We start from the raw sequence: 57671 nt of genomic DNA, 5'->3' as shown, positions 1-57671 counted from the left end.
AGCGGGATAACGAAGGTGTCCACTTTAAAACTGCTGGATGAAGCAGGCAATCTCATAACCGAAAGAACGGCTAATGTGGATGTATTAAGCGATCAATCGTTGGAATTCCGATTCGAATTTGAAGTGAGAGGAGCGAAAGCCTGATGCCGTACAATCCTAAATTAGATTGGCAGTATGATGATCCCGTCATGGAGACGGATATCAACCGATGGGAAAAGGGAATAGACGATGCACACAAGCTACTGGAACAGCACACCGTGGCTATTTCGGCCTTGCAGATTGACGTGAAGACGATAAAAGATGCGGTGTTTAACAACTTCACGGACAACGTGTTTTTCGAGAATTTTGCAACGCTTAATGACATCACATTAACAGAAGGCTGGTATGACGGGGCCAATAAAAGGTTGGTGGTGTAGTGTTGTTTGGAAATCTATGATGACTTCGGATAACGGCAATATTAGAAAGGAGGATGTTTTGTGGCTCAATTAACACATGCATTTCCCGAGGTTAGAAATCATTCATCGCAAACACATAGACTTACGATTCCTAAACTTGTACAGGTGAGAGGTGTAACGGTAGATAAAGGGAACGTGTCTTTTTCAGTCAACGGCGACGAAATCACATTCAATCTAAGTGGCAGACCTTATGACAGGGTAGTGCAAACTGGGGGGAGTTATACACCTTCTCAATCAAAAACAGAAACCGATGCAAGATATGGAATATCAAATACAAGCTCAACACCCCCTTCATTTCCATCAAGTATTCCTTATAGTCAAGGTGGATACAGTGGAACTCTTTATAAATCAGGCGGTGTTGTCACAATTGAACCTTTGCCGGGTGCTTGGCACTTTACACAGAACTACTCAGGAACAGTAACAAAACCAGCAGTTGATACTAGGACGTACGACTACTTCTATGCGTATACAGCTACAGTTGATTACCTGGTTAACTCACTACCTACGATAAACATCAAAAAGCCTTCCGACAATCTCGTATTGGCTGATGGAAATAGCATGGCGATTGAGGGCACCGCCTCCGACACCGACAAAGACAACGTAGTCACAATAAAATACCGCATCAACAACGGCACCACAAGGGCGTTGCAATCCGGAGTATCCAACGGTAGCACGCCTATTTCTTTTGCCAAAACGTTGACGTTTCGTTCCAAGCGTCTCTATGACGACACAACCGATATCACAGGTTCTGACCTAACCGAAAACACCGACCATACTCTTACCATTTGGACAGAAGACGACCAAGGCGGTAAATCAGCAGAGGTCACACGTAAATTCCGAGTCGTCCACAACAGACCACCCGTTATCAGCGGACAAAATGAAGACCTCGGCGTATTAAGTGCTATCCCTTCCAAGAACTACACAGTCACAGAGCCAGAGGGTGACGCGTTTACCATCACGGAGAAAATCAACGGCAATGTTATTCGCACATTCGCTGGGACTGACAGCAAGGAAAATACCGTGACCATCCCACAAGACACATGGCTAAGTCTCTCCTTAAACGACAGTCACATTATCACTATAGAAGCAACTGACAGCAAAGGCATGACCTCTACCAGAACATTCACTTTTCAGAGAACGGCAGAGCGACTAGCGTTTCATTTGAAAAAACCATTCTCAACAGACATTGCTGCTAAACGTATTTTGGTAACCATCGATGCAACCGTTCCATCAGGAGCTGATTACAAGGTTGAAGTCTCAAATAACGCTTTCGATGAGTTACCAACGTGGGAGGACGCAACGAATTTCGTCAAGTTCAACCGAGGCTTTATATTCACCAATAAGGAAAAAACAGCGGAGAAATGGGGCGTTAGCTTACGTTTTTCTTTCACGAAAGGAACCGCAACAGAGCCTGTTATTGTACGTGGATTCGGAGGTGCATTCGATTGATTCTCACAAAGCCCAAAGCATTATCTCAAATCCAAGCTGATCGTGAACAAAAGGAGATGTCTCCAGAGCTGGTGGTAGCCTATGAAGCCATTGCACAGCTTTATGAAAAAATGACAGCTCTTCAGCAAGCTCTCGAAGAATTAAAAGGAGGTGAACAATAATGGTAAAAGAATACATGATCCCTGTTTATGGATTGCTTGTCAAAGCAGGACGACGTACTATTGATTCTCTCCCCCAAGATTATCAAATTCCCGTAGCTGAGTATCTATCAAAACAAAACGAGGAATAATGGGATGCCTGCTCATTTCGAGTAAGGCGTTTTTATTTCCTCAAATCCGCAAGCCTCACCCAGTCAGGGCACCTTCGTAAAAAAAGGTGCTCTTTCTTTTACGCAATATCCGACGAGGAGGGAAAATGGCATGGAAGAGAGCGTAATGAACTCATTGCTCCAACAAGGTCCGTTTGCTGCTCTGTTTGTCTGGCTGTTATTCTCTACCAAAAAAGAGGGGAGAGACCGCGAGACGAGGTTGGTCAAACAAGCACAGACACGCGAAGCCAAACTCATGGAACATAACGAACGCATGGTCATTCAACTGGAGCGAAATACTTCAACCCTTCAGCAGATTGAACGAAGCCTATCTGGTTTGGAAATGGAACTGCAAGAATTAAAAGAAAAGGTAGAATAAAAGGAGGATATGCGTATGGAAAAACCGATTTTAATCATTGATGCAGGACACGGAGGAGCTGATCCTGGAGCAAGTGGAAATCATATGCAGGAAAAGGATTTGACGTTGCAAATTGGTTTGTACCAGTTGCAAAGATGTAGGGAATTAAATCTTCCTGTTGCTATCACCCGCACTACAGATACCACACTCACCCCGTCACAGCGTACTACCCTCGTCAAACAAAGCGGAGCCACATACTGTATTTCCAACCACATCAATGCAGGCGGTGGGGAAGGTGTAGAAGCCATTCACTCTATCTTTACTTCCAACAAACTAGCAAACGCCTTAGCTCAAGCAGTAGCTGCCGAGGGGCAAAGATTCCGTAGAGTATATACACGAGTAGGTTCAGATGGTCGGGATTATTATTTCATGCATCGCGAAACAGGTGCAGTAGAAACGATTATTATGGAATATGGGTTTATTGACCATGTGGGGGATGCACAAAAACTAACAAACAATTGGAAACGATATGCAGAAGCAGTGCTCAAGGCCTTTTCCAGTCATATCGGTCATCCGTATTCTCCTGCTTTAGAAGAGCCTATTGACGATTTTCAAATGGCTGTGGATGCTCTTGTGCAGGCAAAAATCATAACTTCTCCCGACTATTGGAAACAAAATGCTGGCCCTAATGGAACTGTGCTTGGTGATTACGCTGCCCAGCTCATTAAAAACATGGCAAATCACCTGAAAGCTGGTGCCTGAGTGGAGAAACAAGGAAATATACCGATGCTGGTTGCAGGTATAGTCGGTTCAATAAAGCTATTAGCTGATACATTCGGCTACCAAATTATTACAGATGAACAGGTTAATGCCATTGCTAACGGTGTTTCTGCCGTGGTGGCTATTATTGCTGTGTTTCTAAATAATAGACAAGAAAAACAACAATAGAATAACGAACTCTATCATTTTCTTCTGGTAATCATCATGAATTGAGGTAACCTAGTACAAGCCTTTCAGCAGTATTTTTTAGCTGGGAGGCTTTTTTTGTTTTGTCCTTCTCCTATTGTTAATAGATGTATTCATGTTTTCTTTGAATCGTAAGCCAGTCTCCAATGAAAAACTTGCATCCATATCCTATCTTTTGTAAAATGAAAATAAGAACATACATTCGAATTTTGTGTCAAAACCATACATAAAGAGGTACTTATGCAAATAAAACAAGCGCACCCGCTTATGGCTCAAGAAATCGCACAATTCTTTTATGAACATATCACTGAAAATTCAGATTCAATTGCTACTCGTGAGTATCTATGTCCAGATGGTGCCAGAGCAGCTGTCCGCAGAAACCAAGTGATCGTGGCTCTGGATGAAGATGTGATTGCCGCCGCCTTTCGATTTTATCCAAAAAAATCTACACAAACCATATCACTTTATCAATTTGCTGTTGCTAAGAACTATCGAGGAAATAGATTGTTGTATACCATGTTACAAAGCTTGGGTGATTATCCGATTGAGGTACTTTGTCCAATTGAATCTAGCTTTAATAGCTACTATTCCATAAACGGCTGGAATTGTAAAAGTCAGAGTAAAGATTGTAACCTTTGGGAGTGGAACACGGAGTTTTCATGTATGTAACGGTAACGTGGCATTCTATTTTTTTATTAAGTTACACAGAAGTAACACTGTGTTTCTTTTGTGTAACTTATACCTATCTAATGAAATAAAGAACGAAACCAGTCTAATCCCTTTACTTTTATTTAGTGGAAGCGTTTACTGAAGATGTGATAAATCGAGTGAAATAACCTCGAATGAGTAATAATAAAGCATATTAATACAGTAAACAGAACCATACATGAATAGAATGAGGGAGGACATAACCATGGAGCATGTCAAAAACAAACCATTTCCAGCAGATTTTCTTTGGGGATCAGCCTCTGCTGCATATCAGGTAGAAGGAGCTTGGAATGAAGACGGAAAAGGTCTTTCTGTGTGGGATATATATACGAAACAGCCTGGTACAACTTTTAAAGGTACAAATGGAGATATTGCGGTAGATCATTATCATCGTTATGAGGAAGACGTTACGTTAATGGCAGAAATGGGCTTGAAAGCATACCGTTTCTCTATTGCGTGGAGTCGTATCTATCCAGAAGGAAAGGGAGCCATTAATGAAGAGGGGCTTGCTTTCTACGATCGTCTTATCGATGCTTTGTTACAGAATAACATTGAGCCGATTATTACTATTTACCATTGGGATGTGCCACAAGCACTGATGGATGCCTATGGAGCATGGGAGTCCCGAGAGATTATTGAAGATTTTCATGACTATTGCGTGACACTCTACAAACGATATGGGGACCGTGTAAAATACTGGGTAACGTTAAATGAGCAAAATATCTTTATCGGACTTGGCTATCAATTGGGGATTCATCCTCCTGGCGTTAAAGATATGAAGAGAATGTATGAAGCTAATCACATTGCGAACGTAGCAAATGCAAGAGCAATTCTAGCATTTCGTAAATATATACCGAATGGAAAGGTAGGTCCAAGCTTTGCTTATATGCCTACTTATCCAATCAACAGTGATCCGAAGAACATACTTGCTTATCATAATGCCGAAGAAATGAACAATGATTGGTGGATGGACGTATATGTATGGGGCAAATATCCACAGACAATCTGGAATTACTTAGAGCAACATGGAATGGCACCAACCATACACCCAGGAGATCTAGAACTATTGCAAGCTGCCAAGCCAGATTTTATGGGAGTAAACTACTATAGAACCTCTACGGTGGAGCATAATCCACTTGATGGTGTCGGAGCGGGTGTAATTAATACATCTGGCAAAAAAGGCACGACTTCTGACTCTGGTGTGCCAGGATTGTTTAAGACTGTTCGTAATCCGTTCTTAGAAGCAACGAATTGGGATTGGGAGATTGATCCAATAGGTATGCATATTGGCTTGCGTCGCATCAGTAATCGTTACCAGTTGCCTGTATTAATTACAGAAAATGGCCTGGGAGAATACGACAAGCTTGAAGAGGGAGATGTGATAAATGATAATTATCGCATTGAATTCTTACAAGCACATGTAAATGAAATTCAACGTGCTATCAGTGACGGAGTAGATGTGCTAGGCTATTGCACTTGGTCATTCACTGACCTGCTTAGCTGGTTAAATGGCTACCAAAAGCGTTACGGTTTTGTCTATGTGAACCGAGATGAAGAGGGAGAAAAGGATATGCGCCGAATTAAAAAGGCTAGTTTTCATTGGTATCAGAAAGTAATTAAAAACAACGGCGTGGATAAATAGAATAAAAGATGAGCTTTTAACAATATGCAGAGCTGTGTGACAGAAGACAGCTCTGCTACACCTTTTCTTCCTTTTGCATAATGTTGTAAGTGGCTTTAGCGAGCCTTTCCAACAAATAGATAACCGGTATTTGTGTAGTAATATTGGCTTCTCCCATGTATTCTGGTGTTACATAGTAAGGTAGATGATAGTCTGATATGTTAGCTAGTGTGCAGTGAGCTTGATTGGTAATGCTGACAATAACGCTACCTTCCTCTTTAAAACGGGTGATTTGTGAAAGCGTAAAATGTGTATCACCAGATACAGATAGAGCTATAGTAACGCTATCGTCAAAATAATGGCTATAAATCGGAAAGAAGGGGTCATTTATATACAAAGCAAATTTTTTTAGGCTAGAGAAATACCTTGAGCCATATTCGGCTAAAACACCAGAGTTACCTACACCAAGGAAAACGACATTTTTTGCTTGTGCAATCACCGAAGCAATCTGATTGATTTTTTCATCATAATCTTGCTTTTGGGTTCGTTCCATAAATTCTTGCAAACTATCTTGTGGATTGCTCAAAAGGCGCTGACTTTTTTCCTGTAAAAACATCTTTAACTTTACTTTGAACTCCAGAAAACCCTCGCAACCTACCTTTCGGCAAAAGCGAAGTACCGTACTAGTGGAAACATGATTTTCTATTGCTACATCTCTGACCCTCATATAGATAACCTTCTCTGTATGCTTAAGAATGTAGTCGTATAAAAGAAATTCGATATGAGTAAAAGAAGCAATTTGTTCCGCTGTAAACATGTATCGTGCCTCCAAAATCAATCTGTCGTTATCCGCTACCCATTTATTCTTCCATGCGCTAGCATAGAAAAATCACCCTCACTACCTTACTAGCAAAACTCATGAATAACAGCTTGCTCAAAACAACAAAATGCCCAAATGAAAATTTATTCTTTCCCCTCGTCCTTGTTTCCCTCCAAGAGCTGTAACACAATTTGCCACTTTACTAGCTTATCATCCATGGTTTTTATGTAACGACTCGGTGTAGGACTTGTTGAAGGTAGTGTCAGATAGAGACGATCATCTGAAAAGCCACGACATTTTTTGTAGCTTTGATATGCTTTTGTTCCATTAAACAAAACTGTTTTGATAGCTGGATATTGTTCATATAATCTGTCAAAATTATTAATTTCTTCTTGTTTTATTGCCGAGTCGAGACTGCCGTCACGCTCGCAGTTTTGTATAACATCCCATAGAGCTATTTTTTTATCTAAAAGAAACAAGAGACGCTGTTCGTATGAATCCGCCATAGGTTCATTAAATAACTCATACATAATGGGCCAAAAGTGGTTACGTGGATTTCCGTAATATTCATGTTTGCTCAATGAGATGGCACCAGGCATACTGCCAAGAATTAAGAGTGTGCTTGAATTGGAGATGACAGGAGAAAATGAATGTAACATAAGAAACCGTCCTTTATGAATGAATGTAATTAATAGTCTTTTCTCTTTACTAGTAGTATAACTAGTTTTTTGTTGCGCAAGAGGTGGAAAACTTCGGGTTTTCTTAATAGTAACAAATCATTTGCGAAAGTACTTGATGATTTTTATTACAAACCTACGAAAGATGGCCTTGATAGGCGGTTTTTTTTTGCACCATCTGAAAGGTGAAGCACGTTGAATGATACATATAAGCACAAAAATTCCACAAAAGGATAAAAATGATTTATTAAACAAAAAAATCACCAAAAAACATCTATTTACAACTAAAGAAAAAATCGACATAATCAAATCTTAAGGTCTAGTGTCACTTGTCGAATGCTTGGCTGGAAATTTTTGTACCTTGTTTGTATAAGGGACAAAAACCTCATTTGTAAAACTGTAAAATCGTAAATATTTTGTAACGATTTACTGAGAACGGCGTCTTATAATCATGGTAGTTATTGAGTTTTGATCAGGAGGGAATGGGGCATCAGTAGAGCAAAAAGCCTATAATATAGAGAGCTACATTTGTTGCAGATTTTGTTGATTTTTGGTGTTTGTTTGTCTGCATATGAATACTGTTTTTGTCTATATATGGCGAATGAAGACGCCGAATGCAACGAACAAATGAAAAAGAGAAGAGAAACCAGTATGATTTGGATAGTGAAAGGGTAGTGTGCATCATGGGTATCGGGACAGGTAAGAATGCAGACAGAATTAGAGGATGGATTAAAAAATCGAACGACATGACGCCAAAAACAAAACAACACAAAGCTTCTACAACAGAGAAAAGCAAGAATGGCAATGGGGGTGGACGTAATGCCTAAACCGCTTCAGGGACATGGTAGATATATGCCCGGATTGGATGGATTACGTGCGCTTGCCGTATTCGCTGTTATTATTTATCATCTTAATGTGAATTGGGCACCTGGTGGTTTGTTGGGTGTTGGAGTTTTTTTCGTACTATCTGGATACCTGATTACGGATATATTGATATCACAGTGGAAACAAAACGGAAAAATTGATCTAAAGGACTTCTGGATTCGTCGGGCGAAGCGATTGTTGCCAGCTATGTTAGTCATGTTGATAGCGGTAGTTGTTTGGCTAGCTTTATTTGATCGATCCCAGTTACTGTCACTACGAGGTGAAATTGTAGCGGCGCTTCTTTATGTGAGCAACTGGTGGTTAGTTTTTCACGAGGTATCTTACTTTGAAAGCTTTGGCCCAGCCTCGCCATTTGGCCATTTCTGGTCCTTGGCAGTTGAGGAGCAATTCTATCTCATTTGGCCCTTGTTGTTACTCTTGGGGCTACGTTATATACCGCGTCGAGGTAAATTGTTAGGTTTTACGTTAGCTGGAGTGGCTTTATCTGCCTTAGTTATGGCCCTTTTATATGAACCAGGCGTTGATCCAAGCCGGATTTATTATGGGACAGATACAAGAGCATTTGGGTTATTGATTGGCGCAGCACTTGCAATGATCTGGCCAAGTGCCAAACTTTCTCATAAAGTCTCGCTTCCTGCACGCATTACCCTTGAAGTGTCAGGGATAGCAGGATTGGCAACAATACTCTGGATGATTTGGTATACCAATCAATATGAGGACTTTTTGTATCAAGGTGGTCTCGTGTTGTTGTCGATTGCTACGGCTGTTGTAGTTGCAGTAATTGCCCATCCGGCAAGTAGTTTGGGCAAACTGATGGGGGCAAAACCACTGCGTTGGATCGGCGTTCGTTCGTACGGAATGTATTTATGGCACTACCCGATTATTGTCCTGAGCACACCCGCCATACATACTAATATTGACATTCCTAAAGCCCTATTTCAGGTAGGAGCAACCATTGCACTTGCCGCTTTATCATTGCGCTTAGTTGAGGAACCGATTCGCCGTGGTTCATTTGTTAAGCCTGCGAAATACCGAAGAATGCAGGATGGGCGCTGGAGGTTTGTTTTGTTTGGGCGCGGGGTTGTTTCGATGATTGCAATCATGGCTTTTAGCTCCACCTGCATTGCGATAGCAGGTTGGGGGGAAGATGTGACAGCAAGTTCCATTCCAACAACTACTGCGGTAAGCACTGATACTAAGCCTCAAACGGAAAAGCCAAACGTTGAGGAACCGAATATTTCTTTACCAGCGAAAGAAGGAACAGCTCAATTAGAAACCTCTGGTATGATCGATAAAAAGACTGAAGAGAAAACAAAAGCTACATCAACAATAAAAAATGATGCACAGCAATCAAAAGGAGAAACAAGCGAAAAAAATAGCTCTACACAAGCTACTGTTGATAGCGAACAACAGCCAAAACAGGCAGATAAAAAAACGCCAGGTACTACAACAAATAGCGATGTAACTGAACAAGCAACAGGATCGGAAGAGAAGGAAAGCGACTCGTCAGCTTCAGAGGCAGACAAAGATAATACCGACCCTCACCAAACGGGAGAAAGCAATACAAAAGCACAAAAAACGTCTGAAGAAGATGCTGAAGAGACGAAAACCTCTTCTTCTAAAGTGGGAAAAGGGATTACCGTGATTGGAGATTCGATTATGCTTGATGTTTCTCCTCACTTGGAAAAGCTGATGCCAGGGATCACTGTCGATGCCAAAATTGGTAGACAATTGTCACAGACTCCCGAGCTAGTTGCCCAATATAAAAAGAAAGGTAAGCTTGGAAGTCGAGTTGTTCTTGAGCTTGGTACAAACGGAGCATTTACAAAAAAACAACTGGAAAGCTTACTGAAATCTCTTGGAGATGCGAAGCAAATTATACTAATTAACACCCGTGTTCCACGTCCTTGGGAGAGCGTAGTAAACGCTACGCTAGCCGAGGTAGCCAAGAGCTATCCAAATACGCTTCTAGTAGATTGGTATACAGCTAGTGCAGGTAAAGATTCGTACTTCTCTCCAGATGGTGTTCATTTGGAGCCAGAGGGAGCGAAGGCATTTGCTGCCATATTATCTGATGTACTCAAGTAAATCATAGAACGCATAAAACCTCTTTTTATGAACTCGACTCCAACTGATGGTGTCGGGACATGAAAAGAGGCTTTTTTGTATGAGAAGGAAAAATTCTATTGGAATAATCAGCTTATATGCAGAACTAAATAGTCATTTTCAATTAAGGATTCAGTTAGAAATATATAATATGTGGTTTAGATGCTCATTTTTAAATACTTTCAAAAGGAAAAAAGGTATTATTACTAATAAGTATTGTGACCACCACTTTTATCTTTTTCGGAAAGGGAGCGAAGCAGTGGAGACGATCTATAGCCAACTACACAAGCTGGGATTTTCCCAGTATGAGAGCAAGGCCTACGTTAGTTTGATTAAACAAGCACCGGCTACGGGATACGAAGTGAGCAAACGTTCAGGTGTTCCGCGTTCCATGATTTACGAGGTGTTAGGGAAATTGATTGACAGAGGGGCCGCTTACCTGGTACCGACCGATCCAGTTAAATATGCTCCCGTACCTGCCAAGCAGCTACTGGAGCGCTTGCGGAATAGCATGGAAGAAACCATGAACTATTTGGAACATTCGTTAGAAACATTAGAAAAAGACCCAGCTATTGATGTTATTGTGCATCTGAGGGGATATGATCACGTCATACAGGAGTTGTCAGATACAATTAACCAGACGAAGAGTGAGCTGTGGCTATCCATTTGGGAGCCACAAGTAAGCCACATATATGAACAAGTGCAACAGGTAGTCAGTCGTGATGTTTCGGTATTCTCGATTGTGTTTGGTGCAGAGGGGATAAATCTTGGCTACACCTTTCCACATAACTATATGTCACCAGAAGTTGTGCAAGAGCGGATGGGAGGACATTTAACCATAGCAGCGAGAGATGGGGAAGAAGTTATTATTGCCAACTTTAATGAACGTGGCATTCCATGGGCAATTAAGACAAGAAACCCAGCGCTTGTAATGGTAGCTACCGAATATGTAAGACATGACATCATGATTGAAGAAGTCACGAGAGAGTACGGGGCCGATAAAGTAGAACGGCTATGGCGAAACCGACCTGATCTATCCCATGTGGTGACAGGATACAAAGGAGGGGCACTATGAAACTAGGAGATACATTAACATGGACAAGAACCTTTACAGAAGAAGAAACGCTCCACTTTGCAGAGTTTACCGGAGACAAGGGTAGACATCATATGGAACGCGACGAACAAGGCAGACTTATGGTACACGGTTTATTAACAGCAAGTATCGGAACAAAAATCGGTGGTGACCTCCATTACATTGCAAGGGAGTTTAACAATGAATTTCTTCGTCCTGTGTTTACGGGGGACACGATTACTTGTGAGGTAACAATCAATGAAATTACGCCTATGGATGGTTTTGATAAAATAACGCTATCGTTTGTGTATTACAATCAGGTAGGAAAAGAAGTAATAGTAGGAACCAGTCGAGGTATTATTCGGAAGGATTCCTAATGAGAACGAAATAAAAAAAGAGCAGGCACGAATGAGGAGAAAAATACTCACGTGTCTGCTTGATGTCTTATTGTACCGGAGCCTCAACTGCTATATATATTTCTACAATGGCTTCATTAGGATTGCTAGCTCGCTCATCATAGCGTTCAAAGTCACCTGTAAATGTGCGACGCATCCCACTATTCATGGACCACGCCCAAATGAATTGCCAAGCTTCTATTACGACTTCGGACAAGGGTCCGCATCTGGAAGTAAAGACAGCATACTGAGCGGCAGGTAACGTGAGTGTGGTTGTGTTTTCAGTATCAACCGCTGATTTTGCTGCCATTCTGTTGCCAAGTAAAATCGTGTACTCCCCAGCTACTCCATTCTCATAGTCTGCATATACACCGTATATATCTGGGGATAGACGGTTCGAGGACAACTTCTCTCCTATGTTTTCAGAAAAATATTGATCCCACAAATCACTGATCACACCAGCTCCAGAAAGCTCCCGAGCATTGGTTGTGCGTGCAGAAATTCCGGAAATCGTTAGTTCTTCTAAATGAACGAGGCGAGGTTCTTCAAGTGATGGATGAGAGTTTGCAGTACTATTTTCATGTGCCCAACGTTTCAACTGAGGGAATAGACCTGTTAACATCGTGCGAGCCTGTTGTTCACTCATTCCATCCCCAACCATGTGCGGAATACATATTTCTATCATTTGTTCCATCGTGCAGTCTGGTGCAGTAAACGCGCCCTTATCATAGCAGTATGTGCAATATTCCTGTGATTTGCTGTTGTCTTGCTCTGTACCTAACACTTCTTCATGAAGCGGCATGCTACAACTTTGGCAAAAGGTAGTTGTCATCTCAATCACTCCTTATTGGTTTACTAACAGTATAGAAGGTGGAACCTGACAACTCTCTGTCAGGTTTACAAACAATAGTTATCATACATATTTCTTAACGATAGCTGTTGCTAATTCTTTTATTTTTAATTGAATTGATTCAGGCTCTAATACTTCAACGGAGGGTCCAAAACTGAGAATAAATCCATAGAGCCAATTATCCTCTGGGAAAGAGGCGGCTACTGTTACATATCCTTCCCCGTATTCACGCAACTCTTCCACTCCAAACCACTCTTCAGCCAAATGACGAGCCTCAGGGGAAAATCGTAAGACAAGTTGAACCATCTTGGCAGGATCATTCCAATTTTGTACCCATGGAAGCTCATCTGAATGAATGTTTTGTCGTGTAAACGTTGTATCAAGTACCGTTAGATTTTTCATGCGATACAGCTTAAACAGGCGAAAATCGTTTTTGCCTTTGCAAAAACCGTACAGGTACCAGGAACGTCCTTTTACTAGAAGAATATGAGGCTCGACATTCCGGTTAGTCTGCTCCCCATGTGCATTTGAATACGTGAAACTCATCACTTTACTATCCTCGATAGCCTGTTTGATGATCAGAATGGTTTCCTCCAGCCGTTCATTTTGCCCCCAAGGAGAGAGATCAACGAGAAACTGTTGTGTTTTCCATTGAAATTGTTCTTTTTGAGAGTGAGGGATAATGCTAGTAATTTTTTCTACTAAAAACTGATGACTCTCACTTTTGTCCATGGTCGAGATGCTCTGTAAAGAGGTGACTATCGTTGCAAGCTCATTATTATTGAGCAATTGACGATCTAGTCGATATCCTTGGGCTAGACTGATACCTCCATTTGCTCCCTGATAGGTAACGATGGGAATACCAGCTTGATTAATGGTTTCAATATCGCGATAAATGGTTCGTATAGACACCTCAAATTGCTCGGCCAAATCCTTTGCTTGTACGAGATTACGGTTTAGCAAGATAATAATGATAGAAAGTAAGCGGTCTATTTTCATTTGGACGAAACTGCCCCATTCTGCAAAAATTAGTTAAGTATGGAAAATATGGCATACATATGTCTTTTAGTACGTTTAGGTTTATGTTAGTCAGTCGTTCCTTTGTAGAATTCGTTATTAAAGAGTACCTTTCCTCTTGTCTTTTCTTGAATGGAAATGAGGAAAAGCACGCTCATCCCTTACTAGATAGAGGGGAGAAACGTGCTTTTCCATACCTTATAGCATGTCATGCAATCCTATCTTTCTTAGCAAAAGAAATGACGAACTAGGCTTGTCTTTGTAAATCAGCCATACGTACTTCTTCGGCTATTGCTATCTTTTCTTCTTCTGTTAGTACAAGGCTTACCAATGGGAAAATGTAGTGATCTTCTTTTTCAATATGTTTTTTCAATAGGTAAGCTAATAGGTTCATCTTCTGCATCAACGGTTCGCTACATTTCTTTGTTTGCTCTTGATCAAACAACTCTTTCGCATCGTTAAAATGCTTACGGATTATCACATGATCCTGTACTAATTTTGCAATTGGACCTACTTCCTTTTCAACAATATGATTCTCCAATTTACCTAAAATAAACATTTCTTCGTACAAAAAATGGTGCTCCATTTCAATTTTAATCTCTTGTAAAGCGAGACGATACACTTCTAGATCGTAACCTTCTCGCACCTTATCCATCAAGTTTTCCAACGTTGCATGTTCAGCGACAAATGAGTGTAGGTGTGGGTCAATGATAGTGATCAGTTTGTTGTACTTTTCCTGATTGGCTTCACTCCAATCCGTCATGTCCAACTGTGGTTTGTATAAAGGAGTATTCATAAGCGTATCAACTCATCTCCGTTCATTTTACTGTCATTAGTAAATCTAACGAAACAAACGATCCAACGATGTGATTCAGATCACACATTTTTCGAAAAATTCTAGAAGATAGCAGGGGAGAGCCGCTTACCAAATATACGAAAAAAACGCACTCAGTGGTCAGTATTTTAGAAAATGGTGAAGTTATTTTTCAAGCAACAAAGTTTTTTTAATCTTTCCATAAAATTTGTTACAATATAAATGTTTGAAAGTTCGGGGTAGTATTGAAGCAAGATTTTAAACTGTGAAAAGGAGCATAAACAACATGAATAACGAGTATGTATTGGGCTGGGGAACTCTTGCTCTTATTAACGCGGGGCTTGCACAAGGGAAAAATCGATCGGGGCTTGTATGGTTTCTCTTGTCCTTATTCGGAGGTCCTATTGTTACGTTTGTTCTGGTTGTTTTACCTAAGGAGTAAGGTTTACATAACGATGTGAAAACAAAGGAGACTACCAACATGGAAATCAGAAAACCAACAGCAAAGGACATGGAGTTTTTATTTGAAAAGACACCGCAGGCTTTACAGGAAGGCACTTTGGGCCACATTGATGTGAATCTAGAAAGAATACAGGAGCCAATCAATAAACTGCTAGAGAAAGGGGCTTGGTATCTAGTAGGTAAGCAGAACGAGCAAATTGTGGGTTGGGTGTTAGCTGGTAGTACCATCGAGCAGTTTACCGACATAGAGATCGGCTATATTTTTGAGCTATATGTAATGCCTGAGTCCCGTGGGAGGGGGTATGCTAAGCCGCTGATGGAAGCCGCCATTCAGAGGCTAAAGGAACAGGGATATCCTGAAATTAGGCTAAATGTTTATGTAGCTAATCATGCGAAACATTTATATGAAAAGCTTGGGTTTCGGGAGCGGAATGTAATTATGAGTTTGATGTAAACCGAAACTTGCTTGGGGGCATGGATGTTTTATTATCTGTGTCCTTTCTTTATGTGTGTTTGATCTTATTTTTACATGTAAATTCAATATCTTACAAATAATACCCTGTTGTACGCATGTTACAATAGAAACAAAGAAACGTTGACAGGAGTAAAAGAATGATACCAGTTTTATGGCGTGAATTTATTGAGCAATTCATCTTGTTGGCAGATGAAGAGATTGACGAATTAGGCATCGTTAGTTTAGCGGGGAAGTATGAAATCCCGGTTATGAAAAGGACGGCTCGAATCCGAAGAAAAGTTGCTCTATTAACTTGTGGAATACTAGATAGGCAAAAAAATATACAAGTAGAACAGCCTGTAATTACAACGGTAGCTAAGAAAATAGAGATTCCCTCAATCCTCGTAAAACAATTTACCAGTCCTAAAAACAAAAAGAAGCTTTCAGAAACAGAGGAGCTTTTTGCATGGATTCAAAATGGTTGGATTCTCCAAGAAGTACGTTTTCAAAAAGATGAGAAAACGGTCCTATCTGAATATTTTCGTATGGGGCCAGTGTTATATCAGTATGTAATTGGGGAAAAAGAGGAGAAAGAGAAGAGAGAACAATACAGCTTAAACGAATGGATACGGCTATGCGAGAAATCTAGTAATAAATCAACTCTATATGATCTCTCTCCTGCTCGGAAAAAAGTACTTGTTACTATGGAATCGACTATGCAAACACTAAAAAATGAGTGTCTGCAAGCACTTAATCAGACTAACGAGTCGCTACCACCCAAGCTACGTGCTAAGAATTCTGCTAACACTAGTTCTGTGAATGTTGCCTATTCTACCTGGAAATTTTCTAAACAGCTTACGTTTTTACATTTTATGCTGGCTGTCTACCAAAAAGCGTTATCAGTCGACCATTTTGATTGGAAAGAGATAGGGGCTAGCTATTATCAGACGATCGGGGGATCAAAACAGTTTGATCCATATAAAAAAGACTTCTTGGAATTATTGGAATACATATTGCAAACGCCTTTACAAGTAGTTGGTTTAATTAGCCTGGGTACAATTACGCCTATCTTTTTTAGTGGAGAGCTTGAAGGGAAGAGCATCCACTACTCCCACGGAACGGTTCATGCCTCAACGGACATTGCTGTATATGATATGTCTTTTCAAACAACTGCGCAGAATATCTGGTTGGTTGAGAACAGGGGTGTGTTGACCCGCATGGCGTACGAAACGGAATTTTTACAGCAGACGAGTAGCTTTGTCTTATGTGTAGATGGTCAAGTTAGAAATGGACATCGAGAGCTGATTACTCAACTTGTCCAAAACTCACCTAATCTAAATCATGTAATGATATGGACCGATTGTGATGAATCGGGATATACGATTGCCAAAGAACTATATAGATTGACGAATAGTAAGCCAATTACATTGATTTTGCCTACTTTCCAAACAGTAAATAAGTGGGGGGATTATGAACAAATCTTCTCCGACATGATACAAACGTCAAAACGTGAACAAGAAGAGCACATGGGAGGACCTGAACAGTGGTTAACCTGGATAAATCATTAATCTCCGTTTTTAAAGCAGATGAAAGGCAACCAGAATTAATGCAAGTGATGCGTGATTTATCGACGTTGTCAGGTGTCATTCAAGATCTTAGTTCTGAGAAATATTTTAATTCCCCTTTGTATACGCTTCGTTTTCTGCGAATTTTAAATCTGATTAATGAAGAGGCATTGGGACTGACAGAACAACTTGAAAATGAACATGCCTTGTATTACCGCTACCGAAACAACTATGAACATGACAGTGAAATTACACTGACGCATATTAATCAATTAATTTTTATTCTAGGAAAGTATAACTGGATTACAAAAACAACAAAGCGAATTAGAATGCGTGATGTAGGCAAGCGCATGATGGACACATTAATTCGACTAGCCAACGATTCACTGGCCTACTATTTGAATGATGATGTGGCTAAATCTTTATTCCAAGCAAAACGAGATGCCGAGTTAAGTGAAGCGTATGATGATAAAGGCATATCGGGCGGAAATAAACTGGTAAGTATGATTAAAAATGTAGAGGATGCCATTGAATTGTTGAAGGAAAGGCAGCTAGAGTATCTTGCTGACCGGAATGCTTTGCCGCAGGTGCAGATTATTAATCAATTAATGCAAGAGTTGGAAAATAAATTAGCGGAACGAATTGAAAAGTTTCAAACCTTTGAAGAGGGATTAACATTGGCTCCTTTTATGCAAAGAGGGACGGCTACAATGGCGGAAGGGACCAAGATAAGCATTGGAACGATTAATAAAATTCTGACGTTCTCAATGCTGCAACAATCCCATATGATCCAAGCAATCCAGCCAGAAACCTTCCGTCAGTTTATTATGAAATCATTTGATAGTCCAATAGAATCAGATATTCCCGATACGCATCAAATCCTAAGCTTTATGGAACAGGGAAACTATGATGAAGAGGAATTAGATGGAGTGTGGGTTCCAGTAAAATTCCCTTCACCAATTCCTGCTCAAGGTATAAATGAAGCTGTCGAGTATATCGAAAACTATGAACCGTATACAGAAGAGATGGAAGAAGTACTTGATGTTGAGTATGAAGAGATGGAAGAGTTAGATATGGGTGCCATTGATGAGTTGATGGGCGACTCACGCTGGCAGTTGACCAAACAATTTATTCAAACGGAACAGATTGAAGCCTATTTGGAACAAGTAAACGAGGCTGGAATGGAAGAGCTAGTAATAGAAGCAGGTGGTTCTGCTAAATGGAGCGATGTGCTAAATGCTTTAATTGGCGTATCTGCTTTAGTTAGCAATCAACGAGCTAGTGTAGATGAACCGACGAATAAAGAAATTATGAATAATAAATCAGCAGCAAAATCATACTCAGACAAGGATTGGATGTGGATCGATGATGAGCAAGGACAGGGCATTGTACGAAGAAATCAACGAGGAAGTAAATCTTAACCCTCTATCTGCGATGATGTCTCTTCAAGGAGTACTAACAAAAGAAGAAGAGTCTGCTTTTATACAGATTCTATTTTCATCCTCTGCTACGATTCGGAATGCAAATTTTGGGCTATCACGAAAAGAAGTGGAGAAAATTATCGGAATCGCTAATGATGAGCAAGCATTCTTCTCTTTTTTGCAACGAGTCAATCAAGCGATTAGTCGATATTTTAAAGTGATCTATGATGAGCGTCGTAATCAGGTTGTGGTGATGATGAGAGTACCTGCTAAACAGGCTAAGACGGTGCTTTCCAAGGAGAGCTTGGCAATTCTAATGTTTATTTTTTATCATCAGGAAGTTTTACAAAATGAGTATACGCTTTTCAATCAATTGGTTGATAGCTTTGGGCATGAGTCGTTAAAGGCGAACCAGCGTATAAAGATTAATCTAGATTCGTTACGAAAAATTGGAGCTATCGAACCATACATAGGGAATTCAGATGAAGAGGCATATCAATTGACAGCGATCGGTAGCCATCTTTTTTCAAACTCCTTTTTACGAAGATATGCGGAATTTAGCCAATCTAATCAACTTCATATGGAAGATGTGCTACGTTTCTTCAAAAGGTACAACTTAGAAGGAGGACAAACTCCATGATACCGTGGCGATTACGGTTTAACGGCATCCGTGATTATGGGCAGACTATAATGGATCTATCTGAGGAGCAGGATCATATTTTTATTTCTGGTCCAAACGGTTCGGGTAAATCTACCATTACATTTTGTTTGGGAGCGGTCCTTTATTCTAGCAAAGTAGACTTGGAAGGCCTACGTTCACAAAATTTATCCCCCGATGAGACATGGAGGGCTAGTATTGATTTGTTATTTAAAAATGCAGGACATGTCAAAGTAGATGCGCCCGCATTCGTCCAGTTTTCGTTACACATCGAGCAGAAACCGGGTGAAACTGTTAAAAAAGATTTTTACATTCAAGAAGGCGAAAACATTGATCAATGGGAATATACTAGAAAGTATTCGTCAGGGGATCAAAATTATAATTTCTCAGGATACAAAAAACAGATTTCACAAAAGTATGCGGTCGATCCTGATGAATTTTATCTAATTTGGTATCAGAAAGAGGTTAATCAATTTGCGGTTATGCATCCAGAGGAACGCTTTCGAATTTTTAGTGAGATGTATGGCATTGATACGATTCAGAAGAACTGGGAAGAGAGCAAGGAATTGGTGAATGAAGCTGCTACTTCTATGCAAGCAGCAGAACAAACGCTTCAAAATAAAAAGTGGGGACTTACCCAAAAGCAAAGAGAATTGGATCGGTTTCATGATCGTAACAGACGACTAGAGGCAGGGTTAACCGAATATGTTTCTGCTTTGCTTGTTTTACAGAAATATTACTCTCAGGAGATATCTGATTTAAAGGAACAAATCGAACAATATCAAACGGAGCAGGCCGAAGATGAAAAGGCTTTATTTGGACTTCGTGAGCAGTTGCAAACGGTAAAGCAAAATGTAGAAGCAGTCACAATAGAATTAGAAACAACGAATCAGTCTTTAGAGGAAGTCCAGTCTAGAAAAGATAATTTGCAAGCAAAACAGAAAGCTTGTCAGAAAAAGAAACAGGATTTGGAAAAACAGATAGAACATGTAACACGGCAAGTTCAAAATATACCAAAGACAGAAGAGAAAGTAAAAAACGAATTAAACCAGTTTCGCTCTGCTCTGGATAGCGATCAGAAAGAAAAGAATAGCTTAGACGAACAGTTTCAAACCATCAGAAGTCAATTAAGGGAAAATCAAGGTGAGATGAAGCTTCTTGAATTTCAAATTCAACAAGATAAGGTAGACGAAATCAAGAATAGAGAAGTATTAGAAGAATACAAGAGTAGTCATCTTGTTACAGATAGAATTGCTGAGAATGAACGCTCTTTGGAACATAACAAAGATAACCATAGAATGTGGTCGGAGGAGAGGAAAAAACTAGAGAGTGAACATGAGGATGTGAAAAATAATCGCTATGTGAGCCAGCGTCAGCAAAAGTCACTCGTCTATTTTGCAAGTAAAGGAATAAAGGCTTATCCATTACAAGAGCTGATCGAATTAGATGACAAATCTCGACCAGCCGATGAACAATGGTTTGATCCAATCAAATATACGATTTTTGTAGATGGAAAAGTGTTTGTGCCACCAAATGACTTGTATCATGTCTCTCTATCAGACATTGTTCCCGAATATTATTTGACCAGCCTACCTGACTTGCATGCTCAAATCAAGCAAGCACTACAGGAAGAATTGATTCCCTTTGCTGTAAAAGCACTTTGGTGGGTGAAATCGTTCCAGACTGAACAAATGCCAACGAATGAAAATGGCATTTTGGTAGACACGAAGGGGAAACGAGGGGCACAAGAAGAAAAAGAATTTATTTTAAGTGAAATGGCTATTCAAAAGCGTAAACAGGAAATCGAGCTAGTTATCGTGGAAAGAACACAGCAGATTCTATTGGTTACGAAAGAAATGGAACGATTACGAACTGAGAACACTTCTCTGCATTCAGCATTGGATAAGGTGAAAAAGGCAGAAGCCTTTTTCTCAGTCACGAATGAGAGAGAATGGAACGAAAAAAAAGCATGACAAGCTGGAACAACTGGATCAGGAATTACTTTTACAGGAACAAAAATTCCTTGAACGCTTACATATTCTTCAAGAGCAGATTGCTGTTTACAGGGTAAGTATCTCACAACTGGAAAAATATGAAGCGGTCTATCAGGAATTCGCTAAGGAAAAACAGAAAATGGAGGAAATTCAACGACTAACTTTGGAACTAGAATCATTGGTTGTAAAGTTACAGGAAGAAATGGCGCTACTAGAAAAATTAGAAACGCAATATGAAACACAGGAAAAAGAGCAGTCAGATCAAAAAAGAAGACAGAAGCGGATCGAGCAATCTATAGACGATAAGGAACGAAATAGTAAAGAGACAGAACGACTAATTAAACGGAAAAGTGATGAATATAACACGAATGAAGAGGGATATGTAGCCACCTCCCGTGAGTTAACTTATCTGAAAGACGTTACTCCGTATAGGTTTTCAGATACCAAAAATTCTCTAACAGAACTACCAAATTGGACTAAGGCTCAGGCACATCAACAGAGAGAGACTGGTAAAATAACGTTTGATCAGGCTGCAAAAGAAACTGATATTGATGAGGCAGCACCAGAAAATTATGAAATCATGAAACAAGAATATGAACGTTCCAATGAGGAGCTACAGGAAGCCAAGCGTTTACTAGAAGAATATACGGAACGGATGGAGCGCTTGAAAGACGATATGGAAACTACAATTAATATGCGGGTTTTGGAAGTGAATCAACGTTTTGTCAATTATATGGGCGAATTCGGTTTCGGTGGGAAAATTGATTGGGAAATGAAGCCAGATCGACGTAACCAAGTCCATTATTACCTGTACCTGAGAGCAAGAAAAGAAGGGCATCGAGGCAAAATGGAAGATGTCAGCACCAAAGCTCGAGGCGGGAAAGTGGGTAAAGGTGTTTCGGGAGGCGAAGAATCGTTAAGTTCACTCTTATTTGCGCTAGCTCTCCTACAAACCATTCAGGCTAGCCCCGGATATATTGTCCTTGATGAATTTGATAGTGCGCTGGATGAGGGGAGAAAGGAGAAGATATTCAATCTGTATGAGAAAGAATTAAAACGAAAGCTAATCGTGCTCTCTCCTAAATCTCATGAAGAGAACTATTTGTATCGGTTTTCAAAAGCGTATGTGGTCTGCCATGATCCGAGCAAGCTAAAGAGTTGGATAGTGAAGGTGAAACAAGTGTAGCCTATTAAGCTATAAAACCTATTTCGCCATCAAGGAAGAGGTAGTGAACTTAGAAGCACCTACGACTATATTTGGAGTACATGGTTTCCTAGTGTGGAATATGAGCTGGATGTACGGGATAATTTTGAGGTGTATGGACCGGAATTTTCAAAAATAGTAGACGAAAATGCTATCATTTTGTTATATATTCCTGTTAGAAAAAAATGATGTAAAATCGCAAGTCTAGTTGCTTGCGATTTTTTTGTGCGCTGGGAAAGTATACATGGTTGAGCTGATAGAATTACCCTTGATTCTACTAGTTTTACAGAAAATAAAAACACTTCGTTTCAGTAAAAAAACAAGCATAAATTACACACACCATCCATACTTTGTTAGTAATCATTACTAGCCGTCAGCATAAGCAGATTCTCAGGCGGGATTGATTGGGAGAAAGACAGAGTAGGGAATTAAAGGGGGAGATGAAATGAGGAAAATAGGGAAAATGGTAGGGTGTGTAGGAAAAAAATGGGTGAAATCACTTCTAACTGGATCAGTAGCAATCTCGCTCGCGGCCTGTTCTTCACAAGCAGGTACAGGTGAAACGTCCAAGACAAGCGAGCTATCAAGTAAAGCGAGTGTACAACAGCAGAAGCTGGTCATTTACACAGGGCGTGACAAAAGCGTAGTAGAAGATTTTATTCCTAAATTTGAAGTAGCTCATCCCGATATAAAGGTGGATGTATTAACGATTGGAGCACAAGAAATTTTGGAGCGGATACGTGGGGAAAAAGCGAATCCACAAGCGGATTTTTGGTGGGGAGGTACACAATCGGGATTAATGACTGCCGCAGATGAAGGTTTGCTAGAAAGCTACAAACCGCCATTCAGCAATCATATTCCGACCTTGTATAAAGACTCACAAGATCGTTGGTATGGGGAAATGCTACTGCCAGAAGTCATCATGTACAATCCCGATATGCTACCAAAAGCAGAAGCGCCCAAAGATTGGGATGATTTACTAGACCCAAAATACAAGGATAACATTATTATCCGTGGTGTTTTGAAATCAGGTACGATGCGCACGATCTATTCGGCGATGATGTATCGTCAAGGTCTAACAACTCCAGACAAGGGCTATGAATGGCTGAAAAAATTGGACGCGAACACGAAGGAATACGCTCAGGATCCTACCAACCTGTATTTGAAGCTAGCACGTCAAGAGGGTGCAATATCTCTGTGGAATTTGCAAGATGTCATGATCCAAAAGGAAACAAAGAAGCAACCATTTGATTACATTTATCCAGCAAGCGGTGCGCCAATCCTAGTAGATGGAGTAGCGATTGTAAAGGGCGCTAAAAACCTGGATGCCGCTAAGGAATTTTATGACTTCTTATTTGATGAAAAAATACGAATTGAAATGGCAGAGAAGTACTACCAAATTCCCACACTATCAAATATCAATAAAGAAAATCTGCCTGCTTGGTTAAAAGATGTGGAGCTAAAACCATTGGAGATTGATTGGAAGGTCATGGCCGAGAAAGAAAAAGAGTGGATGCAATATTGGGATGAGAATATTAAAGGAAAAGGCAAGAAATAACTGATAGGTGGCAATACAGAGAAGGGGGCATCCTTTGGTTTCGTATGACAGGAGAGGAGGAATATAGTTGAGTGGAGTCACGTTAGAGCACGTAACAAAGGCATTTGGCAAAGCAAAAGGAGTGGAAAACGTCCACATTGAGATTAAACAAGGAGAGTTTTTTACGTTCCTTGGACCAAGTGGATGCGGAAAAACAACCACGCTACGTATGATTGCCGGTTTTTACTATCCTACCTCAGGTCGCATTCTATTTGCTAATGCTGATATGACATATGTTTCACCACATAAGCGAAGTACAGGTATGGTGTTTCAAAATTATGCTCTTTTTCCACATATGACGGTGTTTGAAAATATAGCCTTTGGTCTACAAGTCCGCAAGCGTAACAAAACAGAAATCAAAGAGAAGGTAGAGCGAGCACAGAGATTGGTGCATTTAGACGGGTATGGAAACAGACGGATTGATCAATTATCTGGGGGACAACAACAGCGTGTGGCCCTAGCAAGAGCGTTAGTCATTGAGCCGTCCATTTTATTATTAGATGAACCATTGTCCAATCTGGATGCCAAACTACGAGAAGAGACACGCTTAGAAATTAAACGTTTGCAAGTGGAGCTCGGTATCACCACGATCTATGTGACGCATGATCAAGCAGAAGCCATGGCGATGTCGGATCGCATCATGGTGATGCAGAGTGGTGAAGTGCAACAGATTGGTACACCAGACGACATTTATAACCGTCCGTCTAATCGTTTTGTCGCTTCTTTTATTGGAGAAACCAATTTGTGGGAAGGCGAGGTTGTGCAGATAGACGGAGAAGAAGTTAGTGTGCAAATCGAACCTGATTTGCTTGTGATAGGGTATCGTCATCATGTGTCAACTAGCGAGAGTATGAAAAAGGGAGCCAAAGTATCCATCTCCGTTCGCCCTGAGGCTATACAGATTAAAAACGAGAAGGTAAACACTCAAGCTGACGTAATCGACCAGCCACTTGTCCGAGAAATCAATCAAATGAAGGGACAAATTATCATCTCCGAATTCACAGGTGCCAGCATTACCTATGTCTGTAAAGTAGGCGACAAACAACACCTGAGAGCGATGTTTATTCATGCGGGCAGTCAAGTAAAACAGCGTGGGGAGACGATCACCTTGCACATTCCTAAAGCAAGTGTCTATTTTATTCTTACGGAGAACCCTATGTGTAAGTGATTTAGTGCAACGAAGGAACCCAGAGTAAGCGGTTTGGTAATCACCTAGTTTGTTTAACGGATCGGGGAGGTACCAAATGAATACACAACCGAAATTACTGCGAAATAAATTTCTACACCTCACGATTTTTTCCTCTAACTCTTTTGTCTATGTGCTAGTTGCCCCTTTATTTCTCATCTTGCTCGCTTATGTCGTTTATCCGTTATGGCAGACATTTTTTCAAAGCATGAGCATAGACAGACAGTTTTCGTTTGCAAATTACGCTCGTTTTTTTAGTTTGGAGCATACGGCCAATCTGGAAGCACTTTGGACCAGTTTGTACATCTCAGTGCTAAGTGTGATCACGTGTGGCATCGTGGGAATAAGTATGGCGTTTCTATTGGAACGCTATGATTTTCCCGGACGCAAAATTTTGTCTGTACTAGCCATGGTTCCGATGGCATTGCCCCCTCTGATTGGTGTGCTTTCATTTACATTTTTATATGGAGAGAGCGGCATTATTCCACGGGCATTAAAGGAATTATTTCAGCTCCAGCAGGTCCCTTTTTCTTTGAAAGGCATTTGGGGCGTACTGATTGTCCATACTTTTACCATGTATACCTATTTTTATATGACGGCCTCAGCCGCTATTAAAGGGTTAGATCCTTCGCTTGAAGAGGCGGCAGCTAGTCTTGGTGCTAACCGATTTATAGTCTGGCATCGTGTCATTTTGCCTATGCTTACGCCAGCTATTGTGGCATCCTCTTTGCTGGTCTTTATGATTGCAATGGCTTCCTATACTGCTCCGCTTATCTTTGGAATTGACCGCACGATGACCATGCAAATCTATCTTTCCCGCACCAACGGCAATCTTGATATGGCGGCGACACAATCTACTATCCTATCTGTCGTTTCAATCGTGTTTTTGTTAGTGATGCGCTGGTATCAAGGGGTACGCAATTATCAGAATCAAAGCAAAGGGGTAAGCGTACATCGCACGGAGGTAAAAAGTAAGGTAGGTCGATATACAGCAATGGTCCTCTCCACAATTGGTATTGTTATCCTCATGTTGCCGATCCTTGTGCTAGTGCTCCTGTCTTTCTCAGAAGACGCTACTTGGACGGTACAGATTTTACCGCCATCCTACACCTTTTCTCATTATCTGGATCTATTTACGGACAGTAAAACATGGAGACCCATCGCCAACAGCTTTGAACTGAGCCTGATTGCAACCATTGGGAATGTCATCTTTGGGGTAGCGGCGGCTTATGCGATGATTCGATTGAAATTTAGAGGAAAAACCTTGCTGGATATCCTGATCATGCTTCCGTGGGCATTGCCTGGCACAGTTGTCGGGATTAATTTACTTGCTGCCTTCAGCGAGCCACATCTATTTGGCTTTAATCAAGCTTTGGTAGGAACAATCTGGATTTTACCTCTGGCTTATTTTGTTCGTCATCTGCCATTGGTCTTTCGTTCCACGTCAGCTACGTTGATGCAGACCGATCATTCCGTGGAGGAAGCGGCCCGTAATCTGGGAGCTTCTTGGTGGTACAGCTTCCGACGTGTCGTATTTCCCATGGCGTTAAGTGGAATTTTGGCAGGAACATTATTGGCATTCGTACAGGGAATTGGGGAGTTTGTAGCTTCTATCCTATTGTTTACGACGAGCACCACACCCATTTCTGTAGAGATATTCCAGCGAATGTATTCCTTTGAATTCGGCACAGCCTGTGCATATGGTGTCTTGCAGATTGTGTTGATTATCATTGTTCTGTTCCTTTCTAAAAAATGGACGGGAGATCAAGCTGGCTCAGCGGTTTAGGGCTATGAGGTCTGAAACGAATCAATAGTAGCCAGACTAAATGTTGCACCCACACGGGAGTATAAGTGAACAACAGCAAGCTTCATTACCGTTGTTTTCCAAAAGTACGACCTCAAAAAGGGAGGAACCCCTTGAGAAAAGGAAATTTGTGTTTCCGCCTGTTTTCCAAATGGTTTGCAGCTGTCACCAGCACAGCTCTTATTACTACGTTGGTAATCCTGCCTACTCCACAGACCGCCCATGCCGATCGGGGAGTCGTTGATTTATGGAAATCGATTCTGCCGCTGACTACGGTGGCAAGTGCGATGAATACCGGGGCACATCCCGATGACGAGCATAGTGCTACGCTTGCGTATCTTAGTCTGGGCAAAGGGATAGAGACAACCAGTCTGATTGCTACTCGTGGAGAAGGTGGCCAAAATGAGATCGGCGGTGAGCTGGGCAATTCGCTAGGCATTATCCGTACGCGGGAACTACAAGAAGCATCCAAAATTACCAACGTGAACCTCATCAATCTTAGTGAACAAATTAATGATCCCATTTATGATTTTGGCTTTTCCAAAAGTCCAGATGAAACATTAGAAAAATGGGGCGAACAGAAGACCTATGAACGCTTAATTCGTCATATCCGTCAAATGCGTCCCGATGTGGTGATCCCTGCTTTTCTAAATGAAGAATCTACTCACGGTCATCACCGGGCGATTAATGTGATTACGGTGCGAGCTTTTGAAGATGCCGCCAATCCTAATGTATTTCCTGAACAAATCAAAGCAGGATTATCTCCCTGGCAGGTTAAAAAGTTATATCTACCAGCAAGTGACAAGGATTATACAGTTCGGGTTCCTATAGGTGATTACGATCAAATATATGGAGCTTCCTACAAGCAGCTGGGGGAAGAATCTCGGTTTATGCACAAAAGCCAAGGAATGGGGCGCCACTACGACGAGGGACCTGACTTTGCCTATTATAAACTGGCAAAAGCAGTTGGGCCCATGAAACAGAAGGAAACGGGCATGTTTGAGGGCATCCCCTGTACCTTTGAGGACTGGTCCAAAGAGATTGCCCAACAGAAGCAAGGAAGTCGTCTATCCCAAAAAATCCAGCAGCTACAAAGCGATGCAGAACGTATTGTCAGCGCTTATCCAGACTTTTTGAAAGTGGCTAAGGAAGTTCATCAAATGAAAAAGGATGTAACAGAAGCGATCAAGGAAGCCAAGTCACCTGAGCTAGATGCAGGAAGCCAAGTGGATGTGCTACACCGTTTGAAGGTAAAGGAACGTCAACTAAATAAAGCGAGTGCAGAAGCATTGTCACTCGTAGGTAAAGTAAAGTCAGCCAGTAGTGAGCTAATCCCTGGGCAAACGACTAAAGTGACGGTAACAGTATACAATGGCGGTCAGGTAGCAATCGAAAACGTAACGTTATCACTGAACACACCAGATGGATGGAAGGTGAAGGCGACTGGTTCTACGACCTTTGGCAAAGTCAGTTACAACCAAACTATATCAGCCACCTATGACGTAAGCATTCCAAAAGATGCTGCCAAATTTCATCCGTATCGCTTACCAGTGGTTTCTGGTGATATCACCTACAGGGTTTTTGGAGGGAACGCGACCTTGCTTGTTATACCACAAGACGCGATCGGCATTTTACCGCCATTCTCCTTATCACTCGACCCGAATGCCACTGTGTTAAATACGTTACAGCAAAATCAATCAATTCCAGTCAAAGTAACAGTGAAAAACGATACACCGGGTGCTAGCGAACCAACCATTTCACTTACGTTGCCTGTCGGCTGGAGTGCGAAACCAGCGTCGAGTAAACTCTCCTTTGCTAGTAAAGGGGAAACCAAAAGCATCTCATTCCAGATAACCCCATCCAAACAAGTAAAGAGTGGTACGTATGAGATTTCGGCAAAAGCGAGCTTGACAGGATTACAGAGTCAAGAAAATGTGCAAGTCATCAAGTATCCACACATTGGCACCACCTATTACATCCAACCCGCTGTACTTGCTATTCAAGCGTTTGATCTGCAACTGAAGAAAAATATAAAGGTTGGCTATATTGCCAGTGGTTTTGATCAAATCGACCAATATTTGCGCCAATTAGGCATCAATGTGGTCAATTTGGATGCAAAAACGGTAGAATCAGGCGATTTACAGCAATATGACACAATTGTGCTTGGCATACGGGCATATGGTTTTCGTCCGGAACTGATTTCAAGTAATAAGCGTCTACTTCAATATGTAGAGAATGGTGGTAATCTGGTCGTACAGTACCATAAGCCAGAGGATAAATGGACGCCTGATCTAGCTCCTTATCCGATTACGATCGGGCAACCACTTATTAAGTGGCGTGTTACAGATGAAAATTCCAAGGTGACAATACTACAACCAACACATCCATTATTTACAAAGCCAAACAAAATCACCGAGCAGGATTGGAGTAGTTGGATTCAGGATCGCTCTGCCTATAACCCATCTGCTTGGAGCAAAGAGTATACCGAGCTAATTAGAAATGGTGATACAGGTGAGCAGGAGTTCACAGGTACTTACCTTACTGCCAAATATGGCAAAGGAACCTATACGTACAGTTCCTTGGTCTGGTATCGAGAAATTCCAAGTTTAGTGCCGGGTGCGATCCGGATGTTTGTTAATATGATCAGTTTGAAGCAATGAAGCAATGAAGCTAATAAGGTAGCCAACGAGTCAATTTGTAGAGCAAACTGTTTACCTTTCACCCATGAGGGTTCCCAGCGTAATAGGGAGCCCTCGGATGTTTAGATGTAAATTGATCCACTAAAATAGATGAGGAGGCATAGTACATGACTTATCAAGCACAACAAGCGAAAATGTACAAACAAGAAGGAACATCCTTCCCTGGGAAAACCTATGCAAAAGTAGTTCTAGAACCTGCTTTTGAAGAAGCAAAAACACACCTGTTAGCACCAATGATGGCCATCAATAAAGCTCACTTAGTCATGTTGAAAGAACAGGGACTACTCTCTGTAGATGAGGCGAGACAAATCGCGAACGCGTTACAGAAGCTTGATTTGGAAGCATTGCGTCAATCTACATACACGGGTAAATATGAGGATCTATTTTTCCAGGTGGAAAGCCAGTTGCTAGAGTTGGCAGGTGACCTTGCCGGCAATTTACATATTGCACGTAGCCGTAATGACATGGGGATTTGCATTTATCGGATGGTACTAAGAGAGGAGTTACTTGCAACATTTGCATCAGGAATGCTTTTACATGAATATTTGTTACAGGTGGCACAAGAGCATATAGATACAGTAATGGTTGGCTACACTCATACCCAACAGGCACAACCAACTACCTTGGCTCACTATGTAATGGCGATGGCAGATTCCTTGGAACGCGACCTACGTCGATTACGATCTGCCTATGAAAATTGTAACCGTAGTCCAATGGGGGCGGCTGCGCTGACCACTTCTGGTTTTGCGATCAGTCGAGTTCAAATGCAAGAATTATTAGGTTTTGATGAAATGGTAGAAAATTCCTACGATGCAATTAGTGGTGCCGATTATCTTGGCGAGGCGATGGTGGCAGTTCAGTTGGCAGCAATTAATCTTGGGCGATCGGTACAGGATCTCCTACTGTGGTGCACGCAAGAATTTGGTGCTGTGAGGGTGGCAGATCCGTATGTTCAGATCAGCTCCATCATGCCCCAAAAGCGTAATCCAGTCTCGTTGGAGCATATGCGGGCCTTATTATCCAGTTGCGTAGGTACGACTAACACAGTGCTTTCGATGATGCATAACACCCCGTTTGGTGATATTGTGGATACAGAAGATGACATGCAGCCGTATGTGTGGAAGAGCCTGGCCATTTTGGATAACATGTATCGTTTGCTTGCAGCAGTCATGACGACCATGCAGGTGAATAAAGAAGTTCTATTGGCACGAATCAAGGGAAGCTTTGCCACGGTAACAGAACTTGCGGATACATTGGTGCGTACGGATAAGTTGTCTTTTAGGACGTCGCATCATCTCGTCAGTCACGTGGTACAACAGGCGCTCAAACAAGGATTGACGGCTGATCAAGTAAGTCTTTGCATGGTAAATGAAGCAGCCCAACAAGTGATAAAAAGAGATGTGCTACTGACTGAGGCAGAGCTTGCTGAAGCGCTTGATCCTGTGCATTTTGTGAAAATTCGTACGTTGCCAGGTGGCCCTAGCCCAACAGAAATGATGCGCATGATTCAATCTCGAAAAACAAGACAGGAGCTGGTGCAGGACTGGTGGCAATCAGCAACATTGCGTTGCCAAAGAGCCTTGTCGCAACTGGATCATACCCTGTCGACATGGAGTGAGAACACATGAATAAAAGGCATATCCCTCTTCTTGCTGTAGATGGAGGAGGTACCAAAAGCTTGGCGATGATACTCGATCAGAACCAACATGTACTTGGAACTGGGAGGGCAGGATCATGCAACTATCATGGAAACGGCGTGGAGGCAGCCACACATGAGTTAAAAAAGGCGATTAATGGAGCCATGACTGAAGCCTTGACTTCCCAATCACAAAACCCCTTTGATACACAATCTCCTCTACAAGTAGACTGTGCCGTTTTTGGCATAGCAGGTCTTGATACTTCATACGATCGAGCTATCATATTGAAGCTAGTTAACCAAGTACTTTTTGATCTGAACATTCAAATAAACCAGATAGTAGTTGAAAATGATTGCGTTGCTGCCCTTATGGGTGCTACGAACGGTAGGCCCGGAATTTTGGCCATTGCTGGCACAGGTTCCATTGTTTGCGGTGTAGGCACGAACGGAAAGAGTAGCAGAGCAGGAGGATGGGGACATCGAGTAGGTGATGAAGGCAGTGGTTATTGGATCGGCAATCAAGCGCTAACCGCTATATTTAGATCATCAGATGGTCGAGCGAATTCCACCTTGCTAACAGATGAAGTGCTTGCTTATTTACAAATGGATGATGTGGAGCAGCTTTTTCACTGGGTCTATAACGAGAAAACGTATTCGGTTGACAAAGTAGGAGAATTATCACGCCTAGTAAGTAGCGCAGCACAAAAAGGAGATCAAACGGCACACTCGATTTTGGAAAAAGCCGCAGATGAACTGTTTGAGGGTATAAAAATGATCATGGGTCAACTTAACCTGCATGATCAAGCTTGTCCCGTTATTTTACAAGGGGGCGTCTTGAAGCATGAACCATTCGTGAGACAAAGGCTCATTCAGCTTATCAGTCAATATGCACCAAAAGCGATGGTGGATGATAGCGAGCAGGATCCGATTAAAGGCGTAATTGCCATGGGATTCCGAGCAATGAATAACCGCCAATATCCTGATACCAATCCAAAGGACTAAGGGGAGCGAAGGGATGAAGCTACATGGGAAATTTTATCGGAAATTCTAAAGAAAGACGCCTACTGTTTCTTTTTCCACACCCCGATGATGAATCGTTTGCCTGCGCTGGAACCATCGCAAAATACAGCGAGTTAGGTCATCATATTTATTTGGTGACGGCTACATCAGGAAATAAGGGTAAGTGCGGCCCATATTCAATCACTTGTCAAGAGGAACTAGCTGTCTGGCGTGAACAAGAGTTAAGCTGTGCCCTCCGCTGTTTGGGTGTATCCCATTTGCTGTTATATCGCTATTCAGATGGTGGACTTACGCAGATGGACGAAAATACTTTAACAGAACGAGTACTTCAGACATTACTATCTATAAAACCAGAGGTCGTCATCACCTTTCCACCAGACGGAGTAACGGGGCATCCTGATCATATTGCGTTATCTAGGGTAGTGGAGATAGCGGTAAAGCGTTCAGAAGCACAATTAACTGAACAAGAATATGCCGATTTGTATTATGTCTCCATTCCGCATTATTATGATCATTGTACGGAATCTGCGCCACAAGCGGCCTTCCCTATTACAGGTAAAGTGGATATTTCAAATTATCGAAACCGAAAAGGCAAGGCGTTGCAGGAATACAAGAGTCAGGAATACTCGGTCAATAAAGCATTCCCCGGAGTGCTACAGGGTGATTTTTCTGTAATAAGTCCCTACGAATATTACACACTTATCCGTTCAAAAGGAAAAGATGAGTCTATCTGCACAGAGGAGCACGATAGCAACACAAAGCTGACGAGCGTTCCGACTTTTTGTTTTTTTAAGAACCGAGCAGATTAATCCAACAGATGACACACGGAATATATTCGTGTGTTTCTCTTTTTATATTGATGTTTTGAAAGTTACCTTTTTTCTGAATAAATCTTGCCACCCTCTTCTTGCTCATGTAAGGTAAAACAGAGGAAACACACCATACCCATACTGTAGATAGATAAAGGGAGTGAGACAGCATGAAACGTACTATGGTAATGAGCGATATTCATGGAGAATTGGATAAAATGGAGCAATTATTAACGAAAGCCAATTACCGTGCAGATAGAGATCAACTCATCCTGTTAGGTGACTATGTAGACCGTGGACCAAATGCTAAGGGAGTCATTGCCAAAGTAAAGGAACTGACTAAAGAAGGAGCCATTGCGCTACGAGGAAATCATGAAGACATGATGATTAAAGCGTTAACCATTGCCAATGAGTTTTGGATGGGCAGATGGATGCGTAATCATGCGCCTACAACATTACGACCCTACGGATTTGAGTTACCATTAACAGAAGAAGAAGCCTTACAACAGGTGATCAGACCAGTATCAGGATCAAATGAGCCACCTAGAATCATACCAAATAAAGAGGCCCCAGGGATTAAACTGGAATTACCTGATCAATTGGTGGAGGATATTCGTTTCTTGGAACAATTGCCACTCTATTATGAGACAGAGGAGTACATCTTTATCCATGCAGGAGTGAGTCCAACAAAATCGCTGGTTGAAATGGACGAGCAAGAAATGATCTGGATACGCGAAGAATTCCATCATGGTTATGCGGGAGAAAAGATTGTTGTTTTTGGTCACACATCGACGAACTATTTGCATGAAGATGGTAGCACGGATGTTTATTTTGGGAAAAATAAGATTATTGGTATTGACGGAGGATGTGTTTATGGAGGTAAATTGCACTGCCTGGAATTGCCGAGCCGTCAGGTATATACAATAGAATAATGATGTCTATAAATGAAGGGGCTGTATTCCAAAAAGGAATGGAGCCCTTTCTTTTTCTTCTGAAGGCCCACGTACAGTGTAAAACCTCAGAGTAAATCGAAATGGAACCAAAAAGAGCTAACTCCTCCCATGCAAGCCACGATAAAGCTTATAGTCGATTCTTCTCTTTTAGGCACCATTAATAAAAAGGAAAAAATTTCAAAATGACGAATAGTAATCGAAAGAATGTTATGAGACATTTCAATAGTTACAGTGGAGGTGCCAGCTAATTGGAGGACAGGAAACGAGACTTGCTTGAGTGGCAACGGGAGAATCTGAAAAAGTTGGTAGAACATTTCCCTGCCTTGATTCATCAAGGCGTTCTGGTAAAGAATGAATGGAAAAAGCTGTTTGGAGAGGATGCCATAGTCGAGGATGGATACGGGTTAACCTGGCCAAACAAGAAAGCCGCATTACAGGAGTCATCACAGAGACCAGCTTTTTCGCCCACACCCAAGATTAATGTACAGCGTTCCCAAAATGCTAGCGAAACAGAAAATCTGTATATAGAAGGCGATAATCTAGACGGATTGCGACTTCTCTGTGACACACATACAGGTAAAATCCAATGTATCTACATAGACCCCCCTTATAATACTGGTAAAAACTTCATTTACAAAGATAACTACCACAGTAAAACGAAGGGCAAACTCTTGGCTCATAAAAACTCGTCCTTGTTTGATCAAGAATGGCGAGAAAGCATGCATAACGATTGGCTCACCATGATGTATCCGCGTCTGTCAATAGCGCGTCAGCTATTGACAGAAGATGGAGTCATTCTCATTAGCATTGATTCTAAAGAATTTGCAAATCTGCGCCATATATGTGACGAACTTTACGGTGAACAAAATTATCTAGGTGAATTTGTTTGGAGCGGAGGGAGAAAAAATGACTCCAAGTTTATTTCCATGTCGCATGAATTTATGTTGGCATATGGAAAAATAGTAGCTATCTTCAACAACATCGAAAGGTCTGGCGCGAGAAAAAAGTGGGCTTAGCTGAAATATATAAGCAGGGTAAGCAGCTTAGAAAAAAGTATGGAGAACGGTCTCGTGAGGCGAGTCAGGAATTAAAAAAATGGTATCGGACGTTACCAGATGATCATCCCTCCAAGCAACACAGCCATTATGCCGCAATTGACGCTAAGGGAGTTTACTTTCCAGGTGATATCTCTTGGCCAGGTGGAGGTGGTCCTGTCTATGATGTATTGCATCCTATCACCAAAAAAACGGTTAAGGTTCCATCGAGAGGCTGGGCTTATACCGAAAAACGCATGCACGAATTCATTAAGGCAGACTTAATTCACTTTGGTATAGATGAAACAACTATTCCCTGTATAAAGCGTTATCTGCATGACACGGAGTATCAAGTGCCGTATAGCGTTTTTTATCATGATGGTAGACGTGCGATGAAACGCTTGCGAAAGCTAATGGGTGGTCAACTCTTCCCCTTTCCTAAAGATGAACGATTACTTAAAAAGATTGTGGAGATCGTAACGCATAAAGAATCGATTGTATTGGATTTTTTTGCAGGTTCATCCACTACGGCCCATGCTGTTATGCAATTAAATGCAGAAGATGGTGGAAAACGTACTTTTATCATGATTCAACTGCCAGAAGCACTACCGACTACCTCCATAGCCTATCAACACGGCTACCGAACCATTTGTGAGCTCGGTCAGGAACGTATCAGACGTGCAGGAGAACTGATTTTACAAGAAACGGGGAGTCAGCAGACTGATTATGGGTTTCGCGTTCTTACGCTTAACGGTGTTGATATAGATAAAACAGGCGATTAAGGCACTCTTGTTTGCCTTGTGGATGGTAATCTCCATAACAAATGAGACTATGTAAATAGCTTTGCTCCGCCTGTTTGTACTCACCTAAACGCTGATAATATTGACCTAGTAAACGATAAAAATGACCGCAGCTTCTTTTCTCGAGATAGGTTTCAGGTTGAATGCTCCAAAAAGACTGATCCTCAAGCAAAGAGGCAATATTTAATACATGATCGTAGTCTAAGTATATTTCAATGAGTTGATTGACTACCAACTGAATGGTTTTACGACTAGCAAGTGTCAGACATTTTTTTAACTGCCGAATAGCGGTGGCCTTGTTGCCTACTCGATACTCTAGTAACGCCCTCATTAGTCTGAATTGCTCAGACGAGGAGGTGCGGGAGATTTGGCTGTAGCAAATAAAGGCTTCTTTTGCCCTTTGGAAATCCTCCAATGCATACGATGAGTAAAACAAAGTGCTATAAGCATATAGCGTGTGAGCATGTTTACGTTGGGTCATTTGCAATAATTGCTGGCTATACACGATGGATTCGTCATACCGACATAAGAGATAGGCATGCATGCTCATATTTTGATATAACTGGATTTGTTGCTCAGCAGGCAGGAGAGATGCGTAGAATAAAACATTTTTTCCTAGGTAATAGGCGGATTCAAAGTCCGCTTCTTTTTGCTGCGCCATCAAATATAGCTGTAGAAAAAGTTGAGCCAAATGCTGAAGCAAGCCGTGGTCTCGTGCGTATTGAGCCATAAGGTCGTATAAAGCTTGTTTTAACACATTGTCTTTTACTTGCTGAGTTTGTTCGTAAAGCTTTCTAAGCAGGCTATCAGTCTCTTCCTGAGGTGACTTTAGATAACTGAGTGCAATTTTACGCACTAGCTGCAGATTACCCAATCGGAGCGCATCTTCCAACAATTCCTCCAAAATTTCTAGGCGTGGTTCCACCAATAAATAAGCCTCAATAATCTCTGTATAGGGAATGTGTAGTTGCTCGACAATAGGTTTTAACGTTTTCAGCTCTGGACGCCTGGTATCGGCATTTTCAATTTTAGAGATGACGCCCTTACTGATTCTAGTCATGTGGGCAAGCTGTGTGATGGAGAGGTTGGCTTGTTGCCGATAGTTGCGAATAATTTCGCCGATAGTTACGTAATACATACTATCTTGAAATGAAGCGCTCATGAGTCAACACCTTCTTTTCTCACAGATTTTTGCGAAAAAGCAGCTCCAACAAGGTATACAATTTTTAAATTTGTTTATAACAAGGCTAAGAGAGTATATAAAGGAGGTGTGGGAACGTTGAATGGATTCTGGATAAAGCTTGTGGTTACTCCCTTTTTGTTTCTGGTACTAGATAATGTGTATGCTGGCATTTATTATCCTTCTTGGTGGGAACCTGTAGTAACAGGTGTGGTGGTAGCACTTTTTGGTCAATTAATGGAGCTAATGTTTTTGCAGCCGGGTACCTTGTGGTTTACGACTTTGCTTGATATGATCATGTGCCTGGTTGTTGTCTTTTTTTCTAAATTTATCTTTGTTGGAACAAAAATGGGTATGGACGGTGTTTTTTTCATCGCCGTTTTTTTCGGATTATCCGAGTATTTTCTTCATCTTTGGCTTATTCGCAGTGGCCGCGTGGAGAAAGTGTAGGCCATCAACTGGAGTTTATCACCCTGTAGCGATCTTGTGGAATATGTACAAGATCGCTTTTTGATGGTGAATAAGAGAATACAAGAATATATGTTCTGTTTGGTGATAAAAGAAAGGCCTGACAAGCATCAGGCAAAAACAAGGTATGACTAAGAACCAAATGCTACTAATAAAGTCCCAACGGCAATTAGTCCAATACCGATACCACCAAGTAAGCTAACTCGTTCGCCGAGGAAAACAAAAGCTAAGCCAACAGCCAAAACGACGCTTAATTTATCAATGGGACCGACTTGGGCAACCTTCCCGTACTTTAAGGCAACAAAGTAAAACAACCACGATAAGGCTCCAGCCACACCGCTTAGCACGATAAAGGAAAGAGCTTTTTTGTTGGCAATAACTTCGCCAACGGCATTCCATTTTCCTTCAAAAAGAACTACACCAATAAGAAATAAGGCCATAATGACAGCGCGAACAGCGGTTGCCGTATTTGCATCCACCTCGCTTAAACCAATTTTTCCAAAAATGGATACTAAAGCCGCCATCAAGGCAGATAGTAATGCAAAAATTAACCAAGCTTGCATAGAAAGAACCACCTCTGCATGTATGTATAAATGTTAGAATTACCGGGAGAGAAGCACTTCCTAGTATCCCTACAGACCTTAAAAGCACTTACGTTGTTTGCCGTTCAAAGGTCCGAAGCATTTGTTCCAGGAGGTGAATAAATTCTGTTTTTTTACAATAATAGCATTGATCGAGCCAAAAGGGGTGAAGATTATGCCAGATTGTTGGTTCAGATATATGACGAAAACGCCCAAACAGCTGACGTGGGTAAGATGTATGAGTGAATAATACTTCATATTGATTGTTTACATAGATGGTTTGTTCATCTGCTGATTCAGAAGAGAATCCACGAGAGACTAATGACAAATCTGCTATATCAGTTAAGAGATCACGAGGGGAAAATAATTCCAGGTTAGTATCTATTTGCTGTAAGAAAGTAGGGCCATATTGCAAAAACAAATAGGCTACCTCATCTAATCGCTCTCTCAATTCTTGTTCATCCTTATAGCTAATCCACTGAGCTACTCCGTGTGTACGACCCCATTTTCCTTCAACCCAGATCCAAAGATCAACGCTACCATAGCTTGCGTGTTGTAAAAGAGCAGTAAACTTTCGCTGACGCTTGTGAAACGTTAAGAGCAAGCCAGTGTTATTTACATAGGGAGTGGCACGATTAAAAGCAAATTGCTCAACTGCATTACTCCTTTTCTCTTTATCCACTTGGTTTGTGATAGATAGCGATTCAGACAGAACAAATCCTGCTTGAAGCATTTGTTCTTGCAAACAAGTGTTGATCAGTTTTTTTACTCGAACAGGTGAGCGTCGACTCTTAGTAAAAAGAATGTTTCGCTGTTGCAAAAATTCTGCTGTTTGTCTGGACAGAGATGCGTAGGAACAACCTTCGATACATGTTATATCAAAGGCTTGGAGAAATACCTCCCTGGCTCCTGCGTGTGCTTTTTGATCTGATCCATTCAGTAACGCGTAGCTAAGAAACCTCTCATAGCTTGACGGGACTGTCACCCACTCCGACAAGGTGGATAGCTCGCCCTCCACTTGGCTTTCAGGGGTAACATCATCATACTGGATGTACCAAGAAACAAGAGCTTCTCCATTCAAATAGCAGGAAAATCCCCAAGCTTGATCGGGCAGACAAACTATATACATGCAAAGCTGTCCAGTAGCCTCTGAGATGTAGGCAGCGAACTCATCGCTTCCTTCTTCCTCATCAGATAACATGATCGCTGTCCAGTTTTCGTTTATTGAATAAAGGTAGGATGTGGTATTATTTCGCTTGAGAATTGCTTGCACATGATCTTTATCTATCTGATAAAGCAATGTGGCATAAGTAGTACAACCCATGCCGTCATTCCTCCTGTCTTTTTTACACTAGTTCTCTTTATCAGAAATCCTACCATATGAATTCATGTGGTTGCCAGCAAGAACTTCCTTTCAGTCAATTCGCTCTATTATGGCACTACTTGTGTTTCAATTTCCAATTGCGTTACACTAAAAAATGAACGTATAAAGAGACTAGAAAGGAGATTGTCATGACAAGATATCAATTGGCAGAACGCAAAGTAGATGATTACATAACGTATGTCCTGACAGATGCAGAATACCCAGCGGAAGCTCATCTGGTGCCGGGGCTTGGAAATAATTTATTTCGTTTTTCGGTGAACGACAAAGAAGTGTTTGTATCTCCTGAAAAGGTATCCATGATCAAAGATGCCTCTGCCCGTTTTGGGAATCCGATTTTGTTTCCTCCAAATAAAATCAGACAAGGGAGCTTTTCCTTTAACGGAAAACAATATCAACTAGGATTAAACAAAGGGGAGCATCATTCTCACGGTGAATTACGCGTGCGTGAATGGAAGGTTGTAGCTCGCGGCGCAAAAGCTGAACGAGGAGCTTTCGTCGTATCCGAATTTGATTTTGCTGATCACCCTGATTTGTTAGAAGCATTTCAAGCGCGCTTGGTGTTTCGTTTTACCTATGTTCTACAAGACGGCGTACTGCGATTGGAAGGGGAAGTAAAGAACGAGAGCGATGTAGCTGCACCGTTCATGCTAGGATTCCATCCGTATTTCACCGTTAAGCAAGGTCATGAACAGCAAACGGTGATGCAAGTTGATTCTGAGCTAGAGTGGCCAGTAAACGAAGAAGGGTTCGTAGATGGAGCACCGACCCCAACTGGATTATGCCAGCAATTGACTGAGGGACTTCATTATCCAGATATGCCAAAAGGACGAGATCACGCTTTTGTTACAGTAAAGGCTGGGACAACGAGTTGCCAGCTGATTGACCAACAAGCTAATCATAAAATCCTTTATGATTTTGGCGATCAATTCCCATTTATGTTAGTCTTCCAGCCAAGCTGGAATACGAGTGTATCTCTTGAGCCATACACTGCTGTCACAGATGCTTTTAACCTAGAGATAGCAGCAGAGCAGACGGGTGCTCGTGGTCTAGATCCAGCGGAACGATTTGTCTTTACACATACCTTCCGTGTAGAGGAGCTTTAAGGTTTTTCCAAGTCGTTTTGAAGTTTTACGAGTTACTTTTGATTCATTTGGAATCTTGAGCGGGGAGTGCGATTTGCATGTATTCCTCGCCTTTATTATAAAGGTATTTAATAAAATGAAAAAGGAGAAATGACATGCCTCAATTATTACTACGCGGGATTACTGCCGAACAAGCATGTAACATGAGCGAGGCTTTACTGAGTGAGTTGGCAGAAATTTGTGAATGTGGAACAGATAATTTTATACTGGAGTGCATACCGACTATTTCCATCTTTGAAGGAAAGCAAGTGCAAACGTATCCCTTTATCCATGTCTATTGGTTCGAGCGTGGAACAGAGGTGAGAGATCGCTTTGCCACATGTGTGTCTAAGCATGTTCTGTCGCAGGGTATATCGGAAGTGGAGATTGCGTTTAGCATTTTTGAGACCAACAGCTACTATGTGAATGGTAAACGCTGTTTTGATGAGGCGGCAACAGAAGAATAAGCAAGGAGAGAGCGAGAGTAACATGAACATGACATCCGTGATTGAAGGTCGTCTGAAAAACATTGAACAAATAGGAGATTTGCAAATCTTATTTGCTTGCGAGTCAGGAAGTCGAGCATGGGGTCTTGCTTCTTTAGATAGTGATTATGATGTTCGTTTTATCTACAAGCGGGCACCGCGGCACTACATCTCGCTCCACCCATCCCCAGATGTTTGGACAGAACCAATGGAAGAAAAGCTGGATATCGTAGGATGGGATATTACAAAAGCTCTTAGCTTGTTTCAAAGATCCAATCCAAGTCTGTGGGAATGGCTCTACTCTCCCATTGTTTATCGTGAACAGGAGCAATTTGTAAACACCTTGCGAAAATGGGTTCCAAAGCAATATTCTCAAAAGCGGCTAATGATGCATTATCAGCAGATGGCACAGAAGCAATACAAAAGCTTGTTGAATGGTGGGGGGAAAGCTCCTGCAAAGCTAACCTTGCATTTGCTACGTAGTTTGGCTGTCTTACGTTATATGGAACTACATGCTACCCTACCATTTATCTCGTTGTGGGAGACATTGGAGCAGATACCTGAGGGAGAACGATTGAAAATGGTAGCCCAAGGATTGGTTTCAGAAAAAGAGGCAGAGAAGAGCAGTATGGGGAAAGCTGAAGATAGTCCAGACCGACCCTGTCAAATACAAGCCTATTTGCAAGACTTACTTCCGCTAGAACCAACCTATTTTCTTGCCTGCATAGAGCGACTCCCAGACACTCAGATGGAGGTCACACAATTGCAAGAGCTTCTTTGGAATGAGCTAGGTTTGTAAGGACCCCCATTTGTAGGGAGTGTTTCAGATGGGTTGTTTCATCCAATAGCGTACTATGTTTTTATCGTGTACCTTATCGTGACAGCGATAAAATTCATGAAGAACAAAAACAAGCAAGATGCAATGCTAGTCCAGCGCCTTGAGCAAGTGGAAAAACAGTTGGCAGAGATGAATCATCATGTAAACAAGCGCTCAGAGTAGAGTGGTTATCATTATATAGTCAAAAGCCTGAGGAGCATGATCCCTCAGGCTTTTGATTTAGAGTATTCAGTTTACATGAACTATTTTTGCAACATCTGCATCAAAAATCCATTCTGGTTACCCATCTGCATAACATCCGCCCCGTAATACCCAATGATCATTGCTAGCCCCGTCCATGCAACTAAACTAATACCAATCCACAGCAACATTTGTTGTCTGGTTGCCCCAAATGACATTCCCATGATAGCAGTGAGATGACTTCCCACTAGAGCAGGTCCTAAAATACACAGCCCAGGTAAACCATATTTCTTAAAAAGCTGTTTAGCACGTTGCTGACGCTTGCTTGGTTCTTTGTCGCCACGCTTTTTTTGTAGCCAAATTTGTACTTTTTCCATCATTAAGATAAGGAGAAAAACGGTAATCGCATTACCCACTAGCGCTACTAAGGAAACAAAAATAGGATTCAAACCAGCGAAAATTCCAATTGGAATCATGGCAATGAGTTCAAACATGGGAGTAGCAGCAAATAGAAAAATAATGAAATAAGGCCAGAGTAGATTCATGGTTGATAGTTCCTCCTGAATTCAGTTCTTCATTTTGAGTTGAATGTTGAAAGTAAAACTAAATGGTAGTCGAATTAACGTGAGTAACGGTACAAGGTCGACGAGTAGACCACATACTGACCCAAGCCTAATCCTGCTAAATAATAAAGGGGCAAGATAGGTAACACAGGAGAGCGCATTAAACGTGGTAACATGATAGTCATCCTTCCTCTGTCAATTGAAATATATCTTCGACTGCTACGTGGAATGCATGGGCCATTTTTAGAGCCAGCGCTATTGACGGAGCGTAGTCACCTTTTTCGATTAAACCGATTGTTTGACGTGTCACGCCTATGGCAGTAGCTAAATCCTGCTGAGACCATTTCAGGCGAGCCCGATGCTCTCTCACTCTATTTTCTAACATTCAGAAAACCCTTTCTGTTTGAAATCTTACGTTAAATGTAAATAATCCTTTGCATTATGTCAATGATCATTTGCACATTGCCAGGGTTTCTTGTCATGAAAAACAACATATTCACATGGAAAGGAAGTGGGGTGAATATCGCTTGAGGCTTGATAGGTTCCAAAAGGAAAGCTCCCACACATTTACTGTATGTATGATTGGAATAAATCTGAAAGAAATTATTTTTCTTTGTCGAAAAAAAGCTAAAAACCTTAATATTTACAACGTTCTTACCGATATAAAGAAAAGGGTATGTTTTTTCTTTGAGGAGAAACACACAGCAAAACTAGACAAGAGGAGGGGAGCGAATGACCAGAAGGATATTGCACGCACTGTTAGCGTTTGTCATGATGCTGACCGTGATTCCGTTTTATCCGATGGGCGTAGGTGCGGCTAATAACGGGAATAACTTCATATTTGAAAATCTTCCTGAGATAGTTAATTATAAGTATCTATCTCTTGAGGGAACATTAAATCAGGTTTCTCCCATTGGCATTAGTTACACGGTAACACCGAAAAACGGAACAGAAGGTCCACAGAAGACGACGGGAGTTATCGTTTCAGATGACGGTAGACGGATTCGTGTTTCAAACATTGAATTGTTCCCGGGTGAAAATACAATTACATTTCGTGGGAAGAATGGTTCTTCCGAGATAACTTCTTCAATTAAAGTGACCTATATTGATACGCCGCTTTTGTATAACCTGCAGTTCAAGTCAGGTGCACAAAAGCTACCTTTGAATGAACAAAGTGCAACGGTTGTAACACAGGGTTTTACAACTAGTAATAGCATTTTTACAATTGAGGGAAATGCTCCTAACGTTACAAAGGTAATCGTGGAAAATGACGAAGGAGACTCACGTTCTGCCTTTGTAAATGAATCAGACGATAACTACTTTATTATCAGTCAGTTGAAATTGAAAAAGGGAAAGAACGTCCTTACATTCAAATTGACCAATAAAGATCAGGTTATTGAATCCAAGCGTGAAGTCATTTATTTTGACGGATCGGCTACTTTTTATGATGTGAAGGTATCCGTTGATTCAACAACAAATGAATATGAATTGAAAGATTTTCCAATAATCTTGTCTCAGGGTACACCACAGCCTGCTAACTTTACCTTTACAGGAGATTTGATGATTCCTGTGGACAGTACCTTTAATCCAGCTACGAGTACAGCAGAAATCTTGAAGGCTCGCTTCATGGAAGGTGGCCTATCTAGCAACGCATTGGCTAATATTACGTTCAAAAGTACAGATTTAATCAAAATGCCGGATGGGGCTGAGTATCATCATTATCGCTTTAGTTTCAAAGGTAATGAGCTACATGCAGGAGAACCATCTGATGATCCAACACCACCAGCAACAATCTTCCCATTTGAGATTGGCAAGCGTTACACAGTGGCGTTGGATGGATTTAATCCAGTGGAGTCAAATAAAATAAATTCTGACTCATACGATAGAAACAGAGATTTTGGATATACCATCAAGGATGATAGTAAGTTCCAAATTACAGGTGCAGAGTATATCCAAACCGAAACCATCCCGACAGGCAATGAAAATGGTAAAGAATTTGATGCGGACACAACCATCAATAAATTGCCATTTTCTATTGCTCTACTAACCAAAAATCTAGCAACTGTAAGCAAAATCACCGTTCATACGATTGGACAAGGCGGTGGTAAAGTTCCTGTCAGCATTACTCCTACAACGGGAACGATTCGCGGTGAGCGTCTCTGGTTTACTATTAGAGAACTGCCAATTAACGGAACGCAAACACTAGAGATTGAGGTTGAAGGTTCGAATGGTACAGATAGCTATTCCGTAAAAATTACATCAGCTTCTGGACCTGTTCAAGATTTTGCCAAGATCCAAGATGGGCAGGTTTTTGATTACGATCCGACGCTGCCTGATTACGAAGAAAAGCTGATAACTAGCATGAAAAATTTTGAGGGTACGGTTAGTAATGTCGAGCTTGATGCAGCTAGTTACACAAACGGAACGATCAAGTTGACTTTGAATAACAGCGAAATCCCTCTAGAACCGATCAGTGGCGACAACTATAAATTTAAAATGAAATCTGGTACAAAGGTTAGTTTTATTGAGGGTCAAAACACCTTGATTTTCAGGTATAAAAAGGGCAATATCCTTTACGAAAAAACATACAAAATTACGTTACTCTCTAACAATTACCCTGAAATTCCAAAAAATGGCACAGAAGGTATTTATCCATATGCAACGGAGAAACCTTCTAAAGATAATCGCTTTACTGGAAAAGACGGGGTATATACAACCAAAGAAAAGAAAATGAATGTCTTTGGCACCTTTGATTTTATCGATCTACCAGATAAAACGAATGCTATCGAAGAAAGACTTGATAGCATGGAAGCGGCAATTGATAGTGGTGAGGAACCAAAATATGTACTTGAAATCAAATCTTCCGATGATAAGTACGACAAAAAATGGGTCTTAGGGAAAAACAAATTATTAATTGATGGAAAGGATTCATGGGGAAAGGTAGAAGTGGATCATTTGGAAGTTAAGTATTTGAGTGACAAAAAATACTTTACGTTCATTCTATCAGATATTGAATTACCTAAAGACGGTTCAAAACTAGCTTATACCTTTACTGTTTACAATAACGGCGTAAACGGCAATTCTAAAGCCACATCTCGCTTGGAAGTCAGTGCACCAGGTGTAATGTATGACATTATACGCCCTATCCTGCCGCGTCAAGCAACCTTGAATCAAAACTTTGTTGAGGTAGTAATTGATGCACCAGGTGCGGATAGTGTTACATTTGGTAAAAATAATGTTGCCACAAAAGTAGACTATGACAGCAATTTGGACGGGGATATTGATTACCCGAATGCCTTTAGAGCGATCATTACCGATCTAAAGCCTAACAAAGCTAATAAAATTAGCTTTACTGTGAAGAGTGCTAGTGGCGATGTCGTAAATGATTCGTTTGAAGTATTCTATGCACTAAGCACCATTCCAGGCTCGCAATATATGGCGCCAATGGTTGCGAAAACAAGTATTTTCGAGAAACAGTTAAACCTGACTTTCCCGAAAGATACGTATTTGGTCCGTTACGATTACAACGTACCAGAGAATCTGAGAGGTCAAGTTTTTAAGGGTCATAACATCCTATACGGAATTGCTAACAAAGAGGATGGCGTAGTTGACCGTTTTGATTACCTGCTAAACAGACCAAAAAACTTTGATGATGTGATTAAAGACTTGGGTCGCGATTTTGAACATTCATTTGATACACACTTTGTGAAAGCATCTAACGTATTCTGGATGGATGCGGGTTTAGCTGATGATCCAGGTACAAAGGAAGATTACGATCCATATGCATACGGTATGTTGCCAATCATGCCACGTGCTTTAACAGACAGTCTTAAACTGTTTAATTTTAACGACGTTCCAACGAATCGCGTGCTTGTACCAAACAAACGCGGTACGCTAGAACTTGCATACGATGCGAATGTTGTCTCGGACGCAGCAAATCATCTAACCGTGATGAGATATGACCCGAACAAGTTCTTCTGGGAAAATCTTGGTGGTAAGGTGAATGTGAGCAAGAAAACCATCTCGGTTCCTTTTGATAAGTTTGGATATTATGTAGTAGCAAAACTAAACGATTCCTTTGTTGATGTTGCTACTCATCAATATGCACGCAACCATGTAGAAGCGATGTTTGCTAAAGGAGTTATTAAAGCGGATAACGAAGTGGAATTTAAGCCAGATACAGATACGACACGCGGTGAATTTACGGCGATGATCGTGCGTGCCTTGCAACTTCCATTAGTAGAAAACCCGCCATCTCAGTCGTTTGTGGATGTACCGTTTGATTACAACGGTACTCAAAAGTACGACTACCGTCACATTGAAACAGCTGCGCGTTTGGGAATTGTCCGCGGTAAAGAACCAAAGATTTTTGATCCAAACGGTAGGATTACTCGCGAAGAGGTTGCTGTAATCTTAGCACGTGCGTTGAAATTAAAAACGGAAACCAATGCAGCAAAAACAAAAGCAAACTTAACGAAATTGTTCAAGGATGCGCCATTGGTCGATTCATATGCGGCTCCTTCTGTAGTGGAAATCGCTAAGAAAAACCTGATTATTGGTTCTCAAGTAGATCCAAACGACCCGAAAAAAGGCTATGTATTTGAGCCGAAAGCAAATATGCTACGCGGTGATGCAGCGATCCTGATGGCTCGTGTCATGGCGATGCAAAAATTGATTCCAGCTGTTACGGAAGTAAAGTAGGAGCGAGAGGAAACATAGCGAAAACCTTCCTGACCTTTTAGGTTTCAAGGAAGGTTTTCTGCTAATCATAGGGAGGACATCGTATGAAAGGAAAGAAGTTGATCGCCTTATCTACCGCGTTAGTTGCGTTAGGAGGCACAACCGTATTTGCTGCTACTCAATTAGTGAGTCCATATGGGCAAGAGGGCATTTATCAAAAAGTAGCTTTAACGGTAGATCGTTCACCAATTAACGAGCGTGGTATTTTAATAGAAGGTAAGGTCTATGTTCCGGTGGAGCCATTACAGAACCAGCGTAAACTAGCATATTCTCAGGACGATGCCTCTTTTGTAACACATTTGTTCTTTGGGGGATCAGGAGGGTCCACGACTCTTACTCAGGAAGCACAACGTGTAATGGGGAATAAAGATGTGTTAAATACCTTGATGCAAAGCATTCCCTATGAAGCTAAAAATTATCATTCCGGAATGATGCTTCAAGATTTACAGAATATCGCTTCGCTTGCGTCTCAGATGAAAAAGTCAACGGATACATTAAATAAAGCGATTTATAGCAAGTTAAATCAAAACGTCACCCCGAATGTGGGAATGGTAAAACAGACTTACACATATGCAACGGTACCAATTGAAATTATGAGAGATCGGATGGAAGCATTGTCTGATGAAATGGGAGACAAATTAAGCAAAAGTGACAGACGTAGGATGGATGACGTCATTGAACTTCTCGAAGATGCAGTAAATAAAAAGCAAAAGTCATTACGTACTTTTGAGGATTGGCTGGAAAGTTCGCGCGAGGATGATTTAGAAGACATGCGTGACTATGAAAAGGATGCCAATAAATATATTGATGAAGCAATTAAATATATTAATGGGTTTGATGCCAAAAACCCAGGCAAAAAGTATAAGAACAACTTGAGAGATAGTGTATTGGAATGGATTCGTAAAACAAATAAGTAAGACATATAATAGGCGCTTCTCTTAATGGGAGGCGCCTTTGTTTTTATCACTTATCATTCTCATTTGCAACACGTCTTCCAAATCACCAACCTGAATCACAAACTGCCTAATCTCTTGATAATCCACTCCATACATATTCGCACGATCTTTCAAGGCCTTGAGGTTAATCCCAAACTTGCCTGGTTTTTCAGAATGGACAATTAAATCTCCTAATGTCACTGTTAGTCCTAGCAAGTCTGGATCGAAATCTTCTGAAGCCTTTCTTTGAAAAGGGGCCGTAACTGGTATATACGCTCGCTCCTTGTCCCAATCTAGTTCTAATTCTCGAAAGGTAATCACATACCAGAGAGGAGCTAAACGATTTTCCCAGTAGTCGTAGTACACGCTGATTTTCATAAGTCTCAAACCTATCCTTTCCCGGGAAAAGTTCCGCGTTTTCTTCTCCGTACGAATTTGTTCTGGCCATTGCCATACTCTAAAGCGAACAGGGCACTGTGGCGGTAGCTAGGATAGGAGCTAGCGATTAAGAGAACTTGGCTGTGACTCCCTCTAGTCCCATCAAAGTGATGATTAGTAGTGTAAGGCAAGGTGAAAGAATTAATCTTCCGACGAGGCTAAGCACTAGCGGCAAGCTAAAATGTCTAAGATTTAGATAAGCACATTGAGTGCCGAGTGTTACGAGTGCAATCGCAAGAAAGGCACTGGATAAGCTTGTTAGAAGAGATCAGATAAAAAAAGATAGCTCAATGGAAAACGAACGAAAGCATAGCCCTACTAACAAAGCATAAATCACGGGATTTTTACTAAAAGGTTTTAATGCTTGGATGCCAGGAGCAGATAAATAACGGCTAACCAAATAATTGTAACAGTATAAAGAATTATTGTCTTGTTCTGTAAGAAGAGACAGTGTAGGTACAGCTGATTTTCCTGATGCAAGTTCGTACATATGAAGCTCTATTTAGAAATTTTTTACAGATCTCTAATACTGGCTTTGTGTAAAATTAATATAACCGTTTTATACTAACAGTGGGAATGATCTTATAAATTGCTCTTTTCTAAAAAATCCTACTAAAAGATCATGTAAAAAATGAAAGTCTACCCTATAGTGAAAATGCCAGAATACTTTTTTCTTATTTTTCTGAAATAGGGAACATACTGGCAGATCTCATATCGTTATTTTTTCAAAAAATCTATCTAAAAAGGAGTGAATGAATTGTCGCAACGAAAGAGGTACCTTAAATGGATGAATGCTCTCATGGCTCTATGCATGGTATTTTCATTCAGCCTGCCTGTTGCTGTGCAAGCGACAGACACAACGGAATTGCAAGAAGCGACAGCACCACAGGAAAATGTTAAACAAGTAAAACAAAAGAAGGTAAAGGTAAAAGATGTATCGGCAGACAATGGAGAAATGACAATCACGTTATCTGCTATTCCTGAAGACACGCCTGAGCTTGAGGATTTTCAAATTTCTATCAAGGAGAATGTATTTGAAGGATGGTCTTCACTAGAAACAACAGATTTTTCTTGGGATGAAGCAAGCAAAACAGCACGTACCCATTTTGAACCTATAAAGGGTGGAGAACTGGATAAATTGGTGTCTGTACGTGTAGAGGCGTACGAATCACAAAAAACATCAAAGCCGTTTCTTGTACAGTCTAAACCGACTAAAGTGTTTGCTGTTAAGGTAGAGAACCTAGCAGACGATAATGTCTTAGAGATCGATTCTGCCGATGATGGAAGTCTAACTTTGAAAGCGATTGCAATCGATAGTAGGGGAAGAGAGATTGAAGGAAGGGTAGCAAATTGGAGTTCTTCAGACAAACGAGTTGCTACAGTGAATGAAGAAGGCGTCGTTACAGCAAAAGCAGTTGGACTAGCTTTGATTCAAGCAGAAGTGGACCATCGAATTGGGTTGTTCCCAGTAGTGGTAAAGAAACCTGGTCCATCTATCACGTTATCTACTAGTAGCTTGGATGAATCAGATGCTAACGACGGTAGTGTTTCCGATTCTCTTATGGTGAAGCTTCACCATGCCAAGTTCCTGCCTCTATTTTTTAAATCAAGCGTGCAAGTAAAAGGGTTGCCAGAGGGACTTGGTTATACAGCTAAGCTGGAAGGAGACGATCGACTCAGAATCACCTTTTCTGGAAAAGCGGTGAGACATGAGGCGAAAGACAGCGTAGATCATGTGCAAGTGGTTGTCAAACATGACATGGTGTTTGGTGCCCTCTCCAATTTGATATCGCCAGAATTTTCCATAAATTTCAAAAATTACAAAAACAATAGAGCCCCTGCATACTTGGATGCTAAGCTGGACGGTGATAACAAACGAATTACCTTACATTTTGATGAAGAAATTACAGCCGCTGTCCCCGTAGAAGCGGTGCGTGAGGCCATTCAACTAGCGAGAGATGGTAGCGCCTTCACTTCTCTTGGACAAGGAGATCGCGTTGCCATTCAGGGACAAAAGCTAATCGTTGAATTGGAGCAGGGGTTACGAGGACGCAATAATAAGCTGCGTCTCAAAGCCAATACGATTCAAGGTATGTCTGGTAACCTTTTAGCAGAGGAGATTGTATCGGAAGCGTTAGTAGCAAGTATTGCTTCGATTGCAGATTTGAAACAAAAGGTAAATGAAGTAGTTACTCTTCAGGGTATTGTAACAGCAGATAACGCATCTATTGGTGGTGGAAAGCTATCCACGTATATACAGGACGATACAGCAGGCATTAATTTGTTTGCAAGCAAATGGACCAGTTATCCAGATTTGAAAGAAGGAGATTTGGTTCAAGTAACAGGTAAAATTGTTGTTTATAAAAATTTGACAGAAATTACACCTGAAACAGCCGCTGATATCGTGGTGGTAAGCTCAGGGAATCATGTACCTAAAGCAAAGTCCTTAACAGTAGCCGAACTCAATGAAGCAGCTTTAGCGGAAGAATACGAAGGGATGTTGGTCTCTTCCAAAGCATATTTACTATCCGTTCCAAGCAGTGAATCTGGTGGAGGCTACAACTTACGTATGATTGACGAGCATTTCCAAGGAATTACGGTCCGTGTCATGAAAGAAAGTTTTGATGTGACACAGCTCATGGCCGGTAAATGGTATCAGGTTGAGGGTGTTTTATCTCAATATAATGATCTGTATCAATTGCTTCCACGTAAACAAGTAGATGTAGAACTATTACAGGACCAACCAGGAACACCTCAGCCAGAAGGAGCTTATCAATCCGTTGTTAAGGATGTAGTGGATGGCGACACAATTCATTTATCTAAACCTGTTCTTGGAGTAGATACGGTTCGATTTGTAAATATGGACACGGCGGAAACCTACCATATTAAAGATCCTAATTTTGACTATACCAAGGTATACAGCGGTACAGACAATACAAGTAAAGATCATAACCAAAAAGCTCACGGGGAACGTGCTAAGCATCATTTAAAAGGATTACTAGCTCCGGGAGACTCTATCACTATTAAACCAGCCCCGACCCCAATTGATGCATACGGTCGACTATTAGCAGAAGTATTTCTCTCAGACGGACGTAATGTCAATTTGGAAATGGTGAGAGAAGGACATGCCAGCATGTATATCATCTGGCCAGTGAAGGATGAGACATTTAATCAGTACTCAAAAGCGATTAAGGAAGCGAAACAAGCAGGCATTGGAATTTGGAATGTGCAAGATCCACTAACTGAATTACCGTTTGAATTCCGTGCACGTGAACAGAAAAAGACGCTGAGCCGTCCTGTTGGCGATGCTAGCACCAAAACATATGTAGAGCCTCTGGATTTTAATAAGGTCGGTGTAGAAAATCGTCTGTTCTTTAACAGTACGCAAGAAGCAGAACAAGCTGGTTATACGAAGGCACTTATCGATGACAAGAGCAGCTTGGCAGCTATTCGTCAATTACCAGACAAAACCTCGCTCGTGACAGCTACAGGTGTGGTGAGTACGGTTTCTGACAGTCGCAACAGTTTTTATATGCAAGATGACAAAGCAGGTATTCTGGTATTCCAACCAGTTACGCAAACAGCGGTGAAACCAGGAGATGTCATAACGATTTCAAAAGGGTTGAAAGATACGTACAACAGCGAAGTGGAAATTATGCAAGCCGAATTCTCTATTACGGGTACCACTACTGAGCCTCGAGCGATTTCTGTGGAAGCGAATCAGTTATTAGAGAAGCAAGGAATGCTCATTCGTCTGGCGGAAGCAAGTGTGTCTCAGGTCACCCCTAGTAAGCTTATGGTGACGACTTCAACAGGCTCACTAGAAGTTTTTTTAGGAAAGTATGGGATCACCCTACCCGAGTTACGTGAAAAAGACGTGGTTGATGTAACTGGAATTGCTTCTATCTTTAAAAGCTCCGCCCAGTTATACCCGCGTTCTGCTCAAGATATTATTATTTTACGCAGTGGACTTACCGACGCAGATCGAGTAGCAGCAGATAAAGCCTCTCTGTCCGTAGGAGATGACAGTGGCACTGTCCGTACAGATGTGGTATTGCCTACAAGCGGTGTTTACGGATCTTCAATTACGTGGGTATCCGATCAACCAACTGTTATTTCTGAACAAGGTAAGGTAGTTCGTCCAGCAAAAGGTTCGCCAGATACAAAGGTAACCTTAACAGCTACCCTACAAAAGGGGACTAGCAGTGATACTAAAATGTTCTCGCTGACAGTTCCTGCTCAAACGATTACTGATGAAGAAGCTATAGAAGCAGTTAAAACAAGTTTGAACGTAACCTATAATGGTACCGCTACAAGCGTTTCTCTACCAAAGATGGGTGCCAACAATGTCACGATCGAATGGAATTTGCAGGACCAAGCTCATTCAATCATTGTGCAAGTAGATAACGGTCATGTGAACCGAGCGGCTGTTACCAAGACAACAGAAGTCGTGTTGATTGCTACTATGAAGTTAGGGGCTGCTCAATCACAGAAAGCATTTTCTATTACAGTAACTCCTTTAGGAGATGTACCAGTTGTTCATCCAATTACAGCAGCAGACACGCTCGTAACCGGTACGGCCAAGCCAGGCTCAAAGGTTACGGTACGTACAGGAGCAACATTGGTAGGAAACGGTACGGTTGATCAGTTAGGAGTCTTCAGTGTGAAAATCCCAGCTCAGTCAGTGGGAACAGTACTCGAAATGATTGCTAGCAATCAAGCAACGCAATATGAGAGTGAAGCTGTCTATGTATTGGTAACCGAATCGACAGGAGCACCAAGCATTGTTGTGGTTGACGGTGTTACTGCCTCCGTGAGAAAAGGAGCGGAATACACACTCCCTGCTACCGTATTGGCATCGATGAGCAATGGCAGCAAACAGCAAGTGCCTGTTAGCTGGAATCCAAATGTAGCAGATACAAGTAGCTTAGGTACATTTAGTTTTGAAGGAACCATCGAAGGGTATGCGCAAAAAGTGCGTTTAACCTTGCAGGTGACGGAAGAGGAAGCGGGACTGACAGTGGCCCAAGCCTTGGCCCTGCCACAAGGTACGACAATTACTCTCGAAGCGTACGTGCAAACGGTTGAACCAAATGCTCAATTTGCAGGCTATGGAGTTTATCTTGCAGACCAACCTGGGGACGAAACTACCAATGCGCTCATTGTGAAATTTGCCAATGAAGATCGTAATGGCCCCTTTTCTGTGGCGAATGCTGCGGGCAAAAGAATAAAAATCACCGGGGTTTTACACGATAAAGCGTATTTTAGCAAAAAAGGAATTGCCACCTATACACTCATTCAACTCGCGCCATAAGGAAAAGGAGGATTCTATCATGTTTCGTTCATCTTATTTTCTAGCTAAACGTGTTTGGAAAGGTGCATTGGTTCTGACACTAGCAGCTTCTACTTTGTTCACAAGCTCAGTATGGGCTGAAGGTCCTCAAGATCCAGCTCCGTACATCTCTGCTAAAGGTACTCCGCTTGGTAAAAAGGTGTTATTTGACAATACGCATGGACAAACGGCAGGAGCGGCAGATTGGGTTATTGATGGCGGTTTCTCTGACTTTGCTAATGCGATTGCTCAAGCAGGTTATGATGTGAAAGAATTGCGCAAATCAAAGCCGATTGTATATGACGATTTAAAAGAATATGCTGTATTTGTCATTGGTGAAGCCAACATTCCTTATAAAGTATCTGAACAAGCAGCGATGATTGAATTTGTAAAAAATGGTGGTAGCATTTTCTTTATCGGAGATCACTACAATGCGGACCGTAACAAGAATCGTTGGGACGGTTCAGAAGTGATGAATGGCTATCGTCGTGGAGCATGGGCGGACCCAGCTAAAGGAATGAGCGACGCAGAGCGTAATTCGGAGGCAATGCAAGGGGTGGCTAGCTCAGATTGGTTGGCTGATAACTTCGGTATTCGGTTTCGTTACAATGCTCTCGGGGATTTAAATGCGAACAACATCGTGAGTCCTGCTCAGGCACTGGGAATTACGGAAGGCGTTTCTAGCGTGGCAATGCACGCGGGTAGCACACTTGCTATTGTTGAACCGAAAAAAGCAAAAGGAATCGTTTACTTGCCAAAAACTACTGCTAAATGGGCAAATTCAGTTGATAAAGGTGTTTATAAAGGAGGTGGAGTGGATGAAGGGCCGTATGTAGCCATCGCTAAGCTTGGAAAAGGAAAAGCAGCCTTCATCGGTGATTCCTCTCCGGTTGAAGATGTAACACCGAAGTATCTACGTGAAGAAAATGGCCAAAAGAAGAAAACCTATGATGGTTTCAAAGAGCAAGACGATGCTGTGCTACTTATTAACATAATTAATTGGTTAGCGAAACAAGAGAATTACGAAAATCTTCAACAAGTACAAGGCTTAAAGCTGGATACAGTTACTCCATTAATTACGACTGGTCCAGAAAATGAAATTCCTGCACAAACGATTGAACCACAAAAAGAACCGTGGTCAGATCCTGCTGCCGGTTATAAATGGTGGGATCCTAGTACTTTTGCTAACGGTTCTTACGGAAAATAAAAATTGTCACAAAAAATCTCCTACCTATTGGTGGGAGATTTTTGTACGATTAGAGAGTATAAAAACTACTCAAAACGCTTGGTGGAGCTTGATTTCCTACTTTTTTCTAGGAATGAGTAACTTGAACAAAAAAACGTCTAAGGGGATAGCTAGAATGCTTCAATTTACTGAACAAGAAAAACAGGGCGTGTATAAAGCAATTGAAGGGAGAAGGGATATTCGTAGTTTTTTGAATACACCGTTACCTGAAGATGCTATTCAACGGATTTTAGAAGCGGGACATCATGCTCCTTCTGTTGGGTTTATGCAACCATGGAATTTTATTATGGTTACGGATCAAGAAATAAAAGACAAACTAGCTTATGCTGCTGACAAGGAGCGTCGCGCACTGGCTATTCATTATGAAGGTACAGATCGAAGTGAAGGATTTATGAAAATTAAAGTCCAAGGGCTACAAGAAGCTCCCTTAACGATCTGTATTACGAATGATCCAACGCGGGGAGGCTCGCATGTGCTTGGGCGCAATTCAATTCCTGAGACTGATGTCTTATCGGTAGCATGCGCGATTCAAAATATGTGGCTAGCTAGCTGTGCAGAAGGAATTGCTCTTGGGTGGGTTAGTTTTTATAAAAAAGCCGATGTCCGCGAAATTTTAGGAATTCCACCACATATTGAACCAGTGGCCTTACTCTCACTAGGTTATACGAATGAGTATCCAGATCGCCCATTGTTGGAAATTCTTCAGTGGGAGAAACGTCGTAATTTGCAAGAATTAATTTTTAAAAATGGGTGGGGAGTACAGAAATAAAAATGTAGCGATGATCAAGCCCTCGGGTAATGTTAGGCCTTCGTTTTAATGATTGAGGGATTATATTGAAAAGAAGCCAGGAATTATTCCTAGCTTCTTTTTTGCATTGATTAGTGAGGTACAGCGATTATTTGAAAAGCAAATAAAACACCAAATATATAGACCAGAGGGTGAACTTCACGCCATTTCCCACGTAGAATTTTCATCAGTGGATAAGAAATAAACCCTAGTGAAATCCCAGTAGCGATACTGGAGGTAAGCGGCATGCTTAACAAAACTAAGAAAGCAGGAAAGGCTTCATCCGGTACTTCCCAATTAATATGACGTACACTTCCAACCATTAATGAGCCAACGATAATAAGTGAAGGAGCAGTAATCGCAGACAATCCCGATACAGAGCTAATTAATGGACCAAAAAAAGCGCCAATCCCAAGTAACACGGCAATGAAGACAGCAGTAAGTCCGGTACGACCACCAGCAGCAACACCTGAAGCGGATTCTACATAAGCAGAGGTAGGAGACGTTCCTAACATGGAACCGAATAAAGTAGCGAGGGAATCCGACAATAGGGCACGCTCTGCTCTTGGCAGTTTGTTATCTTTCATTAGTCCTGCTTGCTCAGCTACTCCAAGGACTGTGCCGGTAGTATCAAATAATGTAACAAGTAAGAAGGAGAACACCACCGAATACAAACCATAATGAAACACATCACTAAAGGCTGTTACAGGATTAGAGATGAGAATTCCCTCAGGAAGCGTCGGCATAGCGACAAACCCGTTTGCAAATTGAAGCTGGCCTGTAAAAAAGGCGATTAGACCAGTAAGGATCATTCCGAAGAATAAAGCCCCGTTTACATTTAGGGAGTAAAATACAAGCGTAATCAAAAGACCAATTAAAGCTAGTACGACAGGTGGAGAATGCAGATCGCCTAATGCAACCAAATTGCTAGGGTGAGCGGTAACCAATCCACTCATACGTAATCCTAAGAAGGCAATAAAGAGCCCAATCCCAGCAGTAATGGCATGCTTTAAATTACTTGGAATGGCTTCAATTATTTTTGAGCGAAGGGGTGTTAGAGAGAGTAGGACAAATAGTATCCCTGCCACAAATACAGCTGAAAAAGCAATGTGATAATCAAGCCCCTGATTCGCCTTTACGACTGAATAAGCAAAGTAAGCATTTAAACCCATAGCAGGTGCAATAGCTATAGGATAGTTTGCATAAAGTCCCATGATAAGTGTTCCAATCATGGCGGCTACTACCGTTGCCGTGAAGCTTTGTTGAAAAGGAACCCCTGCATCTAATAAGATGAGTGGATTAACGACCATGATATAGGCCATTGTAAAGAAGGTAGTAAACCCTGCAGTTAATTCTTTTTTGACAGTCGATCTATGTTTATCTAGTTGAAACAAGTAAAACAACCCCCCAAATCCGAATATTAATATGAACAAAGTAGATATTATACGCAATTTGTTGTTTTTGCAAGAAGAGCGGAATTATTTACAGCAGTTTCTTAGAAAGATAATTTCAAAAAACTATTGACTATACTAAATTGTATGTGATAGACTAAGTCTCGTTCCCAAGAAATACATGAACAACACAGTACATATGGCCC

Annotated in this window: 47 protein-coding genes, 1 tRNA gene and 3 pseudogenes (2 of these 51 cut by a window edge); 38 read left to right on the top strand and 13 right to left on the bottom strand. The window is 41.4% G+C overall.

Going from position 1 to position 57671, the window contains the following annotated elements; all coding sequences use genetic code 11:
* From EEL30_25255 to EEL30_25220, 8 genes are all read left to right on the top strand, one after another.
* Positions 1 to 144, top strand: the 3' portion of a protein-coding gene (locus EEL30_25255) for a hypothetical protein (GenBank protein QDX95305.1). Its footprint begins 138 nt before the window's first position; 144 of the gene's 282 nt are visible here — the last part of the coding sequence; its start codon lies off the left edge, out of view; the stop codon is at positions 142 to 144.
* Positions 144 to 416: a hypothetical protein gene (locus EEL30_25250; GenBank protein ID QDX95304.1), complete on the top strand. Its 273-nt coding sequence runs from the start codon at positions 144 to 146 to the stop codon at positions 414 to 416. Before EEL30_25255 ends, EEL30_25250 begins: the two co-directional genes overlap by 1 nt.
* Before the next feature lie 942 nt (positions 417 to 1358).
* Complete coding sequence (locus tag EEL30_25245; GenBank protein ID QDX95884.1) at positions 1359 to 1904, top strand: hypothetical protein; 546 nt, start codon at positions 1359 to 1361, stop codon at positions 1902 to 1904.
* A 419-nt stretch (positions 1905 to 2323) separates the two neighbouring features.
* Complete coding sequence (locus EEL30_25240; protein ID QDX95303.1) at positions 2324 to 2590, top strand: bacteriocin uviB; 267 nt, start codon at positions 2324 to 2326, stop codon at positions 2588 to 2590.
* 15 nt (positions 2591 to 2605) lie between these two features.
* Complete coding sequence (locus tag EEL30_25235; GenBank protein ID QDX95302.1) at positions 2606 to 3331, top strand: N-acetylmuramoyl-L-alanine amidase; 726 nt, start codon at positions 2606 to 2608, stop codon at positions 3329 to 3331.
* Positions 3332 to 3517, top strand: coding sequence for a hypothetical protein (locus EEL30_25230; GenBank protein ID QDX95301.1), 186 nt, complete (start codon positions 3332 to 3334; stop codon positions 3515 to 3517).
* Positions 3518 to 3775: 258 nt separating this feature from the next.
* On the top strand, positions 3776 to 4204 hold the full coding sequence (locus EEL30_25225; protein ID QDX95300.1) for an N-acetyltransferase: 429 nt from the start codon (positions 3776 to 3778) through the stop codon (positions 4202 to 4204).
* A gap of 244 nt (positions 4205 to 4448) precedes the next feature.
* Complete coding sequence (locus EEL30_25220) at positions 4449 to 5885, top strand: glycoside hydrolase family 1 protein (protein ID QDX95299.1); 1437 nt, start codon at positions 4449 to 4451, stop codon at positions 5883 to 5885.
* A gap of 55 nt (positions 5886 to 5940) precedes the next feature.
* Here EEL30_25220 and EEL30_25215 read toward each other — a convergent pair whose 3' ends face one another.
* Both EEL30_25215 and EEL30_25210 read right to left on the bottom strand, forming a co-directional pair.
* The gene (locus EEL30_25215; protein QDX95298.1) at positions 5941 to 6681 is read right to left on the bottom strand and encodes a MurR/RpiR family transcriptional regulator; all 741 of its coding nucleotides are present in this window, start codon (positions 6679 to 6681) and stop codon (positions 5941 to 5943) included.
* 146 nt (positions 6682 to 6827) lie between these two features.
* A complete protein-coding gene (locus EEL30_25210) occupies positions 6828 to 7343 on the bottom strand; it encodes a DNA-deoxyinosine glycosylase (GenBank protein QDX95297.1) in 516 nt (171 codons plus the stop codon).
* Positions 7344 to 7975: 632 nt separating this feature from the next.
* Between EEL30_25210 and EEL30_25205 the strand changes: the two genes are divergently transcribed.
* The 4 genes from EEL30_25205 (at position 7976) to EEL30_25190 (ending at position 11801) form a co-directional block, all read left to right on the top strand.
* Entirely contained in the window at positions 7976 to 8188 is a 213-nt protein-coding gene (locus EEL30_25205; GenBank protein ID QDX95296.1) for a hypothetical protein, read from the top strand.
* Positions 8181 to 10334, top strand: coding sequence for an acetyltransferase (locus EEL30_25200; GenBank protein ID QDX95295.1), 2154 nt, complete (start codon positions 8181 to 8183; stop codon positions 10332 to 10334). Before EEL30_25205 ends, EEL30_25200 begins: the two co-directional genes overlap by 8 nt.
* Positions 10335 to 10611: 277 nt before the next feature.
* The gene (locus EEL30_25195) at positions 10612 to 11427 is read left to right on the top strand and encodes a TrmB family transcriptional regulator (protein QDX95883.1); all 816 of its coding nucleotides are present in this window, start codon (positions 10612 to 10614) and stop codon (positions 11425 to 11427) included.
* Positions 11424 to 11801, top strand: coding sequence for an enoyl-CoA hydratase (locus EEL30_25190; GenBank protein QDX95294.1), 378 nt, complete (start codon positions 11424 to 11426; stop codon positions 11799 to 11801). Before EEL30_25195 ends, EEL30_25190 begins: the two co-directional genes overlap by 4 nt.
* A gap of 67 nt (positions 11802 to 11868) precedes the next feature.
* On the opposite strand, the gene EEL30_25185 is transcribed toward EEL30_25190, so the two are convergent.
* From EEL30_25185 to EEL30_25175, 3 genes are all read right to left on the bottom strand, one after another.
* A complete protein-coding gene (locus EEL30_25185; protein QDX95293.1) occupies positions 11869 to 12651 on the bottom strand; it encodes a transcriptional regulator in 783 nt (260 codons plus the stop codon).
* A gap of 81 nt (positions 12652 to 12732) precedes the next feature.
* The gene (locus tag EEL30_25180; protein ID QDX95292.1) at positions 12733 to 13668 is read right to left on the bottom strand and encodes a YafY family transcriptional regulator; all 936 of its coding nucleotides are present in this window, start codon (positions 13666 to 13668) and stop codon (positions 12733 to 12735) included.
* Positions 13669 to 13933: 265 nt separating this feature from the next.
* Positions 13934 to 14482: a hemerythrin domain-containing protein gene (locus EEL30_25175; GenBank protein QDX95291.1), complete on the bottom strand. Its 549-nt coding sequence runs from the start codon at positions 14480 to 14482 to the stop codon at positions 13934 to 13936.
* 499 nt (positions 14483 to 14981) lie between these two features.
* Here EEL30_25175 and EEL30_25170 point away from each other — a divergent pair, with 499 nt between their 5' ends.
* The 16 genes and pseudogenes from EEL30_25170 to EEL30_25095 all read left to right on the top strand — a co-directional run bounded on the left by EEL30_25170 (position 14982) and on the right by EEL30_25095 (position 35778).
* Complete coding sequence (locus EEL30_25170) at positions 14982 to 15416, top strand: GNAT family N-acetyltransferase (GenBank protein QDX95290.1); 435 nt, start codon at positions 14982 to 14984, stop codon at positions 15414 to 15416.
* 158 nt (positions 15417 to 15574) lie between these two features.
* Positions 15575 to 16984, top strand: coding sequence for a DUF2399 domain-containing protein (locus tag EEL30_25165; protein ID QDX95289.1), 1410 nt, complete (start codon positions 15575 to 15577; stop codon positions 16982 to 16984).
* A complete protein-coding gene (locus EEL30_25160) occupies positions 16960 to 18402 on the top strand; it encodes a hypothetical protein (GenBank protein QDX95288.1) in 1443 nt (480 codons plus the stop codon). Before EEL30_25165 ends, EEL30_25160 begins: the two co-directional genes overlap by 25 nt.
* Positions 18350 to 19042, top strand: a complete 693-nt coding sequence (locus EEL30_25155) for a hypothetical protein (GenBank protein QDX95882.1) — start codon at positions 18350 to 18352, stop codon at positions 19040 to 19042. The genes EEL30_25160 and EEL30_25155 overlap by 53 nt, the downstream gene beginning before the upstream one ends.
* Positions 19039 to 21033: a hypothetical protein gene (locus EEL30_25150; GenBank protein ID QDX95287.1), complete on the top strand. Its 1995-nt coding sequence runs from the start codon at positions 19039 to 19041 to the stop codon at positions 21031 to 21033. Before EEL30_25155 ends, EEL30_25150 begins: the two co-directional genes overlap by 4 nt.
* Positions 21002 to 22240, top strand: a complete 1239-nt coding sequence (locus EEL30_25145) for a hypothetical protein (GenBank protein ID QDX95286.1) — start codon at positions 21002 to 21004, stop codon at positions 22238 to 22240. The genes EEL30_25150 and EEL30_25145 overlap by 32 nt, the downstream gene beginning before the upstream one ends.
* A gap of 18 nt (positions 22241 to 22258) precedes the next feature.
* Positions 22259 to 22447: pseudogene (locus tag EEL30_25140) on the top strand (AraC family transcriptional regulator).
* Positions 22448 to 22703: 256 nt separating this feature from the next.
* Positions 22704 to 23816, top strand: coding sequence for an extracellular solute-binding protein (locus EEL30_25135; GenBank protein ID QDX95285.1), 1113 nt, complete (start codon positions 22704 to 22706; stop codon positions 23814 to 23816).
* Positions 23817 to 23883: 67 nt separating this feature from the next.
* The gene (locus tag EEL30_25130; GenBank protein ID QDX95284.1) at positions 23884 to 25023 is read left to right on the top strand and encodes an ABC transporter ATP-binding protein; all 1140 of its coding nucleotides are present in this window, start codon (positions 23884 to 23886) and stop codon (positions 25021 to 25023) included.
* 76 nt (positions 25024 to 25099) lie between these two features.
* Positions 25100 to 26827, top strand: a complete 1728-nt coding sequence (locus tag EEL30_25125; protein QDX95283.1) for an iron ABC transporter permease — start codon at positions 25100 to 25102, stop codon at positions 26825 to 26827.
* Between the two features lie 146 nt (positions 26828 to 26973).
* On the top strand, positions 26974 to 29505 hold the full coding sequence (locus EEL30_25120; protein QDX95881.1) for a hypothetical protein: 2532 nt from the start codon (positions 26974 to 26976) through the stop codon (positions 29503 to 29505).
* A gap of 146 nt (positions 29506 to 29651) precedes the next feature.
* On the top strand, positions 29652 to 31172 hold the full coding sequence (argH, locus tag EEL30_25115; protein ID QDX95282.1) for an argininosuccinate lyase: 1521 nt from the start codon (positions 29652 to 29654) through the stop codon (positions 31170 to 31172).
* Entirely contained in the window at positions 31169 to 32182 is a 1014-nt protein-coding gene (locus EEL30_25110) for an N-acetylglucosamine kinase (GenBank protein ID QDX95281.1), read from the top strand. The genes argH and EEL30_25110 overlap by 4 nt, the downstream gene beginning before the upstream one ends.
* Before the next feature lie 23 nt (positions 32183 to 32205).
* Complete coding sequence (locus EEL30_25105; GenBank protein QDX95280.1) at positions 32206 to 33009, top strand: PIG-L family deacetylase; 804 nt, start codon at positions 32206 to 32208, stop codon at positions 33007 to 33009.
* Positions 33010 to 33179: 170 nt separating this feature from the next.
* The gene (locus EEL30_25100) at positions 33180 to 33941 is read left to right on the top strand and encodes a serine/threonine protein phosphatase (protein ID QDX95279.1); all 762 of its coding nucleotides are present in this window, start codon (positions 33180 to 33182) and stop codon (positions 33939 to 33941) included.
* A 269-nt stretch (positions 33942 to 34210) separates the two neighbouring features.
* Positions 34211 to 35778 (top strand): annotated as a pseudogene (locus EEL30_25095) (site-specific DNA-methyltransferase).
* Here the strand turns inward: EEL30_25095 and EEL30_25090 are convergent.
* On the bottom strand, positions 35744 to 36958 hold the full coding sequence (locus EEL30_25090) for a helix-turn-helix domain-containing protein (GenBank protein ID QDX95278.1): 1215 nt from the start codon (positions 36956 to 36958) through the stop codon (positions 35744 to 35746). The pseudogene EEL30_25095 and the gene EEL30_25090 sit on opposite strands and share 35 nt — an antisense overlap.
* A gap of 108 nt (positions 36959 to 37066) precedes the next feature.
* Between EEL30_25090 and EEL30_25085 the strand changes: the two genes are divergently transcribed.
* Positions 37067 to 37426 carry a hypothetical protein gene (locus tag EEL30_25085; GenBank protein QDX95277.1) on the top strand — a complete coding sequence of 120 codons (360 nt, stop codon included), beginning with the start codon at positions 37067 to 37069 and terminating at the stop codon, positions 37424 to 37426.
* 149 nt (positions 37427 to 37575) lie between these two features.
* Here the strand turns inward: EEL30_25085 and EEL30_25080 are convergent, their stop codons facing one another.
* Positions 37576 to 38007, bottom strand: coding sequence for an EamA family transporter (locus EEL30_25080; GenBank protein ID QDX95276.1), 432 nt, complete (start codon positions 38005 to 38007; stop codon positions 37576 to 37578).
* An 88-nt stretch (positions 38008 to 38095) separates the two neighbouring features.
* Positions 38096 to 39349: a hypothetical protein gene (locus EEL30_25075; GenBank protein QDX95275.1), complete on the bottom strand. Its 1254-nt coding sequence runs from the start codon at positions 39347 to 39349 to the stop codon at positions 38096 to 38098.
* A gap of 188 nt (positions 39350 to 39537) precedes the next feature.
* On the opposite strand from EEL30_25075, the gene EEL30_25070 reads away from it, so the two are divergent.
* From EEL30_25070 to EEL30_25060, 3 genes are all read left to right on the top strand, one after another.
* On the top strand, positions 39538 to 40512 hold the full coding sequence (locus tag EEL30_25070; GenBank protein QDX95274.1) for an aldose 1-epimerase: 975 nt from the start codon (positions 39538 to 39540) through the stop codon (positions 40510 to 40512).
* Positions 40513 to 40646: 134 nt separating this feature from the next.
* Entirely contained in the window at positions 40647 to 40997 is a 351-nt protein-coding gene (locus tag EEL30_25065) for a DUF1904 family protein (GenBank protein QDX95273.1), read from the top strand.
* Complete coding sequence (locus EEL30_25060) at positions 40957 to 41814, top strand: nucleotidyltransferase domain-containing protein (protein QDX95272.1); 858 nt, start codon at positions 40957 to 40959, stop codon at positions 41812 to 41814. Before EEL30_25065 ends, EEL30_25060 begins: the two co-directional genes overlap by 41 nt.
* Before the next feature lie 281 nt (positions 41815 to 42095).
* Here EEL30_25060 and EEL30_25055 read toward each other — a convergent pair whose 3' ends face one another.
* Positions 42096 to 42578, bottom strand: a complete 483-nt coding sequence (locus EEL30_25055; GenBank protein ID QDX95271.1) for a DNA-binding protein — start codon at positions 42576 to 42578, stop codon at positions 42096 to 42098.
* A 199-nt stretch (positions 42579 to 42777) separates the two neighbouring features.
* Positions 42778 to 42981: a transcriptional regulator gene (locus tag EEL30_25050; protein ID QDX95270.1), complete on the bottom strand. Its 204-nt coding sequence runs from the start codon at positions 42979 to 42981 to the stop codon at positions 42778 to 42780.
* 347 nt (positions 42982 to 43328) lie between these two features.
* On the opposite strand from EEL30_25050, the gene EEL30_25045 reads away from it, so the two are divergent.
* Both EEL30_25045 and EEL30_25040 read left to right on the top strand, forming a co-directional pair.
* A complete protein-coding gene (locus tag EEL30_25045; GenBank protein QDX95269.1) occupies positions 43329 to 47297 on the top strand; it encodes an S-layer homology domain-containing protein in 3969 nt (1322 codons plus the stop codon).
* 83 nt (positions 47298 to 47380) lie between these two features.
* Positions 47381 to 48253 (top strand): hypothetical protein, encoded by an 873-nt coding sequence (locus EEL30_25040; protein QDX95268.1) that lies wholly within the window; start codon positions 47381 to 47383, stop codon positions 48251 to 48253.
* Between the two features lie 21 nt (positions 48254 to 48274).
* On the opposite strand, the pseudogene EEL30_25035 reads toward EEL30_25040, so the two are convergent.
* Positions 48275 to 48719: pseudogene (locus EEL30_25035) on the bottom strand (hypothetical protein).
* A gap of 258 nt (positions 48720 to 48977) precedes the next feature.
* Positions 48978 to 49199 (bottom strand): hypothetical protein, encoded by a 222-nt coding sequence (locus tag EEL30_25030; GenBank protein QDX95267.1) that lies wholly within the window; start codon positions 49197 to 49199, stop codon positions 48978 to 48980.
* 267 nt (positions 49200 to 49466) lie between these two features.
* Here EEL30_25030 and EEL30_25025 point away from each other — a divergent pair, with 267 nt between their 5' ends.
* The 3 genes from EEL30_25025 to bluB all read left to right on the top strand — a co-directional run bounded on the left by EEL30_25025 (position 49467) and on the right by bluB (position 56056).
* The gene (locus EEL30_25025; protein ID QDX95266.1) at positions 49467 to 54023 is read left to right on the top strand and encodes an endonuclease; all 4557 of its coding nucleotides are present in this window, start codon (positions 49467 to 49469) and stop codon (positions 54021 to 54023) included.
* 19 nt (positions 54024 to 54042) lie between these two features.
* Entirely contained in the window at positions 54043 to 55248 is a 1206-nt protein-coding gene (locus EEL30_25020; protein ID QDX95265.1) for a DNA-binding protein, read from the top strand.
* A 154-nt stretch (positions 55249 to 55402) separates the two neighbouring features.
* On the top strand, positions 55403 to 56056 hold the full coding sequence (gene bluB, locus EEL30_25015; protein ID QDX95264.1) for a 5,6-dimethylbenzimidazole synthase: 654 nt from the start codon (positions 55403 to 55405) through the stop codon (positions 56054 to 56056).
* Between the two features lie 110 nt (positions 56057 to 56166).
* Here bluB and EEL30_25010 read toward each other — a convergent pair whose 3' ends face one another.
* Entirely contained in the window at positions 56167 to 57468 is a 1302-nt protein-coding gene (locus EEL30_25010; GenBank protein ID QDX95263.1) for an NCS2 family permease, read from the bottom strand.
* Between the two features lie 198 nt (positions 57469 to 57666).
* Here EEL30_25010 and EEL30_25005 point away from each other — a divergent pair.
* Positions 57667 to 57671, top strand: a tRNA-Glu gene (locus EEL30_25005); it runs 72 nt beyond the window's last position.

The sequence above is a fragment of the Brevibacillus laterosporus genome, assembly GCA_007833815.1.
GTDB classification, from domain to species: domain Bacteria; phylum Bacillota; class Bacilli; order Brevibacillales; family Brevibacillaceae; genus Brevibacillus_B; species Brevibacillus_B laterosporus_D.
The sequence above is the reverse complement of the archived record's forward strand: the minus strand, read 5'-3'. Positions and strand labels throughout refer to the sequence as shown.

Bases quoted from the DNA above. Each gene is read 5' to 3' on its own strand.
- EEL30_25250 (QDX95304.1), top strand. From the start codon at position 144: ATGCCGTACAATCCTAAATTAGATTGGCAGTATGATGATCCCGTCATG.
- EEL30_25240 (QDX95303.1), top strand. From the start codon at position 2,324: ATGGAAGAGAGCGTAATGAACTCATTGCTCCAACAAGGTCCGTTTGCT.
- EEL30_25235 (QDX95302.1), top strand. From the start codon at position 2,606: ATGGAAAAACCGATTTTAATCATTGATGCAGGACACGGAGGAGCTGAT.
- EEL30_25225 (QDX95300.1), top strand. From the start codon at position 3,776: ATGCAAATAAAACAAGCGCACCCGCTTATGGCTCAAGAAATCGCACAA.
- EEL30_25220 (QDX95299.1), top strand. From the start codon at position 4,449: ATGGAGCATGTCAAAAACAAACCATTTCCAGCAGATTTTCTTTGGGGA.
- EEL30_25215 (QDX95298.1), bottom strand. From the start codon at position 6,681: ATGTTTACAGCGGAACAAATTGCTTCTTTTACTCATATCGAATTTCTT.
- EEL30_25210 (QDX95297.1), bottom strand. From the start codon at position 7,343: ATGTTACATTCATTTTCTCCTGTCATCTCCAATTCAAGCACACTCTTA.
- EEL30_25205 (QDX95296.1), top strand. From the start codon at position 7,976: ATGCAACGAACAAATGAAAAAGAGAAGAGAAACCAGTATGATTTGGAT.
- EEL30_25200 (QDX95295.1), top strand. From the start codon at position 8,181: ATGCCTAAACCGCTTCAGGGACATGGTAGATATATGCCCGGATTGGAT.
- EEL30_25190 (QDX95294.1), top strand. From the start codon at position 11,424: ATGAAACTAGGAGATACATTAACATGGACAAGAACCTTTACAGAAGAA.
- EEL30_25185 (QDX95293.1), bottom strand. From the start codon at position 12,651: ATGACAACTACCTTTTGCCAAAGTTGTAGCATGCCGCTTCATGAAGAA.
- EEL30_25180 (QDX95292.1), bottom strand. From the start codon at position 13,668: ATGAAAATAGACCGCTTACTTTCTATCATTATTATCTTGCTAAACCGT.
- EEL30_25175 (QDX95291.1), bottom strand. From the start codon at position 14,482: ATGAATACTCCTTTATACAAACCACAGTTGGACATGACGGATTGGAGT.
- EEL30_25170 (QDX95290.1), top strand. From the start codon at position 14,982: ATGGAAATCAGAAAACCAACAGCAAAGGACATGGAGTTTTTATTTGAA.
- EEL30_25165 (QDX95289.1), top strand. From the start codon at position 15,575: ATGATACCAGTTTTATGGCGTGAATTTATTGAGCAATTCATCTTGTTG.
- EEL30_25155 (QDX95882.1), top strand. From the start codon at position 18,350: ATGAGCAAGGACAGGGCATTGTACGAAGAAATCAACGAGGAAGTAAAT.
- EEL30_25150 (QDX95287.1), top strand. From the start codon at position 19,039: ATGATACCGTGGCGATTACGGTTTAACGGCATCCGTGATTATGGGCAG.
- EEL30_25145 (QDX95286.1), top strand. From the start codon at position 21,002: ATGAGAGAGAATGGAACGAAAAAAAAGCATGACAAGCTGGAACAACTG.
- EEL30_25135 (QDX95285.1), top strand. From the start codon at position 22,704: ATGAGGAAAATAGGGAAAATGGTAGGGTGTGTAGGAAAAAAATGGGTG.
- EEL30_25125 (QDX95283.1), top strand. From the start codon at position 25,100: ATGAATACACAACCGAAATTACTGCGAAATAAATTTCTACACCTCACG.
- argH (QDX95282.1), top strand. From the start codon at position 29,652: ATGACTTATCAAGCACAACAAGCGAAAATGTACAAACAAGAAGGAACA.
- EEL30_25110 (QDX95281.1), top strand. From the start codon at position 31,169: ATGAATAAAAGGCATATCCCTCTTCTTGCTGTAGATGGAGGAGGTACC.
- EEL30_25105 (QDX95280.1), top strand. From the start codon at position 32,206: ATGGGAAATTTTATCGGAAATTCTAAAGAAAGACGCCTACTGTTTCTT.
- EEL30_25100 (QDX95279.1), top strand. From the start codon at position 33,180: ATGAAACGTACTATGGTAATGAGCGATATTCATGGAGAATTGGATAAA.
- EEL30_25090 (QDX95278.1), bottom strand. From the start codon at position 36,958: ATGAGCGCTTCATTTCAAGATAGTATGTATTACGTAACTATCGGCGAA.
- EEL30_25080 (QDX95276.1), bottom strand. From the start codon at position 38,007: ATGCAAGCTTGGTTAATTTTTGCATTACTATCTGCCTTGATGGCGGCT.
- EEL30_25075 (QDX95275.1), bottom strand. From the start codon at position 39,349: ATGGGTTGTACTACTTATGCCACATTGCTTTATCAGATAGATAAAGAT.
- EEL30_25070 (QDX95274.1), top strand. From the start codon at position 39,538: ATGACAAGATATCAATTGGCAGAACGCAAAGTAGATGATTACATAACG.
- EEL30_25065 (QDX95273.1), top strand. From the start codon at position 40,647: ATGCCTCAATTATTACTACGCGGGATTACTGCCGAACAAGCATGTAAC.
- EEL30_25060 (QDX95272.1), top strand. From the start codon at position 40,957: ATGGTAAACGCTGTTTTGATGAGGCGGCAACAGAAGAATAAGCAAGGA.
- EEL30_25055 (QDX95271.1), bottom strand. From the start codon at position 42,578: ATGAATCTACTCTGGCCTTATTTCATTATTTTTCTATTTGCTGCTACT.
- EEL30_25050 (QDX95270.1), bottom strand. From the start codon at position 42,981: ATGTTAGAAAATAGAGTGAGAGAGCATCGGGCTCGCCTGAAATGGTCT.
- EEL30_25045 (QDX95269.1), top strand. From the start codon at position 43,329: ATGACCAGAAGGATATTGCACGCACTGTTAGCGTTTGTCATGATGCTG.
- EEL30_25040 (QDX95268.1), top strand. From the start codon at position 47,381: ATGAAAGGAAAGAAGTTGATCGCCTTATCTACCGCGTTAGTTGCGTTA.
- EEL30_25030 (QDX95267.1), bottom strand. From the start codon at position 49,199: ATGTACGAACTTGCATCAGGAAAATCAGCTGTACCTACACTGTCTCTT.
- EEL30_25020 (QDX95265.1), top strand. From the start codon at position 54,043: ATGTTTCGTTCATCTTATTTTCTAGCTAAACGTGTTTGGAAAGGTGCA.
- bluB (QDX95264.1), top strand. From the start codon at position 55,403: ATGCTTCAATTTACTGAACAAGAAAAACAGGGCGTGTATAAAGCAATT.